At 47.2% G+C, this 56,326-nt stretch carries 62 protein-coding genes and 2 riboswitches (2 of these 64 only partly in view); of the genes, 17 read left to right on the forward strand and 45 right to left on the reverse strand.

The annotated features are described in order from the left end of the window. Together AC58UW_RS10205 and AC58UW_RS10210 are read left to right on the forward strand one after the other, a co-directional pair. On the forward strand, positions 1–65 hold the 3' portion of the coding sequence (locus AC58UW_RS10205; RefSeq protein ID WP_497420551.1) for an ABC transporter permease. The gene continues 1,594 nt to the left of window position 1, outside the view; only the last 65 of its 1,659 coding nucleotides appear in the window; its start codon lies beyond the left edge, outside the window; the stop codon is at positions 63–65. Further along, positions 62–1,363 carry an MBL fold metallo-hydrolase gene (locus tag AC58UW_RS10210; protein ID WP_497420552.1) on the forward strand — a complete coding sequence of 434 codons (1,302 nt, stop codon included), beginning with the start codon at positions 62–64 and terminating at the stop codon, positions 1,361–1,363. Before AC58UW_RS10205 ends, AC58UW_RS10210 begins: the two co-directional genes overlap by 4 nt. An 11-nt stretch (positions 1,364–1,374) precedes the next feature. Here AC58UW_RS10210 and AC58UW_RS10215 read toward each other — a convergent pair whose 3' ends face one another. From AC58UW_RS10215 to AC58UW_RS10250, 8 genes are all read right to left on the reverse strand, one after another. Next, complete coding sequence (locus AC58UW_RS10215) at positions 1,375–1,938, reverse strand: 5' nucleotidase, NT5C type (protein ID WP_497420553.1); 564 nt, start codon at positions 1,936–1,938, stop codon at positions 1,375–1,377. A gap of 25 nt (positions 1,939–1,963) precedes the next feature. Next, positions 1,964–2,608, reverse strand: a complete 645-nt coding sequence (locus AC58UW_RS10220; protein ID WP_497420554.1) for a pentapeptide repeat-containing protein — start codon at positions 2,606–2,608, stop codon at positions 1,964–1,966. Between the two features lie 33 nt (positions 2,609–2,641). Continuing rightward, entirely contained in the window at positions 2,642–3,250 is a 609-nt protein-coding gene (locus AC58UW_RS10225; protein ID WP_497420555.1) for a sigma-70 family RNA polymerase sigma factor, read from the reverse strand. Positions 3,251–3,529: 279 nt separating this feature from the next. Continuing rightward, entirely contained in the window at positions 3,530–4,273 is a 744-nt protein-coding gene (locus tag AC58UW_RS10230; protein ID WP_497420556.1) for a TerC family protein, read from the reverse strand. Between the two features lie 51 nt (positions 4,274–4,324). Continuing rightward, entirely contained in the window at positions 4,325–4,483 is a 159-nt protein-coding gene (locus tag AC58UW_RS10235) for a TerD family protein (RefSeq protein ID WP_497420557.1), read from the reverse strand. A gap of 52 nt (positions 4,484–4,535) precedes the next feature. Beyond that, positions 4,536–5,123: a TerD family protein gene (locus AC58UW_RS10240; protein ID WP_497420558.1), complete on the reverse strand. Its 588-nt coding sequence runs from the start codon at positions 5,121–5,123 to the stop codon at positions 4,536–4,538. 32 nt (positions 5,124–5,155) lie between these two features. Then, a complete protein-coding gene (locus tag AC58UW_RS10245) occupies positions 5,156–5,737 on the reverse strand; it encodes a TerD family protein (protein WP_497420559.1) in 582 nt (193 codons plus the stop codon). Positions 5,738–5,764: 27 nt separating this feature from the next. Further along, positions 5,765–6,364: a TerD family protein gene (locus tag AC58UW_RS10250; protein WP_497420560.1), complete on the reverse strand. Its 600-nt coding sequence runs from the start codon at positions 6,362–6,364 to the stop codon at positions 5,765–5,767. A gap of 237 nt (positions 6,365–6,601) precedes the next feature. Between AC58UW_RS10250 and AC58UW_RS10255 the strand changes: the two genes are divergently transcribed. The 5 genes from AC58UW_RS10255 to AC58UW_RS10275 are packed head-to-tail and all read left to right on the forward strand — an operon-like array spanning position 6,602 to position 11,725. Continuing rightward, entirely contained in the window at positions 6,602–8,122 is a 1,521-nt protein-coding gene (locus AC58UW_RS10255) for a spore germination protein (RefSeq protein ID WP_497420561.1), read from the forward strand. Next, the gene (locus AC58UW_RS10260) at positions 8,115–9,203 is read left to right on the forward strand and encodes a GerAB/ArcD/ProY family transporter (protein WP_497420562.1); all 1,089 of its coding nucleotides are present in this window, start codon (positions 8,115–8,117) and stop codon (positions 9,201–9,203) included. The genes AC58UW_RS10255 and AC58UW_RS10260 overlap by 8 nt, the downstream gene beginning before the upstream one ends. Continuing rightward, positions 9,200–10,411: a Ger(x)C family spore germination protein gene (locus AC58UW_RS10265; RefSeq protein ID WP_497420563.1), complete on the forward strand. Its 1,212-nt coding sequence runs from the start codon at positions 9,200–9,202 to the stop codon at positions 10,409–10,411. The genes AC58UW_RS10260 and AC58UW_RS10265 overlap by 4 nt, the downstream gene beginning before the upstream one ends. Beyond that, positions 10,408–10,635, forward strand: a complete 228-nt coding sequence (locus AC58UW_RS10270; protein ID WP_497420564.1) for a hypothetical protein — start codon at positions 10,408–10,410, stop codon at positions 10,633–10,635. The genes AC58UW_RS10265 and AC58UW_RS10270 overlap by 4 nt, the downstream gene beginning before the upstream one ends. 16 nt (positions 10,636–10,651) lie before the next feature. Continuing rightward, a complete protein-coding gene (locus AC58UW_RS10275; protein WP_497420565.1) occupies positions 10,652–11,725 on the forward strand; it encodes a GerAB/ArcD/ProY family transporter in 1,074 nt (357 codons plus the stop codon). A 50-nt stretch (positions 11,726–11,775) separates the two neighbouring features. Here AC58UW_RS10275 and AC58UW_RS10280 read toward each other — a convergent pair whose 3' ends face one another. Next, positions 11,776–12,441 (reverse strand): CAP domain-containing protein, encoded by a 666-nt coding sequence (locus tag AC58UW_RS10280; protein WP_497420637.1) that lies wholly within the window; start codon positions 12,439–12,441, stop codon positions 11,776–11,778. A 7-nt stretch (positions 12,442–12,448) separates the two neighbouring features. Then, a riboswitch (cyclic di-AMP (ydaO/yuaA leader) is annotated at positions 12,449–12,584 on the reverse strand. A 179-nt stretch (positions 12,585–12,763) separates the two neighbouring features. Here AC58UW_RS10280 and AC58UW_RS10285 point away from each other — a divergent pair. Beyond that, positions 12,764–12,997 (forward strand): alpha/beta-type small acid-soluble spore protein, encoded by a 234-nt coding sequence (locus AC58UW_RS10285; RefSeq protein WP_497420566.1) that lies wholly within the window; start codon positions 12,764–12,766, stop codon positions 12,995–12,997. Between the two features lie 72 nt (positions 12,998–13,069). Here AC58UW_RS10285 and AC58UW_RS10290 read toward each other — a convergent pair whose 3' ends face one another. Beyond that, complete coding sequence (locus tag AC58UW_RS10290; RefSeq protein WP_497420567.1) at positions 13,070–13,915, reverse strand: ATP-dependent DNA ligase; 846 nt, start codon at positions 13,913–13,915, stop codon at positions 13,070–13,072. Between the two features lie 182 nt (positions 13,916–14,097). Between AC58UW_RS10290 and AC58UW_RS10295 the strand changes: the two genes are divergently transcribed. Continuing rightward, on the forward strand, positions 14,098–14,274 hold the full coding sequence (locus tag AC58UW_RS10295; protein ID WP_161408601.1) for a hypothetical protein: 177 nt from the start codon (positions 14,098–14,100) through the stop codon (positions 14,272–14,274). Between the two features lie 75 nt (positions 14,275–14,349). Here the strand turns inward: AC58UW_RS10295 and AC58UW_RS10300 are convergent, their stop codons facing one another. The 7 genes from AC58UW_RS10300 to AC58UW_RS10330 form a co-directional block, all read right to left on the reverse strand. Then, the gene (locus tag AC58UW_RS10300; RefSeq protein ID WP_497420568.1) at positions 14,350–15,879 is read right to left on the reverse strand and encodes an extracellular solute-binding protein; all 1,530 of its coding nucleotides are present in this window, start codon (positions 15,877–15,879) and stop codon (positions 14,350–14,352) included. 71 nt (positions 15,880–15,950) lie between these two features. Beyond that, positions 15,951–16,826, reverse strand: a complete 876-nt coding sequence (locus AC58UW_RS10305) for a carbohydrate ABC transporter permease (protein ID WP_497420569.1) — start codon at positions 16,824–16,826, stop codon at positions 15,951–15,953. A 20-nt stretch (positions 16,827–16,846) separates the two neighbouring features. Beyond that, on the reverse strand, positions 16,847–17,704 hold the full coding sequence (locus tag AC58UW_RS10310) for an ABC transporter permease (RefSeq protein WP_497420638.1): 858 nt from the start codon (positions 17,702–17,704) through the stop codon (positions 16,847–16,849). Between the two features lie 563 nt (positions 17,705–18,267). After that, positions 18,268–20,532: a helix-turn-helix domain-containing protein gene (locus AC58UW_RS10315; protein ID WP_497420570.1), complete on the reverse strand. Its 2,265-nt coding sequence runs from the start codon at positions 20,530–20,532 to the stop codon at positions 18,268–18,270. A gap of 109 nt (positions 20,533–20,641) precedes the next feature. After that, positions 20,642–20,818, reverse strand: coding sequence for a 50S ribosomal protein L32 (gene rpmF / locus AC58UW_RS10320; RefSeq protein WP_028553571.1), 177 nt, complete (start codon positions 20,816–20,818; stop codon positions 20,642–20,644). 200 nt (positions 20,819–21,018) lie between these two features. Beyond that, positions 21,019–21,813 carry a TrmH family RNA methyltransferase gene (locus tag AC58UW_RS10325; protein WP_497420571.1) on the reverse strand — a complete coding sequence of 265 codons (795 nt, stop codon included), beginning with the start codon at positions 21,811–21,813 and terminating at the stop codon, positions 21,019–21,021. A 9-nt stretch (positions 21,814–21,822) separates the two neighbouring features. Continuing rightward, positions 21,823–22,482 carry a potassium channel family protein gene (locus tag AC58UW_RS10330; protein ID WP_497420572.1) on the reverse strand — a complete coding sequence of 220 codons (660 nt, stop codon included), beginning with the start codon at positions 22,480–22,482 and terminating at the stop codon, positions 21,823–21,825. Between the two features lie 161 nt (positions 22,483–22,643). Here AC58UW_RS10330 and sspI point away from each other — a divergent pair, with 161 nt between their 5' ends. Further along, entirely contained in the window at positions 22,644–22,847 is a 204-nt protein-coding gene (sspI, locus tag AC58UW_RS10335; RefSeq protein ID WP_127453137.1) for a small acid-soluble spore protein SspI, read from the forward strand. A gap of 365 nt (positions 22,848–23,212) precedes the next feature. Here the strand turns inward: sspI and AC58UW_RS10340 are convergent, their stop codons facing one another. The 4 genes from AC58UW_RS10340 to AC58UW_RS10355 all read right to left on the reverse strand — a co-directional run bounded on the left by AC58UW_RS10340 (position 23,213) and on the right by AC58UW_RS10355 (position 27,253). Beyond that, a complete protein-coding gene (locus tag AC58UW_RS10340) occupies positions 23,213–24,307 on the reverse strand; it encodes a Gfo/Idh/MocA family protein (RefSeq protein WP_497420573.1) in 1,095 nt (364 codons plus the stop codon). A 20-nt stretch (positions 24,308–24,327) separates the two neighbouring features. After that, the gene (locus AC58UW_RS10345; protein WP_497420574.1) at positions 24,328–24,957 is read right to left on the reverse strand and encodes a ThuA domain-containing protein; all 630 of its coding nucleotides are present in this window, start codon (positions 24,955–24,957) and stop codon (positions 24,328–24,330) included. Positions 24,958–24,990: 33 nt separating this feature from the next. Next, the gene (locus AC58UW_RS10350; RefSeq protein WP_497420575.1) at positions 24,991–26,151 is read right to left on the reverse strand and encodes a Gfo/Idh/MocA family protein; all 1,161 of its coding nucleotides are present in this window, start codon (positions 26,149–26,151) and stop codon (positions 24,991–24,993) included. A 70-nt stretch (positions 26,152–26,221) separates the two neighbouring features. Continuing rightward, on the reverse strand, positions 26,222–27,253 hold the full coding sequence (locus tag AC58UW_RS10355; protein ID WP_497420576.1) for a LacI family DNA-binding transcriptional regulator: 1,032 nt from the start codon (positions 27,251–27,253) through the stop codon (positions 26,222–26,224). 356 nt (positions 27,254–27,609) lie between these two features. Between AC58UW_RS10355 and AC58UW_RS10360 the strand changes: the two genes are divergently transcribed. After that, complete coding sequence (locus tag AC58UW_RS10360; protein WP_497420577.1) at positions 27,610–28,866, forward strand: putative bifunctional diguanylate cyclase/phosphodiesterase; 1,257 nt, start codon at positions 27,610–27,612, stop codon at positions 28,864–28,866. Here the strand turns inward: AC58UW_RS10360 and AC58UW_RS10365 are convergent. From AC58UW_RS10365 to zwf, 5 genes are all read right to left on the reverse strand, one after another. Further along, positions 28,861–29,652: a YheC/YheD family protein gene (locus AC58UW_RS10365; RefSeq protein ID WP_497420578.1), complete on the reverse strand. Its 792-nt coding sequence runs from the start codon at positions 29,650–29,652 to the stop codon at positions 28,861–28,863. The two genes, AC58UW_RS10360 and AC58UW_RS10365, sit on opposite strands and share 6 nt — an antisense overlap. Further along, positions 29,624–30,778, reverse strand: a complete 1,155-nt coding sequence (locus AC58UW_RS10370) for a glycosyltransferase family 4 protein (RefSeq protein ID WP_497420579.1) — start codon at positions 30,776–30,778, stop codon at positions 29,624–29,626. Before AC58UW_RS10370 ends, AC58UW_RS10365 begins: the two co-directional genes overlap by 29 nt. A 150-nt stretch (positions 30,779–30,928) precedes the next feature. Continuing rightward, positions 30,929–32,512, reverse strand: a complete 1,584-nt coding sequence (locus AC58UW_RS10375) for a peptide chain release factor 3 (protein ID WP_497420580.1) — start codon at positions 32,510–32,512, stop codon at positions 30,929–30,931. A gap of 57 nt (positions 32,513–32,569) precedes the next feature. Further along, complete coding sequence (locus AC58UW_RS10380; protein WP_497420581.1) at positions 32,570–33,562, reverse strand: metallophosphoesterase family protein; 993 nt, start codon at positions 33,560–33,562, stop codon at positions 32,570–32,572. 182 nt (positions 33,563–33,744) lie between these two features. After that, positions 33,745–35,280: a glucose-6-phosphate dehydrogenase gene (zwf, locus tag AC58UW_RS10385; protein ID WP_497420582.1), complete on the reverse strand. Its 1,536-nt coding sequence runs from the start codon at positions 35,278–35,280 to the stop codon at positions 33,745–33,747. Between the two features lie 190 nt (positions 35,281–35,470). Here zwf and AC58UW_RS10390 point away from each other — a divergent pair, with 190 nt between their 5' ends. Beyond that, the gene (locus AC58UW_RS10390; RefSeq protein WP_497420583.1) at positions 35,471–35,836 is read left to right on the forward strand and encodes a hypothetical protein; all 366 of its coding nucleotides are present in this window, start codon (positions 35,471–35,473) and stop codon (positions 35,834–35,836) included. A gap of 41 nt (positions 35,837–35,877) precedes the next feature. Here AC58UW_RS10390 and AC58UW_RS10395 read toward each other — a convergent pair whose 3' ends face one another. Then, on the reverse strand, positions 35,878–36,324 hold the full coding sequence (locus AC58UW_RS10395) for a GNAT family N-acetyltransferase (RefSeq protein ID WP_497420584.1): 447 nt from the start codon (positions 36,322–36,324) through the stop codon (positions 35,878–35,880). Between the two features lie 152 nt (positions 36,325–36,476). Here AC58UW_RS10395 and AC58UW_RS10400 point away from each other — a divergent pair, with 152 nt between their 5' ends. Beyond that, the gene (locus AC58UW_RS10400; RefSeq protein WP_497420585.1) at positions 36,477–37,163 is read left to right on the forward strand and encodes a hypothetical protein; all 687 of its coding nucleotides are present in this window, start codon (positions 36,477–36,479) and stop codon (positions 37,161–37,163) included. A 67-nt stretch (positions 37,164–37,230) separates the two neighbouring features. On the opposite strand, the gene lepB is transcribed toward AC58UW_RS10400, so the two are convergent. From lepB to AC58UW_RS10430, 6 genes are all read right to left on the reverse strand, one after another. Beyond that, entirely contained in the window at positions 37,231–37,779 is a 549-nt protein-coding gene (gene lepB, locus AC58UW_RS10405; RefSeq protein ID WP_497420586.1) for a signal peptidase I, read from the reverse strand. 26 nt (positions 37,780–37,805) lie between these two features. Beyond that, positions 37,806–38,453 carry a response regulator transcription factor gene (locus AC58UW_RS10410; protein ID WP_497420587.1) on the reverse strand — a complete coding sequence of 216 codons (648 nt, stop codon included), beginning with the start codon at positions 38,451–38,453 and terminating at the stop codon, positions 37,806–37,808. Positions 38,454–38,513: 60 nt separating this feature from the next. Next, entirely contained in the window at positions 38,514–39,575 is a 1,062-nt protein-coding gene (locus AC58UW_RS10415) for a sensor histidine kinase (RefSeq protein ID WP_497420588.1), read from the reverse strand. A 25-nt stretch (positions 39,576–39,600) separates the two neighbouring features. Continuing rightward, positions 39,601–40,263 (reverse strand): cell wall-active antibiotics response protein LiaF, encoded by a 663-nt coding sequence (gene liaF, locus AC58UW_RS10420; protein WP_497420589.1) that lies wholly within the window; start codon positions 40,261–40,263, stop codon positions 39,601–39,603. A 176-nt stretch (positions 40,264–40,439) separates the two neighbouring features. Continuing rightward, the gene (locus tag AC58UW_RS10425; protein ID WP_497420590.1) at positions 40,440–41,051 is read right to left on the reverse strand and encodes a PspA/IM30 family protein; all 612 of its coding nucleotides are present in this window, start codon (positions 41,049–41,051) and stop codon (positions 40,440–40,442) included. Positions 41,052–41,079: 28 nt separating this feature from the next. Further along, positions 41,080–41,379 carry a LiaF transmembrane domain-containing protein gene (locus tag AC58UW_RS10430; protein WP_497420591.1) on the reverse strand — a complete coding sequence of 100 codons (300 nt, stop codon included), beginning with the start codon at positions 41,377–41,379 and terminating at the stop codon, positions 41,080–41,082. 169 nt (positions 41,380–41,548) lie between these two features. Further along, positions 41,549–41,701, forward strand: a riboswitch (cyclic di-AMP (ydaO/yuaA leader). A gap of 6 nt (positions 41,702–41,707) precedes the next feature. On the opposite strand from AC58UW_RS10430, the gene AC58UW_RS10435 reads away from it, so the two are divergent. Beyond that, the gene (locus AC58UW_RS10435; protein WP_497420592.1) at positions 41,708–42,508 is read left to right on the forward strand and encodes a stalk domain-containing protein; all 801 of its coding nucleotides are present in this window, start codon (positions 41,708–41,710) and stop codon (positions 42,506–42,508) included. 325 nt (positions 42,509–42,833) lie between these two features. On the opposite strand, the gene AC58UW_RS10440 is transcribed toward AC58UW_RS10435, so the two are convergent. After that, positions 42,834–44,024, reverse strand: a complete 1,191-nt coding sequence (locus tag AC58UW_RS10440) for a GNAT family N-acetyltransferase (RefSeq protein ID WP_497420593.1) — start codon at positions 44,022–44,024, stop codon at positions 42,834–42,836. Between the two features lie 178 nt (positions 44,025–44,202). Here AC58UW_RS10440 and AC58UW_RS10445 point away from each other — a divergent pair, with 178 nt between their 5' ends. Next, positions 44,203–44,304: a sporulation protein YjcZ gene (locus tag AC58UW_RS10445; RefSeq protein ID WP_145666491.1), complete on the forward strand. Its 102-nt coding sequence runs from the start codon at positions 44,203–44,205 to the stop codon at positions 44,302–44,304. Positions 44,305–44,397: 93 nt separating this feature from the next. Here the strand turns inward: AC58UW_RS10445 and AC58UW_RS10450 are convergent, their stop codons facing one another. From AC58UW_RS10450 to AC58UW_RS10470, 5 genes are all read right to left on the reverse strand, one after another. Then, the gene (locus AC58UW_RS10450) at positions 44,398–45,666 is read right to left on the reverse strand and encodes a molybdopterin molybdotransferase MoeA (RefSeq protein ID WP_497420594.1); all 1,269 of its coding nucleotides are present in this window, start codon (positions 45,664–45,666) and stop codon (positions 44,398–44,400) included. 22 nt (positions 45,667–45,688) lie between these two features. Further along, positions 45,689–46,693, reverse strand: coding sequence for a GTP 3',8-cyclase MoaA (gene moaA, locus AC58UW_RS10455; RefSeq protein WP_497420595.1), 1,005 nt, complete (start codon positions 46,691–46,693; stop codon positions 45,689–45,691). Positions 46,694–46,781: 88 nt separating this feature from the next. Beyond that, entirely contained in the window at positions 46,782–47,396 is a 615-nt protein-coding gene (gene mobA, locus AC58UW_RS10460) for a molybdenum cofactor guanylyltransferase (RefSeq protein ID WP_497420596.1), read from the reverse strand. After that, on the reverse strand, positions 47,393–48,043 hold the full coding sequence (locus tag AC58UW_RS10465) for an MOSC domain-containing protein (protein ID WP_497420639.1): 651 nt from the start codon (positions 48,041–48,043) through the stop codon (positions 47,393–47,395). Before AC58UW_RS10465 ends, mobA begins: the two co-directional genes overlap by 4 nt. Before the next feature lie 87 nt (positions 48,044–48,130). Continuing rightward, positions 48,131–49,456, reverse strand: coding sequence for a molybdopterin-dependent oxidoreductase (locus tag AC58UW_RS10470; RefSeq protein ID WP_497420597.1), 1,326 nt, complete (start codon positions 49,454–49,456; stop codon positions 48,131–48,133). A 137-nt stretch (positions 49,457–49,593) separates the two neighbouring features. Here AC58UW_RS10470 and AC58UW_RS10475 point away from each other — a divergent pair, with 137 nt between their 5' ends. Continuing rightward, positions 49,594–49,806: a hypothetical protein gene (locus tag AC58UW_RS10475; protein ID WP_497420598.1), complete on the forward strand. Its 213-nt coding sequence runs from the start codon at positions 49,594–49,596 to the stop codon at positions 49,804–49,806. Positions 49,807–50,034: 228 nt separating this feature from the next. On the opposite strand, the gene AC58UW_RS10480 is transcribed toward AC58UW_RS10475, so the two are convergent. The 5 genes from AC58UW_RS10480 to AC58UW_RS10500 all read right to left on the reverse strand — a co-directional run bounded on the left by AC58UW_RS10480 (position 50,035) and on the right by AC58UW_RS10500 (position 54,295). Then, positions 50,035–51,000 (reverse strand): HAMP domain-containing sensor histidine kinase, encoded by a 966-nt coding sequence (locus AC58UW_RS10480; protein WP_497420599.1) that lies wholly within the window; start codon positions 50,998–51,000, stop codon positions 50,035–50,037. A gap of 80 nt (positions 51,001–51,080) precedes the next feature. Further along, positions 51,081–51,803, reverse strand: coding sequence for a response regulator transcription factor (locus AC58UW_RS10485; RefSeq protein WP_497420600.1), 723 nt, complete (start codon positions 51,801–51,803; stop codon positions 51,081–51,083). Between the two features lie 92 nt (positions 51,804–51,895). Next, entirely contained in the window at positions 51,896–52,357 is a 462-nt protein-coding gene (locus tag AC58UW_RS10490; RefSeq protein ID WP_497420601.1) for a DUF2269 family protein, read from the reverse strand. 204 nt (positions 52,358–52,561) lie between these two features. Then, on the reverse strand, positions 52,562–53,803 hold the full coding sequence (locus AC58UW_RS10495) for an MDR family MFS transporter (protein ID WP_497420602.1): 1,242 nt from the start codon (positions 53,801–53,803) through the stop codon (positions 52,562–52,564). Between the two features lie 108 nt (positions 53,804–53,911). After that, on the reverse strand, positions 53,912–54,295 hold the full coding sequence (locus AC58UW_RS10500; RefSeq protein WP_497420603.1) for a hypothetical protein: 384 nt from the start codon (positions 54,293–54,295) through the stop codon (positions 53,912–53,914). A 230-nt stretch (positions 54,296–54,525) separates the two neighbouring features. Here AC58UW_RS10500 and AC58UW_RS10505 point away from each other — a divergent pair, with 230 nt between their 5' ends. Then, on the forward strand, positions 54,526–55,320 hold the full coding sequence (locus tag AC58UW_RS10505; RefSeq protein ID WP_497420604.1) for an alpha/beta fold hydrolase: 795 nt from the start codon (positions 54,526–54,528) through the stop codon (positions 55,318–55,320). Here the strand turns inward: AC58UW_RS10505 and AC58UW_RS10510 are convergent. Continuing rightward, a protein-coding gene (locus tag AC58UW_RS10510) for an ROK family protein (RefSeq protein WP_497420640.1) crosses the window boundary here: on the reverse strand, positions 55,310–56,326 show its 3' portion. It continues 198 nt past the right edge of the window; 1,017 of the gene's 1,215 nt are visible here — the last part of the coding sequence; its start codon lies beyond the right edge, outside the window — the gene reads right to left on this strand; its stop codon occupies positions 55,310–55,312. The genes AC58UW_RS10505 and AC58UW_RS10510 overlap by 11 nt on opposite strands.

Below are 56,326 nucleotides of genomic sequence, written 5' to 3' on the forward strand. Positions count from 1 at the left end.
TGACAACTGTGCTGCTGCTTATTGTTAACAACATGAATACGAACAGAAAGTGGAATGTGGAATGATGCAATTGAACGTTTGGGGCGGCGCTGGTGAACACGGTCGCTCCTGTTATTGGATAGGCAATGAACAGACATCAATATTGCTCGATTGTGGTGTAAAACGCGAAGGAAGCGGAGAATACCCCTTGATCGATCCGACCAAAGTCGCGGGATTGGACGCTGTTTTTCTTTCTCATGCGCATGAGGATCACTCGATCGCCATCCCATGGTTATACAAGCTAGGTTATTCCGGCAAAGTATGGACGACCCGACTAACCGCGCAACAGCTTCCTGGTTATTATGCCTCTTGGGAGAAACACGTTAAACATCAAGGCGGAGAGCTGCCCTATGATGAAACGGATATCGCTCTTGTCCAATACGCATTCATCGAAGACATGGCTCCGCCCCAGCAATGGATTGAGCTCTCTCCCACGCTTCGCATGTGTTGGGGGCGCAGCGGACATATGCTGGGTTCGATATGGATGCTTCTAGAAGTGGAAGGGAAACGATTGTTCTTTTCTGGAGATTACAGTGAAGATGCCTTGCTGCTTGGTACAGATATACCGGAGGACATCATGAATGGAGATATTCCTCTAGATGCGGCGATTATTGATGCCGCGTATAGTACCGATACCGAATATCAAACAGAGAAGCTGGATAAGCTTTTCACTGCTGCCGAGGAGATTATAAATGAAGGTGGTCAGCTGTTGCTGCCTGTTCCTGTTTGCGGAAGAGGACAGGATCTGCTCCTGCTTATGCGTCAGCGTTTCCCAGAAACGTCAATACGTGCCGAAGCGGAGCTTATTCAGGCCATGGAGCTAATGCTCCAGCATGCCAGTTGGCTGAAACCAGGCATGGAACACAGCCTCACGGAAGCATTGAATAACGAATGCTTTGAAGTAATCATACATGAGGATCAGCGAAAGCGATTATTATATGAGGATATGGCCAATTCACGGGCAGCCATCTGGTTCACAAGTGATGGGATGATGCAATCTCCCAAATCTCAATGGTATTACGAGCAGTTGCGCACGAAACTTACGAATGGCATTCTCTTAACCGGACACGTCGCTATGGGAACAACAGCGCAGCGGCTTCTTGTGATGAGCGATGAAGAACGCGGCTGTCAATTGAGAATGGTTCGATACAAGATTCATCAAGGATTGCCCGATGTACGCAAGATGACTCAATCGTTGAACAGCCAGCATAAGCTTTTGGTTCATGCCCCCAAAAAAGAAACAGATGCCCTGCTTAAGCAGTTAGCATCTGAAGGTATTGAACATTTACGATCCTTACAACCAGGTGATACAGTCAATTTGTAACTTCACGCCTACTATGATTTCAGCTCTTCCCACAACTGATCCCAAGAAGTTATCCGAGGCAACTTAAGATGCTGATTGTAGGATCGGTCTTTTACATAGGCCTTCACTGGCAATTGAGATAAGGTCTCGAGAACATTCGGCTTATCGTCGAAATAATAATCCAATTTCAATGCCTCAATAATATGTACTTTCTCGGAATCACTCATCCCGCAATAGAAATGGCCTTCCGCAACAGGAAACCCATTTTGAATAAGCCAATCTCGCGTCCGTTCCGTATGCTCTTTTGCTCTTGCAGTAATATAGTAAACCTCATGACCCTGCTTAACTAACTCATGTAAGATCTCACGTGCATGCGGAAATGGAGCGCAGTCTGAGTAATAAATATCATCGCGGAGGCTCGTCCAGAGCTTCCCTCCCTCTTCTTTCGTCAATCCGAAAGCTTCATGAATTTCCATGGTAGTTAATGCCTGAAACACATCAAGGCCGATATTTTGATTTAACTTGCGATTATAGATATGAAAAGCATGCTCTCTTAAATTAATGAGTGTGTCATCAATATCAAAACCAAATTTCACAGTTGCCCCTCATTTCACTGATACCTTATTCCTTTAGTATAAGCCCAAAAAGACTTGCAAATACAGAAGCTTGCCCTCTCGAAATGATGCAGCCGCGCAATTCTTCTACACCTACGCCTAAACTTGTGAAATCACAGGAACTGAGATCGATTCCTGCCAATCTGGCTCCAGTGAATTGAGCACGATCCAGCTTACAATCTTCAAAGTACATCTTTTGCAGTGTTGTCTCATAAAAATCAGAGCTTAAGAGCGAACACTCTTGGAAAGCAACTTGTCTGAAATTAGCCATCCGGAAATTAACATAATCCCCTAAACAAGCATCGAATAAGACATTTCGAATCGTTGCTCTGGTCATATCCATCCCGATAATTTTGCAATTTCTAAATTCAGTTCTGTGAATCGTAGCTTCTCCGAAATTTACGTTTGATAAATCACATTTTTCGAAGATTACATCGGTCAGTTCAATATCTTTCATGGCAATTCGAGTAAATGTCACATTTCGAAAAATTATTTTATCAAAAGCTACCTTCGACGCTTTCTGATTATCAATTGTACAATCGCTTATAATTCCAGTATGAAAACTATCTTCAGAGTTCAACTCATCATCAGGTAGTGATATCGAAGGCAACACTTTCGGCATCTTTGGTGCTTCAATTTTGGAATTGCTCATTAGGATGCTCCTCTGTCTGCTAGAATGATATATTTAAAAGATAATAACCGACGTCAGGCTTTGCAGCATGAAGAATAGGGAACCCCATTTGCGTTTAATGTAATTCCTGCCGCGAAAGAGCCTTGTTTTGATCGTCGTAACAGGTAAGTTCACTTCTTTGCTAATGTCTTCTAGAGACATATCCAAAAAGTATTTATACACGATCAGCGTTTTATATTTATCGGGCAGCTCGCGAATCATTAGCTCTACTTGCTCGACTGTTTCTTGCTCAATTAATTGAAGTTCAGGCGTTTTCTCAAGGCTGGTCAGCTTATCATAGAAAGGCAGCGCATCTTGAAACGGATTGGGGTTCGTATCCATAGACAACTCCGACTTCTTTTTACGCAAAAAATCAATGGCCACATTTTTGCCAATGCTAAAAATCCAAGTAGAGAAATTTTTACTTGCGTCAAAGCGATGGGAGTGCTGATACGCCCTTAGAAACGTCTCTTGTACGACATCTTCCGAATCCGATTTGTTGCGCAACATTCGATAGGCTAATCGGTAAATTTTGTCCTTATACAGCTCAAGAAGTCGACTAAATGCTTTGGAGTCCCCTTGAGTCCACATTGTTGCAAGCTGACTATCGCTTAATTGCAGCATGTTACAGCTCCTTTTTTCTTAACTGCCATCTTTTCAACTCTATCTTTATATTCTACCAAATCGAATCAAAAAAAAGAAACCTTTGCAGGTTTCATAGGTGTCTATTTATCGATAAATTTGGACACAGATTCTGCTTTTTCAGAGGCTGCGACGACAATGAGCACGAGAATGATTCCAAAGAGTATAAACCCGCCTATTATCATGCTGTGCACCTTCTTTGAATAGTTTGATATCCTCTTATTCAAAGATATGATGCACAGCTTCATTTATGCGCTCTTTTTAGTTATTAGATTGCGATCTGTTTTTATTGCGCAGTAGGCTGAGAATAATGGTACCGCCAAACAAGGCAATAATCACGGAGAAGAAGAGAACATGGGAGATATGGAAACCAAACGCGCCGCCGATCATCTTAAGACCGATAACGATAATAAGAATGAAAGCTGTTTTTTCTAATTCCGGAATTTTGTCAATTAATTTTAAGAAGACTTGCGCCACGCCTCTCATCATGAGTACGCCCAAGATACCTCCGAGGAACAATACCCAGACCTTTTCACTGACACCAAAAGCAGCAAGCACGCTGTCCACACTAAATGCAATATCCATCACTTCTACCGCTAATACCGTGCGCCAGAAGGAAAGACCTTTGTTCCTCACTTCACCATTCTCACCCTCTTCATGTTTCTTGAAGAAGAGATTGCTAATCGCGATCCAGAGGAGATAAGCACCACCAAGTACTTTAATCCAAGTAATTTGAACTAAGAATGTACCCACACCAATAGCTACAAATCTAAAGATGTAAGCACCGATAAGTCCGTAAAATAAAGCCTTTTTCTGTTGTTCCTTCGGTAAATGCCTAACCATAACTGCGAGTACTAACGCATTATCGGCGGAAAGCAAGCCCTCTAAAATAACAAGTGTACCGATAATCCCCCAGTTTACGGGATCTGTCACTGTTTCTGACAACACTTCCCAGCTAAAAAAGCTAAGGAAGTTATTGATAAAGCTTTGAAAAAAATCTGCCATGCCTTGACCCTCCTGTAATTTTCCCTAGTTATTTACTGCCTGCAATCCATCTCATACCCCATCCGAGAAGCCAGATCCAATCGCGCTAAATTTCCACTCTGCGCCGTATCTATATAATTCTCCTGCAACTATAGCTGTCTCGATGGAGAAGTGATTTCCCAGTTCATATTCCAGCATGTCTTGCCTAGTGCCTGGATGAAGTATGCCCATTGGCTAGCAAAGGGGTGATGCCTAAGCTGCACCACCCCACCTAGTTTAAGCTTTACTCCGCATCAAGTCCATAATTTTTGCATAATGCTTGAAGACCACCTTGGAAGCCGCTTCCAACCGCTTGGAATTTCCATTCCTGACCTTGGCTGTCTCGATATAACTCACAAATGACAACCGCAGTTTCAACCGAAAAATCTTCGCCTAAATCATATCGTAAAATCTCATGACCTGTCACTTCATCGAAAAGACGAGCGAAAGCATTGGACACTTGTCCGAAATTCTGATTGCGGCTTGCTGCATCATGGATGGTTACGGCAATACCGACACGGTGGATATGCGCAGGGATTTTCGAGAAATCGACTTTGATTTGCTCATCGTCACCGTCGCCGTCACCAGTCCGGTTATCTCCCGTATGCTGAACCGAACCATTTGCACCAACCAAATTGTTATAAAAAATGAAATCCTCAACGCCTTTGGCCTTATTATCTGCATGAAGCAGAAATGCCGAAGCATCTAAATCGAAAGAATGACCGCCAGAATACTTGTTGGTATCCCAGCCCAAACCGATAATCGCCTTCGTTAATCCGGGATTTGTTTTGGTTAAGTCAATTCTTTGACCTTTGGACAAGCTGATTGCCATACCCAACAACTCCTTAGAATGATTTTGACTTCTTAGGAAGTTTGTAAGCCGTAATCACGAGCTAGTCCACCAAGACCATCTTTGTAGCCGCTTCCGATTGCGCTGAATTTCCACTCGCCACTGTGACGGTACAATTCACCGATGACTACACCTGTTTCGATGGAGAAGTCTTCGCCAAGATCGTAACGGATCAATTCCGCGCCAGATCCCTCGTTAAGGATACGAACATAGGCATTGGACACTTGTCCGAAATTTTGGCTTCTTGTATCCGCTTCATGGATCGTGATGCAGAATGCGATTTTTTCTGTTTCAGCTGGAACAGTAGCCAAGTCCACGCTAACTTGCTCATCGTCCCCGTCTCCAGCGCCTGTACGGTTGTCACCGTTATGAACAACGGAGCCATTCGAATTTTTGCGGTTGTTGTAGAAAATGAAATCGGCTTCAGAATTCACTTTGCCAGCTCCATTCAGACAGAAGATGGAAGCGTCTAGATCGAAGTCTTTACCGCCATCATACTTGTTCGTATCCCAGCCTAAGCCGACAACCACTTTCGTTAAACCTGGGTTTGTTTTTGTCAAATCTACTTTTTGACCTTTAGACAATGAAATTGCCATGGATAATGACCTCGCTTTTATAGTGGATTATGTGTAACGTTTAACTAATTGACCAATTGTCGTATCCGTACTGCCTTCACCAATCGCATTGAATTTCCATTCGCCACTATGGCGGTAAATTTCACCTACGATTAAAGAGGTTTTACCGGCGTAGCTATCAGTTAAACTAAATTTAACCAACTCTTGTTTATTGGAATCATTCAGAATTCTAATATAAGCTGATTGAATCAGACCGAAATCCTGCTTTCTATTTACACAATCGTAGATATTTACGACGAAAATGATTTTACTAACATCGGCAGGCACTTGACTTAAGTTAACAGAAATTTGCTCATCATCGCCATCGCCTTCACCTGTACGGTTATCTCCGGAGTGAACTACTGAGCCATCGGGACTTTGCAAATTCGCGAAGTACACGACATTTTTCTCTTTTGTCAGTCTACCTTTCTCATCCAATAAAATGACTGAAGCGTCGCAATCGATCTCAACCGCTGTTTTTTTCGATCCGAAAAAGCCTTTTTTCTCAACCATGGCAGGATCCCAACCGAGACCTACAACCACCTTAGTAAGACCAGCATTTCCTTTTGTTAAATCGATCTTTTGACCTTTGACCAAACTGATAGTCAATCAGGCCACCTCCTTCACAACTTGTTTTGTAGTACGCTCATTACTTTGATACGGATGAGTGCCCATCGCGTTTCACAAGTTTCGATTAATTTTTCGGACTCCTTACATATTTTTACTTCACAGCGCTATTTTATCCAAAATTCGCTAATTTTTTTGTTAAATCGTTCCTTGCATCATTGGTTTAGCAACCAGCTTAATTGGACAAACAGATAATTATCACATCTAAGGAGTGTTCTCATGGATGCAAGTTTGTCGAATGCATTGGAAGCTGTATCCTCCTCACTCGATGATAACCTTCGAACTCTTCGGGTTATATATACAAAATGCAAAGATGTCATTTTCCATGAATTCCTCATCGGAGGAACAACCAGAGCCTTCGTCGTTTATATCGAAGGGATGATTAATCTTGAAACATTGGATCGAAACGTCCTAAGCCCTTTACTTGGTGAGACAACAGAAGAATGGAATTACACGGAAAAAGAATTATCATCCATCATTTCCATATCGGACGTTAAGGAGACTTTGACATTCGCAGACATGATTGCTCATCTTTCTGTAGGCAATGTCGGACTTTTCATCGATGGACTGCCTCTGGCATACTCGCTCGGCCTCGCGCATTGGGAAAAGCGAAGCATCGAGGAGCCCTCGGCAGAATCCGTTATTCGCGGTCCACGCGAGGGATTTACAGAAACAATGTTTGTGAACACAGCCATGCTCCGGAGGAAAATTAAGAGTCCGTTGCTCAAAATGGTTTCGTACAAAATAGGAAGACACACACGCACGGAAGTCGTCGTTATTTACATGGAGGGCATCGCCAATGAGGGGCTCATTGAAGAAGTTGAACAGCGGATTGCCGAAATTGAAATCGACGGCATTCTGGAAAGCGGATATATCGAGGGCTTGATTGAAGATCATCCGCTGTCTCCTTTTCCACAAATACAAGTAACGGAACGCCCGGATGTTGTTTGTGCCGCGCTTCTGGAAGGACGTACAGCAATCTTGGTAGACGGAACGCCAGTTTCTTTGATAGCGCCTGCCACGTTGTTCTCTCTTTTACAATCACCAGAGGACTATTATCAAAGATTTATTATTGGTACCTTCATCCGGTGGCTGCGCTACTTATTTTTTTTCATAACACTATTACTCCCATCTTTGTATGTGGCTATTTTGACATTTCATCAAGAGATGGTTCCCACATCCCTCTTGCTCAGCATCGCGAAGTCCAGAGAAGATATCCCGTTTCCCGCACTCGTTGAGGCTCTTCTCATGGAAGTCTCTTTCGAAGCGCTCCGCGAAGCCGGTGTTCGCCTCCCGAAGCAGGTAGGTGCTGCTGTTAGTATCGTGGGAGCGCTCGTCATCGGACAAGCTGCAACCTCGGCGGGTTTGGTGTCTGCCCCCATGGTCATGGTGGTAGCTATCACGGGTATCGCTTCCTTCATGATGCCGCAGTATGCCACAGGCATCGCTTTGCGGATGCTCAGATTTCCCATCATGATTTTATCGGGAATATTGGGACTGCTGGGACTCATGCTTGGATTTATTGTCATCGTGATCCACCTTTGCTCCTTACGGTCACTAGGTGTTCCTTACCTCCAGCCACTTGCGCCCATTAAAGCAAACGAATTGAAAGATGTAATCATTCGTGCTCCAATTTGGTCCATGCGGACTCGGCCTAAATTAACTGGAAGGATGAATTCGATTCGGCAGCCCTCTGGACAAAAACCAGATCCGCCAAAAGGGGATGACATTCATGATTGAAAAGGGACGAATCTCCCCGCTTCAATTAGCTATTATTATGCATCCAACTGTCCTTGCTACCGCCACCTTATCAGTTCCGTCCATAACCATGAAAACCGCTGGCATTGATATGTGGATGACACCTCTGCTATCGGCAATGGTAGGGCTTTTGACAGTAATTGTCATGTATCGCCTGTATATCAAGTATCCGGGTTTAACCTTTATCCAATATACGGAAGCGATTCTAGGCACATATGCAGGGAAAGCGCTCTCCGGATTTTTCCTCGTGTCCTTTGTCTTTTCGAATGGGCTTGTTCTTCGCGAATACGGGGAGTTAATCATCGGTAATTTCTTACATGAAACACCGATGGCACTCGTCATTTTTTGTATGGTGGCTGTATGTGCGTATGTCTTATTTGAGGGAATCGAGGTGCTCGCCAGAGTCTCTCAAATTCTTGTCCCTTCGGCTGTGCTCATCATTTTCATCATGCTTGTACTGATGATACCCACTCTTCATCCCAAAGAGATGTTTCCGATTCTGGGCGATGGCCCGCTTCCATTACTAGTAGGTTCACTTGTGCCCTCTTCTTGGTTTAGCCAGTTTTTTATGTTGTCGTTTCTGTTTCCTTTACTGAACAAAAAAAAGCATGTTTTGGGGTGGGGCTTCCTCAGTGTCGGTATCGTAATGATTACCTTGCTAACGATTAACCTGACCATTTTATTAATGTTCGGATCGCTTACCGTCCAATTCAACTACGCTTTTCTCATTGCGGTACGTTATATTTCCATCGCTGACTTTCTGGAACATTTGGAATCCTTGCTGATGACCGTCTGGATCATTGGGATGTTTATCAAAGTATCGCTGGTCTACTATGCCACTGTGCTTGGTACCGCGCAGTGCTTGGGGCTCTCTAATTACCGGCCTCTCATCATCCCGATTGGCTTTCTGATGCTGCTGCTCAGCTACTGGGTTTCCCCTAACTTTCAGGAGTTAATGCATGCATTAGGAACTAATATCCCTTTTCTGGCGTTGATCACGCAGCTGGGTGTCCCATGCATGCTTCTTATTGCAGCTGCATTGAGAAAGGGACAGCACGGATGAAAGCGATGCTAAAGCTACTGTTAACAACCATTCTCTTCATCCTGCTGCTGACGGGCTGCTGGGATCGGACGGAAGTGAACGATTTGGCGCTCGTTACCGGAGCTGCAATTGATCGAATTGACGATAAATCGATCGAATTAACCATACAGATTTTTATTCCTCGAGGTCCCGGAGGCGGCGGCGGATTGGAAAGCAGTAACAAAGGGGGCAGCATCCAGACTTCCCTCGTCAAATCCGCCGTAGGCGTAGATATCGCTGATGCGATTTCTAAGATTCAAGAGAAGATGCCCCGCAAAATTTTCTGGGGACATACCGAAATTATTATTTTCGGTGAGTCAGCCGCGCGTAATGGAGTTCGAGACGATGTCGATTACTTAATGAGAGCGCCGCAGCCAAGAGAGCGTGCCTTTATGTATGTTTGCAAAGGGAAAGCGCGCCAAATCCTTGAGATGAATACAAAGCTGGAGCGAAACTCCGCAGAGATCATGAGGGAGATTGGCAAAAGCAGGATCATCCTTAGTGTAACGTTGGCTGATTTGGCACAAATGCTGGCGAATCAATCCGGTGCAGCCGCCCTGCCTTTTATTGAGCTCTTAGCCGCAAACACCCCGAGAAATCACGACACAACAGGGGGCTTCACCAATCATACAGCCGTATTCAAAAACGATAAAATGGTCGGCACCATTGATGATCCCACAACCCGCGGCCTGCTTTGGCTCAGAGACGAGATTAAAACTGCCGTTGTTACCGTAACACCGGAGGGTGCCTCCGGCCATGTCTCCCTTCGACTATTGAAAAGCGAGACGAAGCTGGAGCCTCTCATCGAAAACGGCAAGTGGCGCATGAACGTCTGGATTCATACGGAAGACGATGCTCTTCAGAATACGACTTCGCTGAATCTCGCCACCGATCACCAAGCTGTTAAACGCGTGGAAGCCGCTATGAATGATGACATTGAGGATCGTGTCGCGGTTGCTTTGCGTGAGGTGCAGCAGGGTTTCAAAGCAGACATTTTTGACTTCGCTGGGGAATTCCACCGTGCGTACCCTAAGGAATGGCGGCAAAATCAAAAGCGCTGGAACGAGATCTTCCCGAACGTCGAGGTCACTGTACAATCTGACGCCAGAATGCTGCGTCCTGGGCTATCCAGCATCAAATCTTCTCGACCCGAAGAGGAGAAAGAAAAGGAAGAGGAGTCTACAAAATGACATCCAAAGACATTCCCATGTGCATGGCCGCATGCTTACTCATCACTCTCTTTCAGTGGTTTCGCCTGAAAAACGCGCCAAACAAAGAGAAAGCGGCTTATCTCTCCATCTTGGCCCTATGCTGGATTCTAGCGATCATATTGGTCATGAATCCAAGCATGCCAGGTCCGACGCAGCTGGTGAATGCAATTTTCCACCCTCTCGGTAAACTCTTAGATCGTTAAAGGAGCTTTTGTGGACATGCAGATCGGCGGGAAACAATTATTCTGGATGATATTGATCATGCAGCTGGGGATGACCATTTTACTGACCATTAATCCAGCTATCCAAACTGCGAAGCAAGACGCTTGGCTTTCAACGGTTTGTGCAACCGGGATAGGTGTAGGCGTCGCATTTATTTGTACTCGGTTGAGCCTGTCTCATCCAGGGCAAACCATGATTGAATTTTCCAAGAGGTTATTGGGTCGATACGTCGGCAATATGGTCATCGTGGTGTATTTCATCTACTGGTACAGTGTGCTTGCGATTATACTTAGGCAATACTCAGAGTTCATCGTCGCGACTATTCTGCCGAGAACCCCCATCCTTGTCCCGATTCTGGGTATGCTCCTCGTTGCGATCTATGTAACTTTCTCAGGGATAGAGGTTATTGCCAGATGCTGCGAGATCCTAGGTCCCTTCACCCTGTTTGGGATTGCAATTCCTCTTCTGCTCAGCCTAAAAAATATCCACATCAACAATATCCTTCCCTTCTATGTGGATACCGGTGCGATGACAATCTTGAAGGGAGCACTGCCGACCTCAACGTTTCTTGGGGATTGTATCCTGCTGCTCGTCATCATGGGTTTTCTTTCTAAGCCCCAAACAGGGGTGAAACCGGCCATTCTTGGGGTGGCTGCTGCAGGTTTGTTAACAAGCATTTCGACTTTCTTAATCGTTTCCGTGTTTGGACACCTCTCCGCTTCGGGCCAAACCTATCCTTACTTTAATTTGGTTCGTTATATTACCTACTACGACTTTTTCCAAAACCTCGACTCCTTTGTTGTCGCCATTTGGATTATTAGTGTGTTCACCAAAGTATCTCTCTACTTTTTCGTCTGCACGTATGGAACAGCTCAAAGCTTTGGTCTTAAAAAATGGCGACGCATAATTTGGTTCGTAGCGCCTGTTATCTTACTGCTAGCTTTGATCCCGCGGGACTTTATCGATAGTTCCGTGCTTTTTCCGCAAAAAATCGCGATCCCTTATTTCTTGCCTGTCCATGCGATCGGTCTGCCGCTTGTGATGTGGGGAGTTGCTAAGTGGAAAAAATAAATAAAACCCTTGGGAATTCCCATCCGGGAAATCTCAAGGGCTGCTTTGGATTAATTGCTGATGAATTCTTGCACCCATTCTCCGTTATAATAGGCAACGCCAATCTTAGTGAAGTTAGGGCTCAAAATATTTTGACGGTGGCCTGTGCTGTTCATCCACGCTTTCATGACGGCTTCAGGCGTAGGCTGTCCTTTGGCAATGTTCTCACCTGCATAGGAATAACGAATGCCATAAGTGCTCATCATATCAAAAGGTGACCCATAGGTCGGCGACGTATGATCAAAATAGCCGTTGTTGTACATATCCTTGGCTTTGTCCAATGCCATAGCTGTGAGTGCGCTATCGCTAGTTAGCGCTTTTAGCCCAGCTTTTACCCGTTCCTGGTTAACTAAAGTAACGACTTGGCTGGCATAAGCCGACTGCGCTGGCGCAGGTGTAGCTGGAGTAGCAGGGGCTGGTGTTTGCGTACCGCCGGTTGTACCCGTGCTGCCCGGAATGTTCAACTTCATCCCTGACCAGATCACATTCGGGTTGGCAACCTGAGGGTTGGCCTGAATGAGGGAAGTGAGGCTCACGCCATACTTCTTGGAGATTAACCACATGGTGTCGTTGCCTGACACCGTGTGCGTGGCGGACGCGGCCATGGCTGCGCTTGAGCTCATAAGGACACTAAGTCCAATAGCACCGGTAACGACTAGCTTTTTGTAACGTTTCAACATAGAAATCTCTCCTTTTTGCGGCCTGCGAGGTTAGCTGTCGGATTCGGGTCAAAGAGTAATCACCCGGCCGCTTAGATAGCGGCTTCACCCCAAAGGATGGGTCCCCCGTGCTTCCTGAGAAGCTTCGGCCTTCTAAGTTTTTGATCCATAATCGATCTTTCCGATTGTAACACGGGGTTTTACTGAAAACATGACTCAAAATTTTCCAACACTTTTTGAAAGCGCATTCAAAGCACTTCGAAAATATTTTCCAAATACATGAATAAAAAACCATAACTTCCACAAAATACTCATACACCAAATAAAGGAGTGAATCCAGATGGCTAGCAGTAGAAGCAATTCCATACTTGTGCAACAAGCAAAATCAGCTCTTGAGCAAATGAAATACGAGGTCGCTCAGGAACTAGGTATTCAGATTCCTCAGGACGGATATTATGGGTACATGGCTACTCGCGATACTGGGGCAATCGGCGGACATATTACGAGAAGATTGATTCAAATCGCTGAGCAACAGCTAAGCGGCAGCAGCAACGGCAACTTTAGACGCATGTAAGTAACCGCATGTACAGATCAAAAAGACTGCACCACCACTTCCTCCTTGGTGATCCAGTCTTTTTTGTTTTTCTCAAATCACAAATTCCATAAAAACCGGCGATCGAAGCCTTCCGTTTCTCGTCCAGTTTTTCGTCTTAACCTTGGCCATCAGCCGCGGTTCCATATAGGCGAAATGGTTGTCTTCTTTGAAAACTAAGCGATGCTTCACGCCGTCTAGCGCCTTCTGATGCAGAGGTGTTACCCCTGTCTCAATCACCCCGACAGGAATTTTCAATCCATTCGCAGAGTCAATAGAGGCAAGTAGAGCAAAGTTATTTTTCCTATAACCAGAAATGTAGACATCAATATAAGTCCAGTTAATCACTTTTTGCCATTGCCTGGAGCGTTTGTTGCTTTCGTACTTAAAATTTTCTTTTTTAGACTTCAAAATGATGCCCTCAAGCCCATCCTGCCGGATTTTCTCAAAATAATCCACCGCTTTACCTTCGTAAACCTTCACTTTTTTGTACCTATCATTCTCAATAAAAGCCTGATCTAACAGCTCCTTACGTTTAAGCAAGGGCAATTCGGTGACATCAATCCCCTTGTATTTTAAAATGTCAAATGCGCAAAATACAACAGGCGATAAATCCGTCGGAGTTAAAAATCTAGCTGACATCGCTTCAAAATCCGGTTTACCTTGATCATCCAGAATGACCAATTCACCGTCAAGTATCGTTCCCTCAGGAATCGGACATTGGAATAGCTCAGGAAATTTGTGAGTAACCAATTGATTGTCTTTCGTATATACATATAGTTTGTCCATATTTGAAAGAATACACCTAAGACCATCTAGTTTAACTTCTGCAACATGATGTTTACTGTTATACGGTCTATTATCTTTGGCGTCTTGCAAAAGCATAGGAGAAATGAACATATGAAATCACCCTACGTTAGATGATACTGCACAGTTATTCATCTGCCTATAGGGACTTGGAGGAAATCGAGACCAACCCGCTCCATTTTCGACAAAACAAGTGCAAACTATCTCTACAATGCGACAACTAAATTCGCAAATCCCTTTTATAATGAAGATAGATGAATGGGAGGGATGTTCGCATGGACAAGCTATTTATCAAAAGATTGCATACTTTGAATCGCCGCGACGAGCTTAGATCAATGCTGCTGATTGAAGGTATTAAACTCACTCTCAAACGGAAAAAGGAACTCGGCTTATTTTATAGATTGTTCAAGAAAACCAAGAAGAAACCCATTGTTGCTAAAGGATGGAACTAACATGCCACACGCAAAGAGGCGACCAAGAAAAGTAGAATCCTCTACCTTCATGGCCGCCTCTACTATTTTCCTGCCTTACTTGCCGCTCTTCGCATATTGCGCGCTGAACTCCTCAATCACTTTATCGCCGCCGGCTTTTCTCCACTGCTCAATCGCTTGCTTCCAGCCTGCCTCATCAATTTTACCCAGGATATATTTCGTCCGGGCATCGTCAATGATCGGCTTCAGCTCGCTGCCTTTGGTCGTTTGCGTCTCGGAAACGAGCGGATTCGTCGGGTTGTTGACCGCGATGGCTTCGTTCTCTTTGATCATTTTGCCGTACTTCTCCATGAGCGGCGTTTCTTTCCCCGTCGTTTTCGCCGTATACTTCGCCACTTGAAGCTGTAGATAGCTGGAGCCTACTTCGGTGTCCTGCAGCTTTTGATCAATGAATACCGGCTTGCCGTCTTCCATCTTGTAGTGTTTGCCTTCGATGCCCCAGCCTAGCAAATCCAGCATCTTCTGATCGGAAACTTTATCATAGAAGCCTAGAATTTGCTTTAATTCCGCCTCGGTTTTCACACTTGATTTCGGGAACATAAACACACTATTATAGCCTACCCCGCCCGGCAATCTCTCACCCTTAGGCCCTTTGATCCGGGAGACGACATCCACATCCGCACCAGGGAACGTTTTGGAAAGCGATGCCTGGTAACCTGCTCCGTCAATCATATTCGAGATAACGGCTCCAGCTTTGCCTTGATTGATATCGTCCTTCTTCTGTTGGTTGTTTAGGACAGGAAAATCCTGCTTAATGAGCTTCTCATCATACAGTTTTTTATAAAATTTCATCGCTTCGAAATACTCCGGCGTTAGAAAATCAGGACTTAACTTACCATCTTTCACTTCCCAGGAGTTCGGAGCGCCTAGAATGGATGCCACGACGCCAAAGCCGTCCATCGTTTTCTCCTCAGTCAGCCCTACGGTATCCGCTTTCCCGTTCTTATCCGGATCGCCCAGTGTAAACGCTTTAAAAACATTATATAAATCATCGAGCGTTTTCGGTTCGCTTAAGCCTACGTTTTTCAACCAGTCGCTGCGGAAAATAACCCCGTAGGTCGACAAGTCGCGGGCACGATATAAGCCATAAATTTTGCCATCCACTTTAATATTGTCAAAAACAGATGGGTTCATTTTAGACAGATTCGGATAGTCCTTGAGGTAAGGACCCACTTCCCAAAACACGCCAGCACGCACAGCGCTCAAAATATTCGAATCCTTGTTGTTCTGCACAAGCAGCGCCTTCGGAAGCTCACCGGAAGCAATCGTGACATTGACCTTTTCTTTGTAAGAAGAGTTGGGGACCCAGGAGATGTCCAATTTCGTGTTCGTATAAGCTTCAATCTGCTTCTGCACTTCACTGTCCGCTTTGGGCGGCTCCGCATACATGAGTGTCATGACGCTTAGTTTCAAGGGCTCCTTGCTTACAGGCGCACTGCTCGTACCCGCATTCCCTCCTGCAGCCGGACTCGCTTCGTTTCCACAACCGGCCAGCAGCGCAGCAGCGCCAACCATCATTCCCATTGCAGCCAAACCGCTTCTTCTCATTCCCGCGTGTTTTCTCATAGTGGCAATGCCTCCCCATAATCTTATTTTATATGAATGCTTCCCAATCACAATAGTTTTCGGGAGCCTGTTCAACCTTTTACAGAACCAATCATGACCCCTTTGGCGAAATGCTTCTGAAGGAACGGATAAACTAGCAAAATCGGCACCGTAGAGATGACAATGACAGCCATCTTAATAATTTGCGAAGGAGGCGCAATATAGTTCTGATCAAACTGGGTAGAATCGCCGATCCCGCCTTGGGATAAAATGACGATCTGCCTCAGCCAGACTTGAATCGGCCACATTTTTGAATCGTTAATATACATGATCGCGTTGAAAAAAGTGTTCCAGTGGCCAACTGCATAAAATAAGGCGAACGTAGCCAGCACTGGCGCCGATAATGGCAGCACAATTCGGAAAAGCAAGCCCACATCGCTGCAGCCGTCGATTTTGGCCGCTTCCTCAAGGCCCTCGGGCAGCTGCCGGAAAAAACTCACGACAACGATGAGATTAAATGCACTGATTGCGTTAGGAATCAGCAGAGACCAGTAGCTGTTCAGCATGCCAAGCGCCTTAACGACAAGGAACGTTGGCAGAATGCCGCCGTGGAACAGCATTGTGAATACGATCAGCATCATAAACAGCTTTCTTCCTTCAAAATCTTGCCTCGAAAGCGGATAAGCGAGCAGTGAGGTGAACAAAAGATTGATAAATGTACCGACCACCGTAATGCCAATCGTCACGAATAAGCTGTTCACGATCGTTTGGGTCGAAAAAATGTAGCGGTACCCTTCTAGCGAGAAGGAAGTAGGGAATAAAATAAATCCCCGTCTGAGCACCTCTTCCGGCTCTGCAAATGAGACCGAAATAATGTAAATAAAAGGAAGCAGCGTGACGAGAGCAAACAACGCCAGAAATGTATAATTGAAGCCGTCAAAGATGCGGCTGCCTATGCTTTTGTTCATCATTGAACACCACTCCCTTCTTAGTACAGGCCGTTTTCGCCGAATTTTTTGGCCAACCGATTGGCCCCAACCACCAGTACCAGCCCAATGATCGACTTAAACAATCCGACTGCTGTACTGTAGCTGAACTGGCCTTGCTGAATCCCGACGTTGTAAACGTATGTATCAAAAACTTCGCCTACCTCGCGGTTCATCGCGTTCAGCATTAAGAAAATTTGTTCAAAGCCGGTATCGAGGAACGACCCCAGCCGAAGGATGAACAAAATGACAATGACGCTGCGGATGGCAGGAAGTGTAATATGCCACAATTGGCGAAAACGATTCGCGCCATCGATTCTTGCAGCTTCATATAGCTGCGGGTCCACCCCAGCCAGCGCTGCCAGGAAAATAATCGTCCCCCAGCCTGTTTCCTTCCATACCACTTGCGAAACGATCATCGTTCGAAACCACTCGCTTGAAATGAGAAACTCCACTTTCGGCAGGCCCAAAGCGACGAGCAGATCGTTGACGATGCCTCCTTCTGTCGTGAAAAAGATGTAGGAGATCCCAACCACAACCACCCAAGATACGAAGTGGGGAATGTAGACGATCGTCTGAATGCTGCGTTTGAAAACTTCCCTGCGCACTTCATTTAGTAGCAGTGCCAGAATGATGGGCAGCGGGAAGAAAAAGACCAGATTATACACAGCAAGAATGATCGTATTCTTGAACAGCATCGCGAATGATGCATCAAAAAAGAACCTCTCAAAATGCTTGAGCCCCACCCATTTGCTGTGCAGCATCCCTAGAGCTGGCTGGTAGTCTTGAAATGAAATCAACAGCCCCCACATGGGGAAATAACGAAAGATAATAAAGTAGAGCATGCCAGGAAGCGCCATCGCGTACAGCCATTTGTTTTTCAGCAAACGGTTGATCCTCGTGCGGGCTTTGCTCCTTGCAGCCGTATCCGCTTTTATCGGTCTGGAAGTCAGTTCCACGTTGACTCGTCCTCCTCGTTTGTTTTGACAGCGTTAGCATATCGAAGCCGTAAATTGCATGCAATAATCAACAGCGCTCCATCTGCGGATGACCAGCCCAGTAGCGGCTAATGCAAGCATTTATAATCATTAGCGGCCCTCTAGGTAATCATTTGAACGCAAAAAAGAGACTGTCCCTAGTCATTTGATGACTTTGGGAACAGCCTCTTCAGATTAACGGGAAGTTCTATGAGAAGGTGCATTAAGGCGCTGTACCTGAAAATAGTTGGAAAAACTACCGTTAATCCGCGCTGCTGAGTAGCAGGGAGCGAAATAACGCCAGAAACTCCAGCTAAATCGTCGGTTGGAAATGAAACTTAGCGGGTATGGGGATAATAGCGGTAGAAATTCCAGTTGGTTAGTTAAAAAGTGCATAAATCGCTGGAAATAGCAGGAGAAATCGGCGCTACTGGCAAATAAAATCGTCAACCAATAGCATCTCTGCGCTGTTCCCGATACTGGCCTGGCGTCATCCCCTCTAGTTTGCGGAATTGACGGATGAAATTTTGCGCGTTCGTGTACTGCAGGCGCTCTGCTATGTCCGTGATCTTCATCTCCGTGCTGCTCAGCCAGCTTTTGGCCATATCATGGCGATATCCCGCCAAGTATTCACTAAAGCTCATCCCCGCCTCCTTCCGGAACATCCGGCGGATATAGTGAGTGCTGTAGTTCAACCGCAGCGCGCACTGCTCCAGTGTTAAATCACTATCATAATGGGCATGGATGAGGTCCATCACCGAGCGGGAGATGCTTTTGCCGGACGACTCATGCCGCTTGAGCGTCAACTCCATCATCGGTTGAATCATCTGATCTTTAAACCAAACTTCGATTTCCTGCGGTGTCTTCCATCGAAACATATGCTCATACGCATTCCGTTGGTCCGGGAATAGGAGCTCCCCCGTATCCCCCATGTCATACAACACACGGATGAGATCCGTCAGCAGCATGGCAAACGACATGCGGTAAACATTCGAATCCGTCTCTACGCGCAGGACGTCCTGAATAAACTGATGCAGCAGTTCCTCCGCTTTGTGCTTATCGAGCAATGCAATGGCCTGGATTAGCTCCGATACCAAATGGTGGGGATAATAGTGCCGTGAAGCTTGTTTCGGCTTCAAGTCATCGAGATGCAGGATCGCTTTTTCGCCAAGACGAATCCGGTATTGCAGAGCTTCTTTGGCTTCTAGAAATGCCCCTGAGGTCGCAAACAATTGGTCATAGGGCCTGCTGATGCCGATACTTACCTTAAGTCCCAAATATTCGTCTACAGCGCTTTGCACCGACATGGCCAGAGCACTCCATTCGCTGAGCAGCTCCATGTGGTTATCCGTATCGCTGCCGACCAGAATCACCTGATAATTGCCAATAGGCATCGCATGGATACGCTGCGGCATACCAATCAGCTCTGCGGCCATATTATTAATCGCAAAGAGCAGCAGATCCTGCTCACTGGAGCGATATCGCGTTTGATCCAGTGTATCGATCTGCAGGACCAGGACGGCATAGTGCCTCCAGAGAGGCAGCTGGAACCCCTCCGCCTTCTCCTCCATTTCGCCGCGGTACAGCTCGCCTTGAAACAGCTTCAGCATGAAGTAGTCCACAAGTTGCCCGGCTTGAATCTTCATTTGACCTTCCAGCTGCTCCTTGGATTGATGAAGCGAGGCTACCTGCGTGCCAATCCATTGCAGCTCGTCTTTAACGGCAGAGCTGCCGCTCTGCGGCTTACTGTGGCGCATCGTGAATTCCATGAGACTGCGTACCGGAAAATACATCCGCTTAGAAGCCCAATAAGACAGCAGCGCTGCAAAAAGCAGCAGCACAATGCATGCGGTTAGCGTCGCCCATCCGATAGCAGCGGATTCCTTCCTCGCTTCCTCTAGCGGGATCACCGACACATATGTCCAATTATTGTAGCGGGATTGATTATAAATCACGCTATATGGCTTTCCTGACAAGGTACTATTGATATATCCTTGGGTATTGCCTGATTGCTGCAGCTCCTTGGCCCAAGGCTCAGCAAGAACACTTTGACCAATCCTCGCAGGATCACTATGAATAATAATCTTCATCTTGTCATCCAAGACCATCGTTTCCCTTGTTGAAAAGCCTCCCGTCAACAGCTTGGAGAGCTCTGTGTTCGACATCCGAACGAATAAATAGCCTTTGGGCTCGGCGGCCAGCGGTGGAATCGTTTTCACAAGTTTGATTCCTGCAAAAGAGGCATCCTGATCAGGCAGCCACCTGGATGTATAAACATAGGAAAGTGCATTTGACGCTTTCGTGACATCCGTACCAAAGTAAAAGCCACCGTCTTTGATGTACCAATTGTTCTGTGGACTGTGCAGCTCTGCTGATTTCACACCTAATTCGTAGGTTTGAACGCCAAGAAGCCCTTTTACCAGCAGCTCGATATCTTGAAAATCTTCAATTTCCATGCGTTTCCCCACGGACTTGATGACAAAAGGCGTCTCCGCGAACCGTCCGGAAACCTGATCAATTACCTTCAGGATCTGCTCAACCCGGCTTTGCGATTGCTGCAAAATAAACACATTTGCTTCGTTAACCTTTGCCTGAACGGTAGAAGTCGATTGAAAGAAAGCGTATACACCAAGACATAGCAAAGGTACTGCGCTAATCAGTGAGGTCGTAATCAGCAGCTTAATTAGAAATGATGAGTATCGCGAAGGCATAAGTTCCTCCATCCGGCAAGATTCGTTGTTTCCATGGACGACAATAGAAAAAATACAAAAATGACACCCTAATTGTTTAGAAGTGTCATTTCTGATGCAATTCATATTATTATTGAGCTTTAACGATCTCTCTACCTTTATATGAACCGCAGTTTTTGCAAACATGATGTGCTTTTTTCAATTCTGCACATTGTTCACACTTCACCATTCCTGGTACTTCCAGTTTAAAGTGAGTACGGCGCTTATCGCGACGTGTTTTGGACGTTCTCCGTTGAGGAACTGCCATTTTCAAAACACCTCTTTTCAGTTACATAAATCAACAAAGAATATAATAGCTTTCTTGATCTATATTGTCAATGCTGAGTTTGTATAAATGCATACTCTTGCATGGATTAAGCAAGAACGCTATCCGTTCTTCATGCGGTAATGTGAGTGCGGAACGCCTCAAGAACGGGTAGCGTTCTTGAGGCGTTCTTAGCTATTAAGCTATACCAACCGCTGCCGCGAAGCCTCAAACAGCAGCACCGTAGCCGCCATCGCCACATTCAGCGACTCAGCCTTCCCCTGCATCGGGATGATGACCTGCACATCCGACAGCGCAGCAACCTCCGGCGACACGCCCCGGCCCTCGTTGCCGAGAATCAGCCACGTCGGCTGCCGCAGGTCCGTGTCGTAACACGAGCTCTGCGCCTGCAGGCTCGTGGTCACCAGCCGCACGCCGCGCTCACGCGCCCGCGGCAGCAAAAGCCCCAGATCTGCCTCCACAATCGGCAGATGATACATCGATCCCATCGTCGAGCGGATCGTCTTGGGATTATACAGATCGACCGTGCCGCGGCCGAGCACAACCGCTTTGGCACCAACGGCATCCGCGCTGCGGATGATGGTGCCGAGGTTGCCCGGGTCTTGGACGCCGTCCAAGACCACAACAAGATCATGCTCGCCAGCGAGCAGCTCGTCCATGCCGAGCTGAGGCCGAGCAACAATGGCCAGCACGCCCTGCGGAGTTTGCGTATCCGCGCATTTCTCCAGAACGGCTTGGCTGACGCCGACCCATTCTACTGCGCCTGGCAAAACCAGACCAGCAAGGCCGTCAGGCAAACCTTTGTCCAGGCTAAAGATTACGGTTTCGACAGAGGCTCCCGCTCGCAACGCTTCCTCAACAAGATGATGGCCCTCGATGATATATTTTCCTTGCTTATCTCTACCCTTGCGTTCCAAAAGCTGTGCCCACTCTTTCACGCGGGCGTTTTGAACAGACATAATTTCCGTATGTGTCATTTCCTCTACCTACTCTGCAAAAGTCACTTCAAAAGTTTGAAGATTCGAATTTTTACCAACGATAACTAAAATATCATCAGAACGAAGTGTTTCCTCCGCGCTCGGCGGAATGATCAGCTTGTCATTATGCTTAATCGCGATGACATTACAGCCGTATTTGGCCCTTATATCAAGCTCTCTGAGATTTTTGCCAATCATCTGACGAGAGGCTTGAATCTCCACAATGCTGTAATCCGCGGACAACTCTATGTAATCAACAATGTTAGACGATATCAGATGATGCGCCACGCGCTGCCCCATATCCCTCTCTGGATAAACGACCTTGTCAGCGCCAATTTTCTTAAGCACCTTGCCATGCAAGTCATTCACAGCTTTCACAACAACCGTAGGTATACCCATTTCTTTGAGAATTAATGTGGTCAAAATACTCGCTTGAATATCCTCCCCAATGGCGACTACGACAACGTCAAAATTGCGAATGCCGAGCGCTCGAAGCGCTTCTTCATCCGTTGAATCCGCTTGTACGGCATGCGTCACGATCTGTGAGATTTCTTGCACAGTCTCTTCCCGAAAATCAATGGCCATGACTTCAAAACCTAATTGTGACAACGTTCTGGCAATGCTGGACCCGAATCTTCCCATTCCTATAATGGCAAATTGTTTTCTCATAGGCTGGCGTTTCCTCCAAATTCCCAATGTTATTCTAAATTATATCATACTTGTGATCTATAAACTCACTGTGCGCGGAAAGAGGCGAATATGAGGATGAACCGACATCAACTTGCGCATATTAGTATCGATAACGAAATGGAAGCGAGGTCCACGAACGAATGAATATTACTTTAAGACAGGCCATCGTCCAGAGAGTCCAAAATAAATCCAATGACGAGCTTCAAGAAATTATTGAAGATTCCATTGGCGGGGAAGAACGGGTATTGCCCGGGCTAGGTGTGCTTTTCGAAATTATATGGCAGCATAGTGAAGCAAATATCCAAAATGAACTCGTTGAAACCTTAAAAGGGCATCTCCCTTAACCTTAATTCCCCACAATCGGCTAGGGGGCTGCTCCAAGCAATCCCTTAGCTGAATATTCGCACAAACTCATCCCTTCCCCGTCGAACCATACCTACTATTTGATGTAAAAACTACATGTTTCCCTGGCTATTTCCACATTTAAGCCCATAATCATGTAAAATGTACATCAATTTCACTTAAAATCAAACACATCCACCCAAAACTCACAAAATAGATGTACGAAATACATCACTTTCATTTTTATCAGATAAAACTCTCAAATTACCTGTACTTTTTACACTTTCCGCCGCCGCCCCTTCCACGATTGCACATCCCTACACCAAACAAAAAAAATCCCCCTCTAACCCAAGAGGAGGATGATTACCTATAGTACCTTGTTAGGCGACAAAGGTGCTGGCCTTTCACAGCTGCTCTGCATCACATAATGCTTGCCTTCGCTCGCTGCGTCGTGGAAGCCATGCATGGCCTCCAGCACATGGTAAGCCAGCTCACCATTCGCACGATGCGCTTCACTCTCACCGCTAATTAAAGCTTGCGCCATCGCCGCAACACCCAAACCGCGGTGGTTTTCCTTGTAACCATGGGACAGTGGAATCGGCTCCCAATCGGAACCATTTTTCCGGATCATCACCTGACCGCCAAATGTGTTCGGATCCGGTACGCGCAAAGAACCATGGCTGCCATAGATTTCAATGTTCGGCAGCTGCGTGCCGCCCATAATATCAAAGCTAGTTACCAGCGTAGCAATTGCACCGCTATGGAAATCAAGCACACCCGCAATATGCGTTGGTGTCTCTACCGTGATCTTCTGACCGCGTTTTTTCTCACTCTTAATCGTCCGCTCAGGGAAGCTAATTCCCGTTGATCCTGTTACGCGGCGAATAGGTCCCAGCAAAGCTACCAATGCTGTAAGATAATATGGTCCCATATCGAACATAGGGCCGCCGCCTTTGGCATAGTAAAACTCAGGGTCCGGATGCCAATGCTCGTGGCCTTTGCTCATCATGAAAGCCGTTGCGGCAATCGGTGTGCCGATCCAGCCGTCATTGATCAGTTTCACGCAGGTTTGAATACCTCCACCGAGGAATGTATCCGGCGCGCTGCCTACCGACAATTCCTTACGGCGAGCCACCTCCAGAATGCGTAAGCCCTCTTCGCGCGTAACCGCAAGCGGTTTCTCCACATAGACGTGCTTGCCCGCTTCCAACACCTGAATACAGACTTCAGCGTGTGCAGCCGGAATCGTCAGATTGATGACAATGTCAATATTCGCATCATCCAAAAGCTCCTGAACCGTATAGGCATGAGGAATATTAAATTCCTCCGCCCGCGCCTTCGCTCTCCCCAAATCGATATCCGCGCAAGCAAGCAGCTCCAGGTGCTCGAAGTTAGGAATGTTTTTCATATAAGCAGCACTAATATTCCCGCAACCGATAATACCAACTTTCATTTTACTCATCTTTTCGCTCCTCCTCTTCGTTATCGTGTCGCCCACAGCAAGCCGCGGCGCATTAGCTCAAGTGTTTCCGGCATCCGTACGATGTTGGCTTGATGACCAAGGGAGTTATAATACACCTTGCCTTCGCCATAGGTTTTGGTCCAAACCACCGGCATCTCCGCATCGCCAAAATCCGTCACCGCATGAACCTGAATAGCAGGATCGACATGCATGTAATACTTTTCAGAGACGACAACGAAATCGTCTATCCCCTCCGTCAGAGAATGCTGGCGATCTTTGATCCGCACCGTGTACGTAACCCCGTCATTGCCCGGATGAGCTACCCATTGGCCGCCGACCATATACTGAAATTCGACTTCATTCCGGAAGGAGTCCCCCATCCCGCCGTGGCAGCCGGCAATCCCAGTTCCGCCTTCTTTGACCGCGGCAAGTAAAGGCGTCAACTGCTCTTTCTCAATTCTCCCCATCGTCCATACGGGTACAATAAGATCAATACCTTTCAAGCGCTCCGCATCCTTAAAGCTGTCCAGTGTATCAGATACCTCCACACCAAAACCTTCCTCGCGCAACAACCCTGCAAAAATGCCCGCCACTTCCTCCGGTTGATGACCATCCCAACCACCCCAAACAATCAATGCTTGTTTACTCATCTTGTACAAGCTCCTCTCCGCTTATGATTAAGCTTAAACTTCGCTAATTTTCACCCAACGGCGCTGCTCAATGGATTGATCCACGGCTTCTAGCACCACTTGACACTTCACGCCATCCACAAAATTCGGAACCGGCTGACGATCCTCTGTAAGCGCGTTCATAAGCTCAACAACCTCGTGTACGAACGTATGCTCATACCCGATGGTATGTCCGGCCGGCCACCAAGCATCCATATAGGCGTGAGGCGCATCCGTTGCTAGAACACGGCGGAAGCCCTGAACATCCTCTTCATCACTTGTAAAATAGACCTGCAGCTCGTTCAAACGCTCAAAATCAAACTTCACACTGCCCTTACTGCCGTTAATTTCAAAAGAATTCGTGCACCGGTGACCGGGTGCAAACCGTGTTGCTTCGAAGCTGCCCAGTGCCCCATTCGCGAAACGAGCCATAAATAGCGTTGCGTCATCCACGGTTACCGGTCCGTGCGGCGCATCCTTGCTGCCTTTGGCGCTTAGCCCTGTCATCGAGCTCGGCAGTGGGCGCTCCTTCACGAACGTCTCGCTCATCCCAATGACTTCTGTCATATCGCCGACCAGGTAGTGCGCCAGATCAATCAGATGTGCGCCTAAGTCGCCGTGCGACCCAGAGCCGGCAATCTCCTTCTGCAATCGCCACACCAGCGGGAACGTCGGATCTACGATCCAGTCCTGCAGGAACCAAGCGCGGAAGTGATAGATCTGGCCGAGTCGACCGCTCTCGACCAACTTCTTCGCGAGCTGCACCGCAGGAGCAAACCGATAGTTGAAGCCCACCATGTGCTTCACCCCAGCTGTTTCAGCCGCCTCCAGCATCTCCCTTGCGTCCGCAAGGCTCAGCGCCAGCGGCTTCTCACAGAACAGGTGCTTGCCGGCCTTAGCCGCAGCAAGCGCGATTTCCTTGTGCGCGTCGCTGGGCGCATTGATATCGACGATGTCGATCTCAGGATGCGTGACCAGCTCGCGCCAGTCGGTGACGTAACCGTCCCAGCCGAATTGCTCGGCTGCGGTTTTGACACCGTTCTCATCGCGACCGCAGATGAGCTTCATTTTCGGCACCGCCGTCTGCGGGAAAAACATATGTAAATCTTTATAAGCATGACTGTGCGCTTTACCCATAAATTTATAACCGACCATACCAATATTGAATGATTTCATATAGATAGAAAGCCTCCTTAAGTGCATAATCGTTTCTTAATCCCAGTCTCCCTATCTCATAGCTTTCCGCCTATATAAGTGAACGGCTTTTAGATGATTGACGAATGATTAGTTGAGTTGGCAACTTAACATTTGGAGGCTCTGTGCTTTCCCCCTGCAAGACGCGAGCCAGTACGCCTCGTGCTGCTACTTTTCCCATTTCATAAAATGGCACATGAATACTGCTGAGCGGTGGGTCGCTGAGTTTGGCAGCATCGGAATCATCGCAGCCGACAACGGCAAAGTCGCGCCCTGCTACCCAACCTTTTTCCCGGAGTCCTTGCATCAGGCCGATGGCCATGCGGTCATTGGCGGCAAAAACCGCTTCCACCTGCTCCCGTTGGGCCCAAAGCTTCTCGGCTGCTTCGTAGCCGCTTTTCCGGCTGTAATTGCCTTCGAGCAGCAGTTCGTGTGGAGCCTGAAGCCCAGCATCATGCATCGCACTCAGATACCCTTGAAGCCTGTCCCCGGAATTGGAGTACTCCGGCGATCCGTTCAAGAAGGCGATTCTCCGATAGCCCTCCTCCTGCAAATGGCGGACAGCCTGATAGCTGCCATCCACATGATCAGCATCCACTTCGTGAAAAGCTAAACCTTCAAAGTGCTGATTAACCAAGCAGAAAGGGTGACCCTGCTCCTGCAGCTGTTGGAGCGATTCTCGCTGCTGTTGCGTATCTCGTGCGCCCAAGATGACACAAGCATCCACTTTCTGCGATCGGTAGAGTCTTGCGTAGTCCAAGCTTTCATCCGGCTTCAAAAGGGATAGAAGCAAGTCATACCCTTGCTCCCTTACTTGCTCGCCGATCCCGCTTAAAATTTCCGCAAAATAATACGCTGAAAACAGATGCACCTTCGGCATATATGGAAGCACCACGCCGAGATTTCCGCTGCGTCTTCGTGCAAAACTTTGCGCAATCGCATTCGGATGATAATTCAGCTGGTTAGCCGCTTCCAGAACACGCGCTTTGGTAGCAGGCTTCATGGGCCCGAGCCCATTAAATACACGGGAAACGGTCGCTTCGGAAACGCCAGCTAATTCAGCAACCTCTTTTCTAGTCACCATGTAGAAAGCCTCCATTTTCATTCCTGAAATCCATTATGTACACGCGTACATTTTCTCATTCAAGGGCTATTTTTGTCAATACATTACGTCCAAAAAATATGCGCCTCACTTTCGACACCACTCCCGATTTCCAACAAATAAAACTAACACAAAACGACCAATTTCTGTAAAATGATCTAATTAATTATATTGCCTATTCCTTGCCTTTCGTTTTATGATTAAGGTTACATGGACAACTATGATGGGAATGAGTGATCACAATGAACGTAGCCCAGCGCTTTCTTCACTTAGCCTCATCAAGAACAATCGGTACTCGCCGAAGCATGAAAAAAGTGACTCGAAGTCAACTTTTAATTTTGATCAAAAAAGCTGTTAGACGTCATAGCGGAGCTAAGCGCGACGCACAAAATCAAATCATTCTTATCTTGGATATTGACCGGTTTCGACATATCAATTTCTCACTCGGCTACGCTTCCGGTGATCGTCTGCTAACTGAAGTCGCTCATCGACTGCGCTCTGTTCCTAATTGCAGTCTCATGGTTCGATCCGGTGATGATGAATTTGCACTGGTTCTACACGCACGCCATCAGGAACAGTTGTCCCAAAGTATTCAGCAAGTACAGCAGCTTTTTGATCAGTCGTTTATGATTCAAGAGCATGAATGTTACATTAACGTCAGTATGGGCATGAGTGCAGTCGAGCTAACGGCAACTACCATGGAACAAGCGTTGACGCAAGCTGATCAAGCACTTCAAGCCGCTAAACATACGGGCAAAAATAAGCTTGTCACCTTCCATCCCATGCTTTCACCGCAACATGCAAGCTCCATGGAAATGGAAACCGAGCTGCGCAAGGCTATTATAGAAAATCAGCTCATCTTATATTACCAGCCGCGCCTTGAGCTCTCTACCGGCAAAATTATTTGTCTGGAAGCATTAGTGCGATGGAATCATCCCAAGCTTGGCATGATTCCGCCTAACGAGTTCATTCCGCTTGCAGAAGAGAGCGGTTTGATTCTGCCCCTTGGCGAATGGGTGCTCCGCGAGGCTTGCCTCCAGAAGGTGAGATGGCTCGAAGCCGGCATTTTGGACTATCAGGTTGCCGTCAACATCTCACCGTGCCAATTCCAAGACGAAAGCTTCTCGGATAAAGCCATTCATATCATTGAACAGACCGGCATCAATCCCGCCTATCTGGAATTCGAAATCACCGAAAGCTCCATTATGCAAAACATGGAAAATACCATAGCTGTATTAGAGAAGCTCTGCAAGAAAGGAATCTCCATCTCCATCGATGATTTCGGAATCGGCTACTCCTCACTGAATTATCTGAAACATTTTCCTATTCACTGCTTGAAAATTGACCGTTCCTTCGTAAAAAATATACATAGCAATAAAGACGATTTAGCAATAACCAACGCCATTATTCACCTTGGTCACGCCCTTAACGTACAAGTGGTAGCTGAAGGTGTAGAAGAATTGAGCCAGCTTGAAATCTTGCGAGAAACCACCTGCACCACCATCCAAGGCTATCTCTTAAGTCCGCCGGTTTCCGTATACGAAATCGAGCAAAGCTTTCATCGATATGACAACAGACCGGTTATGATTTCATAACCGGCCGTATGCTTTGGCGTATCTCTGTATTTTTGCGAATACACGCTTATCCCTTAGTCTGCGGAAAATATAAGGATCTGGACTCGTATTGACCTCTAGGATCCATGGATGCATATCTTTATCCAGAGCAACATCCACGCCGATTTCCTTAACTCCCCGGTACTTCGTATTAATCGCTTTAGCCACACGTTTCCCAAGCACATGCAGTTTCCTGACGTAGTCATCCCGCTCACCGGCAGGCAAATAGCTATGCAGCAGTGTATCCACCGGCTTCAAAGTTCCTCCGCTGTGAAAGTTCGTCACGATTTTACTCGGATGTGCTACTCTGCCGATCACGCCAGTTGTTTCCCAATCGCGCAAAGGTGTTTGCTGCACCATAATTCGCAGGTCGAAACGGTTCCCTTTATATTTCAGCAGGTGAATCCCTTTCTGTACCAGATACCGTGCTTTTCCCGTCTTCTTAGTGATGGAAGCATACATGTCTTCAAACGTTTTAAATCGTTTCAAATTGACCCCAAGCTGATACGAATACGGCATGATTTCTCCCTCGCCGTCCGACATCTCCACGCGGATTACACCATTTCCGAACATACCTACATTAGGCTTAATATAGACCATTTTATGTTGATTCAGCATTTGCTTCAGCGTCTCTGCTGTCATCCATTTCGTCGTCGGCACATATTCCCTTAGAGCTGCAGTGGCTTCTACTGCCTTGGTTTTGCCAATCTTGCTCATGACGTATCTCGGATATCTAACTTTAGTCCGTTTCTTTAGAATTTTTCTCATGTCTTTCCTCCAGCTTCAGTCTATAGAAGTCGGCCAGTGATTGCGCTGTGGCCTGCCAGCTGAATTGCTTGACGGCATCGCCCCGTGCTTGCTTCGCTAAGTCGTCTGCCCACTTTCTCCGTGCAGCTATGGCCGTAATCCCTCGTGCGAAGGCTCTGGGACTTCTGAAGTTCCGGATCAATAACCCATTATGTCCGTGCTGTATGATTTCTTTAATCCCCCCGTTAGCCGAGGCAATTACCGGGAGCCCGGAAGCCATCGCTTCCACGTTCACTAATCCAAAAGCCTCATGCTCTTGCGAAGGACATACGAAGCAATTGGCAAGGCCATACACCTCGTGTATGTTACGATGAGGAATATTTCCCAGAAACTTTGTTGGCACTGCAAGCCTGCGGGCCTTTCTCTGCAAGGACGCTTTGTACCCCTTCCTTTGCTCCCCGCCAGCAATCAACAGCTTCAAGCCAGCTACCTTTTTCCTAGCCAAATGTACGGCTTTAATTAATTTCGTAATCCCTTTGCGTTTAATCAGTCTGCCGGCATAAAGGATATGGAAACCACGGCCGATCCGGTATTTTTTTCTTAACCGCAGTCTCTTTGCTGCCGATCCGGGCTTGAATCGCTTAATATCTGTCCCCAGATAAATGTGATGCAGCTTGGCGCGGCGCTTGGGAAACAACCGTACCAATTCCTGTTCCAGCGAGGAACTGTTTCCTACAACCCAATCCACTTTACTTAGCAGTGCAGAGCACTTCGATATCGAAATATAAGGCGGTTTCACAAACGTTAAGGAATGTAGGAACAGAGAGACAGGACTTTGGGGAAACTGGCGTTTAATGGTTGCCGCGTATACAGGTCTGTTATCTACCTGGACCCAATCGAATTTCTCACCCTTCATCGCCTTCATAACTTCCTTCAAGTATTGTTGCGAGCTCTCCGCCCGAACCCTTATAACTTTGAGCGAACCCCTCCGGGTTGTGCTTTTATAAGCACGGTGTTGTCTCGAAATGATGGTCACCTGATGCTGTTTGGCAAGCTGCCGGGCAATCGCATAAATGCATATTTCAACGGATCCACCTTTTAGCGGCGGCACTGGAATTTGCTCAGGAGCAATGATCAGTAGATGCACGGTCTCTCTTTCACATCCTTAAGGCCTGCGTGCCTGTATTCGTAACCCGTACTTATTGTATGAAGCAAATCGTCCATCGGCAACCAAAAAAGAAGAGACCGCACGCCAGATTTTAGTCTGGTGCACAGCCTCTTCGAGTTATTTACAGTCTTATGGAGCACTCGTTAAAAACTTCGCATTGGGGTTCTTCTCTATGGAAGATCTTAAGGCATATTCACTTTCGAATAACCCGACGTAGTTCCCTTTTTTATCCTTCACAAGCTGGGAATTAATACGGAATTTACTCGGATCGATCTTATCATCAATAATCCAGCGAGCGAACTGATAATTCTGACGCTGAAGTAGGATATCTACACCATATTCCGATCTCATCCGGTGTTCAAGCACCTCGAACTGCAATTGCCCAACGACCCCTAGAATCATATCTTCAAAACCGATCGTCGTGAAGACTTGAATCATGCCTTCTTCCGTCAATTGATCGATGCCCTTGAGAAACTGCTTTTGCTTCAGCGCGTTTTTAATCGAAACCTTGCTGAAAAGCTCCGGCGAGAACGTTGGAAGCTCGTCGAAAACGATTGCTTCCCCTTCGCTCAGCGAATCTCCAATACGGAAAATACCCGGATCGAACAAACCGATGATATCGCCAGGGAATGCCTGTTCCACGATATCGCGGTCTTGCGCCAGAAACTGCTGAGGTTGAGCCAGCTTAATATCTTTGCCCATACGAACATGCTTAACCGACATGCCGCGCTCAAATTTGCCGGACACAATGCGCAGGAAAGCAACGCGGTCGCGGTGAGCCGGATTCATATTCGCTTGAATTTTGAAAACGTAGCCCGAGAACTTTTCTTTGGTAGGCTCGATCACACCTGCCGTGCTGTTGCGCGGCTCTGGTTTTGGCGCCAGCTGCAAGAAGTTCTCCAGGAACGTCTGCACACCGAAATTGTTCACGGCACTTCCGAAAAAAACAGGCGTAAGCTCGCCCTTCAGCACCTTCTCCATATCGAAGGGATCACCCGCTACGTCCAGCAGTTCAATGTCATTGCGTAGCTGCTGATGTAGGAATTCGCCGGCAATTTGACGAACCAGCGGATCTTCCACCCCTTCTACCTTGCGCACTTCAATTTCTTTGTGATCTTCACCATTGTACAGCTCTAGCTGCGACTTACCGCGATCATACACGCCACAGAACTGTTTGCCTGACCCAATCGGCCAGTTCATCGGATAAGATCGAATGCCGAGCACTTCCTCCAGCTCTTCCAGGAGTTCGAACGGATCGCGTCCTTCGCGGTCCAATTTATTAATAAACGTAAAGATCGGAATGCCTCGCATCCGGCAAACCTGGAATAACTTCTTGGTCTGCGTCTCGACCCCTTTGGCCACGTCAATCAACATCACCGCGCTATCCGCAGCCGTAAGTGTCCGGTACGTGTCCTCACTGAAGTCTTGGTGACCAGGTGTATCCAGAATGTTAACCCGGTGCCCTTCATAGTCGAATTGCATCACACTGGACGTAACGGAAATTCCACGTTGCTTTTCAATTTCCATCCAGTCAGATGTTGCATGCTTGCTGGCTTTGCGCCCTTTAACCGTTCCGGCTAAGCGAATCGCGCCTCCGAATAACAACAGTTTTTCGGTCAGTGTTGTTTTCCCCGCATCCGGGTGAGAAATAATCGCGAACGTGCGTCGCTTAGCGACTTCCGTTTCGAGTAGCTTTGTGAGTTGCGTAGTCATTTGTTAGTTTAATTCCCTTCTTCTTTTACATGGATACTGCTAAGTACTGCTTATTGATTAAGCTTGGGCCTTCTGCAAATCGATACTCCAATTCGCTTCGTCAAGGAACGTACGGTTGCTGAATTCTCTGCCTCGTACGACGACCTTATCGGCAAATACTTGGACATAGATACCCTGAGCTTTATTCTTGGCTTCCTGTTGATAAGCTCGGTTCAGCGTTCTGCCAACCGATGCATTGTGGAAATAATGGAATGTTTCCTTCACATAATGCGGAGTCCCATTCTGGAAATCTTGATGACGGTGTCCACAGAAGACGAATACATTCTTATAGGGCTTCAGCGTTTCGCGGAATTGGATTGCGCGGATTAATTGGTGAGATCCCCCATCTGTGCCATTCGGCGGCAGCGGTTGATGTGTCATAACGAACAGCGGTCTACCCGGTTGATACAGCGCTTTAACCCGCTCCTTGAACCACGCCAACTGCTCATCGGAATACCATGCGCCTTCACCGACTTCGGGCTTCTCCTGCACATAGGCTTCTTGTGAAAGCAGCAGAATGGAGTGACCTTTCGTCGTAAAATCATTATAAAGCGACTTGTAGCCAAAAAACTTTTTGAATTGCTCCCGGCTGACTTCATCGCTTTTGCCGTTCGGAACGGCCGCTTGATCCCAGTTATTCGCTTTATTGATCCAAATCGTGTAATAGTCGTGGTTTCCCATGTTCGCATGAACAGGAGGAAGTTTATACTCACTTACAATGGTACGCAGCTCCTTATAATCTCGTTCCGTTCCTGTATCGGTTAAATCACCTGTTAACATGATAGCGTCAACTGGACCTTCGAAATGGGTAATATCATCTAGCGCTTGCCTCAATTTCTTCACGGTTAATGGGTCACCTGCGGTGATATGAAGATCGCTTAATATAAAATAGGACATTAGCGGACCTGTCGGCAACGGTTCTGCCGAAGGCTGCGCCACAGCTTGAGCGGGCTCGGGTGAAGCAGATGAAACAGCTGGAAGTTCTTCCGCCATGAATTTTTTCTTAAACATTTGACTAAAAAAAGCACTTAATCCAACCAATGCAGCCCCGATTGCAAGCAGCCACCTTATAAAAGCTCTTCGTGACATAAACGCACCCCAAGTATAATAGTAAGGATTTACTCCGTAAGATCTATTATACCACAAAAAATCCAATAGGCGTCAGTCGCCTATTGGATGTTATGCACGTGTACTTAAGTTAAAACCGTCGTTTTTTGAACGGTTTCCCAATCGACTTCGCCTTCATTTTGACCATTGATCGGCCACCACTTAAACCCGTCGTCCATCAGCATCTTCGTCGCCTCTTCAGGTCCCCAAGATCCAGCCGGATATTCTTTCAGATCATCCGTTCTCTCATTCCATGCCGCAGCGATGCGGTCTACATATGACCAAGCAAGCGCCACTTCATCCCAACGGGTGAAGTACGTAGAATCTCCACGTGCTGCATCATACAGCAAACGCTCATACGCTTCCGGTGTGTTAATGCCGATTTGGCAGCTTTGGCAGAAATCCATGGCAACCGGAACGATTACGCCTTCAGATCCAGGCTGCTTCGCATTCATCTTTAAGTAAATGCCTTCCATCGGATTTACGCGGAATACAAGCAGATTCGGATCCATCTCATGCTTTTTAGCCAAATAAACATTGTTCGGAATGTTCTTGAATTCAACAACAACCTCTGTTGTTTTGACCGGCAGCCTTTTCCCTGTCCGAATGTAGAACGGCACACCGGCCCAGCGGAAATTATCAACATGCACACGCGCAGCGAAATACGTTTCCGTCGTCGATTGCGGATTCACGGAATCTTCCTCACGGTAAGCTGGTAAGCTCTTGCCTTTGCTTGAGCCATTCGAATATTGACCTCGAACGACATTCGCACGAACATCATCGCCATTTTCGAACAAGCGCAAAGAACGCAGAACCTTAACTTTCTCATCGCGAATATCTTCCGGATGCAAGCGGCTAGGCGGCTCCATCGCCATCATCATTAGCATTTGCAGCATATGGTTCTGGCCCATATCGCGCAAAGCGCCGGAGTGGTCGTAATATCCGCCACGCTCTTCAACACCAACAGTTTCGCTTAATGTAATTTGAATATTTGCTATGTATTTATTGTTCCATAGCGGCTCAAAGAAGGCGTTCGCGAAACGCACAAACTCAATGTTTTGCACCATTTCTTTACCGAGGTAGTGGTCGATACGGTAAATATCCTTCTCCTCAAACACTTGACGGAGTTGACCGTTCAAACGCTCCGCCGAAGGTAGATCGTAGCCGAATGGTTTCTCAATGACAAGACGGTGCCAACCTTTGGTGTTGAGCAAGCCACCTTCGCTTAAATTGTACGAAACATTGCCGAAAAGCTCTGGCGCCAAAGCCAGGTAGAACAAGCGGTTGCCACCAGTCTGATATTGTTCATCCAGTCTTGTGGATAACACGTTTAACTCATGGAAGCCGGCCACATTGTTAATATCAAGCGACATGTATTCAAAACGTCCTGCGAAACGAGTCCATTCCTCATCATCCGTAATTTTGTAACGGGCAAATTCTTGGATCGAATGCTTCACGTCATCACGGAATTGCTCATTCGTCCGAGGTCTGCGAGCCAGTCCGACAACCGCAAAATTTTCTCCTAATTTCCCTTCACGATACAAGCTATAAAAAGCAGGAAACAGCTTTCTTTTCGCTAAATCGCCAGTTGCCCCGAAAATATAAAATACAGCTCCACTCATATATGCATCATTCTTTCTCTATTAGGATTAGTTAATATGCTTAGCATACCTAAAATTGTCAAGCTATTCAACTTTTCTGAGAACTTTCGCTATAACAATTTCTTATACGGATCTAGACATTCGTCTATACCGAAATGACTCCTTCCGAATAGGCTAAAGTACATACAAATACGGAGGTGCCAAGACTCTTATGCAGCCCATTCATCCGATTACCGAAAAAACCTGTAAAAGCCTGTTCGGAAAGCCAGTTCTGCTTTATCTTAATGATGGTTCCCAAATCTTCGGAGTTTTAAGCCGTTTCGAGAAAAATACGCTCATTCTGAATGAAGAGGATCGCCCGACGCTTAGTTCAACGACATCTAAGAAGAAGAAAAACAAAACCGCTGCCAAAGCGAAACATGTCCAAACCAAGAAAGAAAACTCAGAACCATCCAGCCCAGAGCCGCAACTGGAGCGATTAAGCTTCTTCGGGACGCCGCTTTTCGGCGGTCCTGCTCCTAGCTCAGGTGCCATCGATATTCCACTCGATCGGGTAGCTGTTATGTTCAGCGAATGAAGAAAAGGCTGCCGATGACTCGCTCATCAGCAGCCCTTGTTTTACCGAACAAGCTTCTTTTTCATCCTGTAGCAGCTTAGCTCAGGGAGATACTCTTGAATTTCATATCCTTTGCTTGTGTAAAAGCCAATAGCATTGGGATTGCTATCATCGACGAAAAGTTCCGCTGTGCGACAGCGCTCACTTTTCCCGTACTCCTCGGCCATCTTCATAAGCTCTTTCCCCAATCCTTTCCCCTGCTCACGGGGATCGACGGCTAGCATATCGACGAACAGCACGTTCGATTTGCGGATAACCGAAATAAAGCCATATGGCTGTTTATATCCTTTAGCTGCCACAAACGTTTTGTTATGGTTCAGCCGCTTACGAATTTCCGAAAAGCTGATCGTCATACCTGACTGGTATTGTCTCGAAAAAGGTGCTAACTGTTCAATTACCAAACGATGAATTGCCCGATCGTCATTAGCAGCTAACCGTTTGCGAATCATGCTGCATCGCCTCCACAAGAAGCAATAATGCTATCTTATGTTGTTCCTGGCGGAAATGACTCAGCTCCTTGCTCAATTTCATCTGGCAAGTACCAATTTACCCCAATACCTGCGAATGCTATACTAGACTTAAGTGAAAAGGGGTGATTGAATTGATCTATGCCTATCCTCCGATAACAGCAGTAAATAGCTACCAAACCCATAAGGATTACTATAGGGTTAGCGGTATCCGCGGCATCGCAGGCGGTAAATCTACGACGATTCGCGTGCCTCTTGATTTGCCTTATGAGGGCTCACCGTATCAACAAATCGCGAAATCAGCGGCCAAAAAAGTAGCTGGATTCGTTCAAACTGCCCAGAACGCCAAACGATCCGCACAATCCTTGGTCGAAGCAAGACCGGGCAACAGCAATAGTGAAACCAACCTAGAGCCTATCCGTGAATTTGTAGATACATATAATGAGCTTCAGACCTCCTTGCGGGAGTCACCTGCGTACCTGAATCGTTCCCTTCTTGCCGGGCTAGAGCAAGCTGCTAAGCCGTATTCCCTCAAGGAAATCGGTATTAACAAGCTCGATGATGGCAGCCTCGAGCTCCAAGAAAACGAGCTGCAAGGTCAGGTTAACAGCCTTTCTGGCTCCTTTCGAAAAAGCTTCAGCAACCTCACCAGCTTCGCTGCTACCTTGGCGAACAGCCTCGGAGAGCTGCAGCAATTGCCATCTGAAGCGCTGTTCCAACTGTCTCGTTCTGATCTAAAGCCTTACGGGCAATACCGTTCAAAGCTCCAAGCTTACTTACCGGTTCCGATGAGAGGACTGCTGCTCGATACACAGATGTAATGTGAAAAAAGCGGCCCTCTGGAATGAGCTCATGCATCTGCATGCTCACCCAGAGGGCCGCTTTATTTTAGAAGAGTTTCTTACCTAAGACATGATCGAGCGGAACGTATCCGATGACTCGGCTGTCCATACTGTTATTTCGGTTATCTCCCATCACGAATACGTGATCTTCGGGAACCGTCCACTGCTTGTTTCCATTTGCTCTCATCGCCTCGTTCAAGTACGGCTCTTCGAGCAACTGGCCGTTTCGATACAATTTATCGTCTTTCATCTCTAAACGATCGCCAGGTTTCCCAATTACACGTTTGATCCAGACGTGTTTATCATCGCCTTTTGTAAATAAGCTAAGCAATGGGCTGTCAAGCAGATCGTTCTTGAACGTCCGCTTCAAATCAACTCTAGAATCAATGATGACGATGTCCTCATAATTGGGTTCATAATTGAACGTATGAGAAAGCTTTGATACATACACGCGCTGACTGTCATGCAGCGTCGGATCCATAGAATGTCCCATTACTTTCGTCGATTGGAATACAAAAACGCCAAGAAATACGACTAAAACAAAAGAAATGGCAATGGAACCAAACCAGCTCCACAATTGCTTGAGAAAATTCATCCTTATCGCTCCCTTGTCCCTTGTTGCTACTCAGCCAAGCCGTGCTTAAAGGCATAGATTGCAGCTTGTGTTCGATCTTCCACACCAAGCTTGGCGAGTACGTTGGTGACGTGAAACTTCACTGTTTTCACACCGATAAACAAATCATCCGCCAGCTCCTGATTCGACTTCCCTTTGGCTATGAGCCGCAGGACTTCCATTTCCCGATCAGTCAGCTCTTCATGCGGTTCCGCTGCCGCCTTAGGCTGTCTGAAACGGTTCATAATCTTAGAGGCAACCTGAGACTCTAGAATGGATTGCCCTTTGGCCGCGGCTCGAATCGCTTGCGCAATTTCAGAAGCGCGAGACGTTTTGAGCAAATAACTGAAAGCCCCAGCTTCAATCACTGGATACATTTTCTCATCATCCAAGAAGCTAGTCAACACAATGACTTTACAATCCGGGTACAGCTGCAGCAGCTTCCGGGTCGTTTCGATCCCATCCATGCCTTCCATGACCAAATCCATCAGCACGACATCTGGCCGATATTCCTGAGCCAACCGAATGCCATCTTGCCCATTGCTGGCTTCTCCGACCACTTCAATGCCATCCTCCGTTCCTAGAACAGCGGCAAGTCCGATCCTCACCATTTCATGATCATCGACAAGCAAGACCTTAATCATCATATCGTCCATTTGCTTCTCCTCTCGTCAGCAAAACTGTCTTTCCACAACCAACAATCAAAAACCAACCCACTATACACTTTCCACTATTTCTGTAGCTAGAATTGGAACTCGAATCTCGATACGCGTACCACGATCTGGTGCTGTAATAATATCAACGGAGCCGCCAATTTCGTTAACCCGCTCCTTCATAGATACGATACCGTACGAGGTAAGCTTCTTCGCATCCAGTTCAAACCCGACACCATCATCCCGGATCGCCAGACGAACGCCGTCAGCGCGGTGCAGCAGCTTGACCTCGAGCTTATTCGCTTTGGAATGACGTAATGCGTTCGAGAGAGCTTCCTGTACAATACGGAACAGGTGATCCTCAATGCCTTTATTTAAACGAATCTCTTCGTCCATATCCCATGTAATTGCCATCGGCACCTTGGCCGCCAGCTCTTTGAGAAGCTCAACAAGCCCTTCGGACAATCGTTTCCCTTCCAAATGGATAGGCCTTAGATGCAGCAGCAGTGCCCTCATCTCCGATTGCGCTACAGATGCCATCTCCTCGATCAAATGAATCTGTCGTTTGGCTCTCTCGAAATCCTTGTCCAATGTCCGGCCAACAGCTGTTGCGGTCATGGAGATCGCGAACAATTGCTGGCTTACCGCATCGTGCAGCTCCCGCGCCAGTCGCTGCCGTTCTTCAATAACAGCCGACAGTTTCGCTTTCTCCGCAAGCTCGGCATTATTGTTAGATAAACGCTGCAGCGATGTAACCTGCTCTTCCCAACGCTTCATAATCCGACCCAGCTGCTCGCCAAGGCGTCCAATCTCGTCTTCGCCGTTCTGAAAGCCTTCGCGGGTGAAAGTCCCTTTTTCAAGCAAAATCATCGTTTCCATAAGCGGCTCAAGCCGGCGTGTAATTCGTGAGCTGTTCCAATAACCGTACCCAGCCCCAATGCCGCCGATAATAATGATGGCCATGAAAACGAATTGCACGCCTTCCTGCCAGCTCGTAAATGGCGTGATTAAATTACGTGAGTTCATAAAATAAATGATAGCGCCAAATACAAAGAAACTAAAAATAATCGATTCAGCCATACTGCGCCATATCATATTCGTCAATCTTCGTTTATAGCCGTCCAATATGCGCTGAACCTCCTCTAGATTGTTACATCACTTTGATTTTAATATCTCCTACGATATAAGAAAGCACAAGTTTCACACGGTGGTCGCAGCTCTCATAATTGGACGATTGCCAATGCAATTTGTTCATTACGCCAGACTCGCGCTCACTGCCGACTTGGATTTGACCAAAGGTGACAGAAGCTCCTACTGAAACGCCAATATCATCTGGTACCTTTATATCAACATCGCCTATCACACCTTGCAGGATAAGCGTCGTTTCCTTTTGCTCCAAAATGGCCAGCGAGAGATCGATATAGGTCTCGCCAATAATATACCACGTTGAACTATTGCGCATGATCCAAGGCTCACGTCCCAGACGGACGCTATCCATCAGCTTCTGCTTCTGAATATAGGTGTCATCTTTATGCACCTGCTTAGAACGGATGAAAAAGAACCCTAGTGAAATCAAAACAATAGCGAAAACAATCGTAACATGATCGCCAAACAGAATGACTGCTCCCACTCCGATGAGCACAAAACCTTTGCGGTCTTTGCGGGAACGGACTCGATGAATGCCCAGCAAGACGAGGATAATCGCAAGAATGGGGAAAAAGCCTATCGTATGATCCAGAAGCAAAAAAAGACCGGCGCCAATCAGCACTAGGGCTGTATTCCGGTTGCGGTTGTTTTTGGTTTCTTCGCCCATCTCTGCACCTCCTCTGGCTGCCGATTAATTCGTTCATTATAGATTCCTAGCATACCATAAGAATGGACAGCCTCCAAGATGCAAATCCTTGCCCAGCAAGGATCTGATAAGAGGAATGGAGGCCGGAACTCGGCTGCGCCGCATGCTTTGCGCGGCGCAGTACAATCACGCGAGGCTTATTTCTTGTCGCGCCAATCCTGCTGAAGCTTGCGCAGCTCCTGCTGGAGGTTGCTGCCAGCCTCCTTCAGCGTCTCTCGCGACACGCGCCCCGCCACGCGCAGGCCCTGCAGCGCTTCCCGGCCGAGCTCGCGGCCGGTCGCTTCCAGCTCGCGCAATGCCTCGCGAGCTTCTTCCTTGGACAGCCCGCTGCGCGGCTGTCCAGCGCCTGCTGCGCGGCCGGCACGCTGCGCCGCCAGCTCATCTGCGAGCGCCAGGCAGACGTCCTGGCTGCTCGCGTACTGCGCGCGGTACTGCTCGCAGGCAGCTTCCAAGCGCAGCTTCTCTTGCAGCGCTAGACGCGCCAGCTCTTCGTCGCCAGCGCGCATGGCCAGCTCGGCCTGCTCGGCACGCAGCTGTGCCATCTCCTCCGCGTCGACGCTTAGCTTGCGCAGCTCTATCGTTCGCTGCAGCGCCTCCTCGTAGCGCTCCTCCAGCTCGGCGATGCCCGGCGATCCTCCGGAGCGTCCGGAGTCGGAGTGGCAACCTCCCCGTTCATGCAGGTCCAGCTTGCTTGCTGCTTCCTGCCAGGCCATATCCGCCATTTTACCAATACGATGAAATACGCTCATTATCCCACACCCCCTAAGTTCCTATTGATTAAAGTTTGAACTCCGCCGAATCGTTTTGCTTCTTCAGCATGCGATAGCCGTAATAGATTAACCACACAGCAAACACAATCGCGAGGAATCCAGATAATTTTGTAATTAAAATCAAAGCGCCAACTCCAAAAATAACCCATCCAATCTTCTTTCCATTAGTAATCCCGACATAACCAAGCCCCACCATCACCACAGGAATCAACAATCCCATTACATGAAAATGCATACCAACTTGATGCATACAAATGAGGAAGCCTACTGCTATTAGAATGAATGCCCAGCTTTTCGATCGATTCATACTCATAATTGCAACCGCCCTTCGCGTAATCTTCATGCTACTATCGTAGCCGAAATGCAAACATGTCAAAACGGACTCCCGACTGTTTTTGTACCTAGACCTAAGTCCAGTACGCACTAAGACCTGTAACCATATTTTGGGTGTTGTTTCTCTTATTCTATCAATGATAAAATATTTAAAGCCGAGTCCGGTGCACAGACAAAGTGCCGGTACGGGGGACGATTTACATGGGGTGAATATTTGCTCTGTACGCAGAGCAGACTAGGGAGAACCTTCTTCCCGAACCCGTCAACTAACCTCGGAGGCTCATTTGAAGGAGGATTTCCAATTGAATTTGTTTACAAAAGGGTTAACATGCCTTGCTGTGTCCGCCACAGTTTTGGCAGGGGGCTTTTTTTCCCTATTTTCGGGACATGCTTACGCAGCCGCGAGTATGGACGTGAAAGTTCAAGTCAATGATGACCTGGTTCAATTTCCGGATGCACAACCTTATTTGGATGACAACCATGCAACACAAGTACCGATCCGTTTCGTAACAGAGAAGCTGGGTTATGACGTACAATGGCAAAAGGAAGGCGACGAAATCAAAGTCACCCTTAACAACGACAAGCATTCTATTTCCTTAGTGTCAGGTCAAAAAGAGGCCGAAATCGATAGCACGCGTGTCGAGATGGACACACATGCCGAGTTCCAAAACGGGCGTGTATACGTGCCACTTCGCTTTCTAAGCAATGCTTCCGACATCCCCGTTCAATGGGACGCAAGCAGCAAACTAGCGATTCTAAGTAAAGATGGCCATCAACACGCACCTGATTATGAATTATTTGAGTCAACAGCCTACTCGGCAGATCCATCTGAAAATGGCGGATTTGGTGCTTTGGATTATATGGGTAATCCATTAGGAATCGGAACCGTTGCTGTAGATCCATCTGTTATTCCACTTGGATCTAAGCTCTATATAGAAGGTTATGATTTCAACGGCCTGCCGAAAGGCGGCATGTATGCTTATGCAACGGATACTGGCGGATCAATCAAAGGTAAACGCGTTGATATTTTTGTTCCAGGCTCCAAGCAATCTTTACGCAAATTCGGCTTCCAAACTGTTAAGGTGTACAAACTAAACCCGTGATGATCACGGGTTTTTTAATTTTGGCGAACATACGGCTACTGAGAGCCTCACATAAACTGCCCTGCAACTCCGGGCTCTCCAAATCTACTTGATCGAATCGCCTCAAAGGAACTGGAGTCCGCTATTGGAGGAAAATTGAGCATTTCTCTTTCGGAACGGAGCTACCGGCTCTTATTTGCCATCAATGATGTAATTTTCAGGTGAAATCGGCAAAATAGCGAACTGTAGTTTCCCTTACATGTCAAAACCATCCTTTTCCGAGAGATAGCGGACTGTAGTTCCCTCCAAATAAAAAATCAGCCCCGGAACACCGGGACTGATTCATCTAAAAGAAATCCGCCAAATACGTCGTCCGCTGCGGAATAGCTGCTTCCAACCTCGTAACTAGCTCCTTCGAGCCTTGAAGCCGCTCAATTCTAGCCATAAAGCCCGCTTTTTGATAACTCATAAATAAGGCTGTCAGCGTTTGTATACTACAGGTCAGTAGCTGGTCATCAGCTAGTTGCTCACCCTCAGCTAACTTGGTTACCTGCGCTTTTTCCCCGTTGTCTGTAAATTGTAATTTGAAAATGCCGTCGTTCCAATCAGCATGCGGGTCAGAAATCCTCAAATAGATCGGTTCAACTTCCTTGCGCAGTTCAAACCTATATTGCTTAAGGAAAGCTTCAACATCTACAATACGCGCTGAAAAGTATGTTATTTTCTCTTGCTTAAACTTAGGGTCATGAACTAAGAAAGTCAGTTGATCATCGATTGGCGCTTTAACCTCCACCTTGGAGATCATTGAATCATGATCCGCTATGAACTTCCATAACCCACGTCTTGTTTCTTCATCTAAAAACACCATCTCATGAATGATTGCCGTAAACTCTTTCACTTGATAAAAAACATACCCCGTCCGTTCGCCCTGCGCATTTTCATAGAGGGCTACCATACCTTTTTTGTTTCTAAAATATTTGTTGTTCCACCAATTAGCGTCCCGCTTCAACATGCCATTGAATTGCTGGGCATATTGCTCATAAATAGGATTCAATAACTCCCATTCCTTCGTCACACGAACGATAGAACTGCCTTCCGAGGCATGAAATTTAGGAAGCTTATCCCCAGGAATTTCATATTTCAGGTAATCAATATACGTCTCCCAGCCATATTTCCGATAAAATTCAAACTTAAATGGGGATAGAAAGGAAAGCGTCTGCCCTTGCTCCTTCATGACCTTGAGTGCTTGAAGGATCAGCTTCGCGACCATCCCATTACGCCTGTACTCCGGCCACGTCGCTACTCCCGCAATTCCGCCCATGGCAAAACGCTCGCCATTGAGCCACGTATGAAATGGATTAATTTGAAGCTTCGCTGCTAGCTTACCCTGAACAAAATAGCCCCAAATTTGCTTTGGATCTGTCCAATTACCCCGCTCTTCCTGCTCCTCTGCGCTCAGCTCATATTGAAAAGCAAACTGGGATAAAGCAAGACTCTCCGGCACTTCCTGTTGTTCTAATGCTCGAATTTCATTCATTTATGTATCACCTCAAGCTTAAGTATACTGGAAAATCATTAACAATACCTACGCCTAATTAGGCGCTTTCCATTGCGAAATCAGGGCATACGTCCAATCAACGAATGTCTCTACGTCATATGATGTTGATGTATAGTGATTCAACCCACTTAAATACTTAAGAACCGGAGGGGATACTATGTCATATGCAGCTGGTTGTGGAACTGGATACGGATCCGTAGGTGTTGTTCTTGTCCTTTATGTTCTGCTTGTTATCATCTTAGCTACTTTCGCAATCTAATCTCGCCTTTAATCCAACCTGATTATTCCTTGTAAAAAAGGCCTGCCTGCACCAACTTCTTTTACAGAAGCTAAGTGCAAGCAGGCCCTTTTTCTATTTGATTGGATAGATAAGAACACGTTCGTCCCTCGCAAAACCCGAGCCTCCAGCAGACAGTTGAATCAAACAATCCGCATCTTTAATGGAAACCATGATGCTGGATTTATCGATGCCAGAAGGCTTAACTCGCAAACAGCCATTCTCCACATGCGTCGTTCCTCTGACATAGCGCGGGAATGCCGAACCTTTCTCATAATCCACATCCAGATAAGCTGTAACGGCTTCGGGGTAAGGTGATGGACAGCCCGTCATCATGTTAATCAGCGGCTTGGCAAACAGCTCAAACCCTACAAACGATGCGCCTGGATTACCGGACAGCGCTAGCAGCAGCTTATTCTCCCACAGAGCTGCACTCGTCGGAGTGCCTGGCCGCATCGCCACTTTGTTAAACAGAAGCTTACCCGTAAACCGGCCAAACAAATCCACCAGAACATCATAGTCACCAACAGAGACACCGCCAGATGTGATAACGAGATCAACGTTGGCTATTGTCTCCAGCAGCGCGACTTCCACCTCTTCCACATTGTCCGAGAGTGCCTGCATGATAACCGCTTCTCCGCCTGCTGCTTCCACTTGGGCAGCAAGCATGTAGCTGTTGCTGTTGCGAATTCGCCCAGGCTGAAGCGCTTCCTCAACATTTAATAACTCTGAGCCTGTTGAGAAGATTGCTACCCTCGGTTTGCGGAAAACAGGCACGTAAGAATAGCCAAAAGTAGCTAATATCGCTGCTTCTCCAGGTCCAATCTGTGATCCTTGCGGCAGCAATAACTCCTTTACGGCTATTTCCCCGGCAATAGGGGTTATATTGCTGCCTACAGGTACATTTTTCTTGATGCAGACCTGAGTCGAACTTACCCCCACGTCCAGCAAGGGAAGCGCATCCGTCATTTCCAGCATCACTACGCAATCCGCTCCATCCGGAACAGGCGCACCCGTCATAATGCGGGCTGCAGCACCGGAATGCACCGTGAGTTTAGGAACCGTTCCGCTCGGAATATGCTCAATGACATGCAAGACAGCAGGATTTTCGGGCGTAGCCTGCTCAATGTCCGTCGCACATACTGCGTACCCATCCACACCAGATCTGCGAAAATGAGGCACTGGATGATCTGCATGAATATCCCCGGCTAGCCGCCTGTTGAACGCGGCGGATAACGGTACGGTTTCCGTTTCGGTATGGTTGACATATTCGGAAAGCAGGCTTCGGGCTTCTTCTACCGAGATGACTTTACGCCCGAATTTTAGCTTCACATCGCTATTCACTAACGTCTGTTCCTCCTATGGGCTAACCGCCAATTTGCGACATCCGGCGAAGTGTTGGTGTATGAGACTGGGTTTCATTCAGGAGTGCCTGCGCCATCTCATGATTTTGCGGCTTGATATCCAAAGCGCGGAAGAACAGGTCTTCCATTGCCGTATCGTCCCCAATATAGGTTCGCACATTGAACTCATCTGACCAATATAAGCATGGCTTCACGTTGCCATCAGCCGTAATCCGCAGCCGATTGCAGGTCTCACAGAAATGGTCGCTGATCGGGTGAATGAGTCCGAATGAACCTAGTGCTCCTTCTATCCGATAGTTTTGAGCTGGCCCGTTCCCATACACAGCATCCGATGCTACAGCATTCCAGCCCTTTTCCTTACAGCGGTCCAGTACGGTCGTCAAGGGCAAATAACGGCTTTTCCAGGCCTCATCTTGATGCCCGATCGGCATATATTCAATGAAACGAACTTGAATCGGACGGTCCATCGTCATTTGTAAAAAGTCTTCAATCTCGTCGTCATTCATACCCTTCATAAGAACAACATTCAGCTTGATCGGGGTAATTCCCACACGATAAGCTTCTTCAATGCTGGCTAGAACACGGTTGATATCGCCGCCTCGAGTGATGAGCGAGAACCGGTCAGCTTTTAAGGAATCAAGACTTATATTTACACGGGTTAATCCTGCTGCGCGAAGCTTTTCAGCTCTTGAAGCAAAATAGATCCCATTCGTTGTCAACGCGATATCTTCAATCCCGGGAATTTGGGAAAGCATGCTAATCAGTTGTTCCAGGTTTTTACGCACAAGAGGTTCTCCGCCGGTTAATCTCAGCTTACGGACACCTAGCCCAGCCAGCACACGAACAACCTCGGTGATTTCCTCGAACGTTAATAGCTTGTCATCCGGCTCAAATTCCATTCCTTCTTCGGGCATACAATAGACACAGCGAAGATTACAGCGATCCGTAACTGAAATTCGCAAGTAATCGTGCATGCGTCCAAAACGATCCATCAGCAGCTTCGGCATGAGGTTCACCTTCTCTCCAGTTCATTATGGCACATTTTATAACAAAATCCTAGATTTCTTAGGGGCTTACTATTAGGTTAACTAGCATCTATGATAGATTTTCTAACATGAACTTATACTCATCCGGCGTATTCACATTAGTTACAAACTGTGACGACAATTGTATCTTTTCAAAAAAAGCATTCTCCGCAGGCAACCAATCGATATGATCCAACAAACCCATTAATCGATATTGTTCCTGCTTCAATAACACCTCAGCTTCAGCTCCAACTAATCTAGAGTAAATCCCATGGAGCGGATGCACTTTTCCATCTATGACTGGAATAACCGCATCAACATTCGACTCTTGGCACAGCAGTCCCATAGCATCCGCGGCTTCGGAAGAAATGAAAGGCATATCACAACCGACAATCCACATGAATTCATGGGTTGCGGCTTGAGCGGCTGCATGAATACCACTTAACGGACCTTTTTGTACATATATGTCTGACACCCACTGCACATTGATGGACGCAGAATTTGATTTTATTAGAGATTGGAAAGCCTCGGGTTCATTGGATACGACGATCATCTGGTTGCAAATACGGGACATTTCCGTAAGCTGCCGAAGAAGCAATGGCTGATCTTGAACAGGAAGCAGCGCCTTGCTTCTTCCCCCCATACGACGACCCAGGCCGCCGGCCAAAATAACACCAGTCATCATGAGCCGAGTTCCGCCAATCGTTTCATGAAGGATTTCTTCCAGCTGTCAGAAAGCGCTTCGGTCCGTACGAGACGCTCAGCCCCATCCTTACTCATTTTATCGTGATACTTGATTTGATTCGCATAGGCCAGAGTTACGCCTTCACTATCTTTGGCAACAAGCTTCACTTGGGAATCTTTCGAGATGAATCCTTCTTGCAAAACCCTGAAATAGAAACCTGTAAACCCTGTTTCCTGCATTTGCAAAGGGGTTTTCGCCCACTCCAGACGTTTGCCCACTTTAAAACAAGGCTGGCGCGGCTGTGAAACCTGAACAAGGACATCGTCGATGGCATAAATGTCACCAATGCAGACGTCCGTCTCTAGAAATCCCCGGACCGTTAAGTTTTCACCAAACGCACCCGCTTCCAGCTTGTGGCCAAGCACTTCCTCCCAGTAGGCATAATGCTCCTCGGAGTACACACACAATGCTTTATCAACGCCGCCATGCACCGTCAAATCGGCTTGCCCATCCCCGTCCAATTGCGTTTTCGATACATACAAAGATGAGCTGACCGGGGATTTGTATATACCCGTGACCAGCTCTTTGCCTTGATATTCAATGATTTGTGGTTTTCCCACATTAACCGATACGATTTCCAAAGCTATCCCTCATTTCCAAGCAGGTTTCTTTGACATAACTATACCAAAAACCACCCGGAAAGTCAGTTCCAGCTTCTTGCCATTTCATCTCCATTAAGCATTATTAGATCGATCTACCCAAGCATCATTATCGTAGCCTCTAACTTCCCAATACCCCATGTGCTCCTTCTCAATGAGCTCGATCCCTTGGAGCCATTTGACGGATTTATACGCATACATCTGCGGAACAATCAGCCTAACCGGGCCTCCCAATTTTTGAGGAATCGGCTTGCCATCCAGCAGCACAGCTACCATAATGTCGTCTCCGCCGGCTTGCTCCAACGAAAGCGCATCGGTATACACCTTGTCGCCTGAATAAAATTTCACGAATTTCGCCTTGGACTGCACACCTGCTGCTGCTAATAGCTGCTTAAGCGGTATGCCCTCCCACGTACAATTGTAAATAGACCAGCCCGTCACACAATGGAAATTACTAACCTGTACGGTTCGTTTCAGCTTCAGGAACTCATCCCAGTTCCATACACTAGGTTTATCGACCAGACCGGAAATGGCGAATTGCCATGTCTCCGAGGAAAAAGCCGGAATTTCCGTCACCGTATAGATACGGAAATTCCCTTGCGCTCCTCCGCCGACTACAGCAGCGGAGTCCGGCAGCGGCGCAGGCGGCGGCAGCATGCTGTTGCCGTCTCCTGCGACATACTCGGCGGTCGAAGAACCGCCGGAGTCGAAAGCGCCTTTTATCCAGCGATAAAAGGCTGGACCGACCGCGATCACAAGCAGCAGTCCTGCGACAATCCGCAGGAACGAGGCGCGTGTGATCGGCGACTCTTTCAGCGCGGCGATCACCGCCTGCGCTGCTGAGCGCTCTGCCGTGGCGTCAGATGCCGCCACGGGGGTTGTTGCCGCCGGCTGCGCGGCCGGCGGCTTAGCAGCGCTAGCTGCTGCGGCTTGGTCCAGCCGCTGCTGGCGCTTTAGCCATCGGCTGCGCGAGATGGCGTGGTACACGGCATACGGCACTCCGACCCAGGTGAGCAGGTCATGGATGAGGAGTGCCGCATTGTTTAGAGCAGGTGGCAGATGACGGAACTGCCACAGGATCACCCCGGACGCTGCCCAGCCGACCAGCAGGGCCAGCACGAACACCAGATTCGCGCGTTGATTGCGGCGCGCGCGAATCTGCCGCCAATGCTTGCGAATCATTGGCGCATAAAGCACCATCAGCACAATGGATGCGACACCCAAATAAATGTGAAGCTGCTTCAGCGTCACACGAACAATCCCCAAATCTCCGCGAATCGCTCCTATGCTAAGCACAATGCCCGTTATCGTTAGCAGCAGGAGAATCCAGGCATTCCAGCTATGTATAGCATTAAGACGCTTGCCAAAGGATTGCTTCAACCAACCTCTTTTCGACTCCATACGCCCACATCCTATTCAACCAATAGTTTATTTCTCTAATCATAACGTACAAATCTTAAATAAAGCTTACAATCTCGCTAAAATTACAAAGTATCTCGCCGCGTGTCTCTTTTTCAACAGAATCGTGCGGGTAGCAAGTGCAATTAACGCCGATTACCCCTTCTATTTTCCGCAATCAAACCACTTATTACCAATTAACTGGATTTTCTCCCACTAATTACCTCAATGTAATAAGATTCGGTCCAGCTGCTGACGATTTAGAAGGAGTTTCTCCTGCTACTTTGTTCCATGCCACTGAACAGGGCAGATTAACAGAAGTTTTTCCATCTATTACAGCTGAAACGGTTTAAATAGCGGCCTCTGTAAGTTTTAGCGGGATTTTCTCTACTTTTTTGCAATTTATTATTAGCTGCTGAGGTCGCTATTTTTTTTCCAATTTGTTGTCATTGGCAAGTGAGGTGAAAGGTAGAGATGGCTTATGGTGAATTGTGTGATGCGATGGTGCAGGATCGGTAAAGCAGCTGACATCAACCTGGCGGAGTCTCATCTGTCAGGCTTTCTATGACTGTCTCCTACGTCTAAGAATCAACAGGAATGGTAAACCAAAACGTGCTGCCGCTCCCCTCGCCCAAGCCCGCTCTACTTTCGACCCCGATAGTGCCCCCATGAAGCTGAACGATGGACTTGGCAATTGCCAAGCCGAGTCCGGCACCTCCGCTTACGCGCGTTCGTGATGGATCTGAGCGATAAAAGCGATCAAATATTTTGTCCGCATCCTTTTCCTCAATACCTTGGCCCTGATCTTGAATAAGCAGCTTTAAATAAGGGGCAGGCAGCTGTTCCACTTTAATTGCAATGCTACCGCCTACAGGAGAGTGGCGAATGGCATTCCCCAAAATGTTAGCCAGAACCCGCTTCATTTCCTGAGGCATGATAGCCACAGGAGGCAGATAATCGGGCAAGTCTACGGTTACTTGCAACTGCTTATCTTCCAGCTGAAAAGCTAAGCTTTGCAGTCCATCCACCAGTAGCTGGTCAACATGATATGGCTCTGGCACAAAGTCAGTACCTCGCGCATCGAGCTGTGACAGCTTGAACAACTCCTGGATCAATGCGTCTAATCTTCCCGTCTCCAAACGGATCGTTCGAAGATACCGCTCGAAGGTCTCTTTATCCTGAATGACATCATCTTCCAGCGCTTCGACGAACGCCAGAATTGAAGCCATTGGCGTTCGAAGATCATGCGACACATTTGCCACAAGCTCCTTGCGAGAAGTCTCAGCTGTTCGTAATTTGCCGAAGCTTTCTTTCAAATTCCCGCTCATGCGGTTAAATTGCTCAGCTAGTCTTTGAAATTCAGCAGGCCCAGTGTGAGGCACTACACCCTCAAAATGCCCTTCTGAGATGCGTGTCGTTTCCTGAGTAATGGCATGAATGGCTTTTTCCAGAGGACGCGTCATGATGTAATGGATGCCCATCGATACGAGAGCTGCACCTAAGGTAACGGTAGACAGAATCACAACGTCCTTCCAGTGAAGCAGCATAAAATGATAGCAAACAAGAAGCGTAAGTAAGATGATACCAGTACTGACTCCGCTTGCGATTAGCAGATAGTATCGAAGCTTCAGGATGGCTCCCTCCCTTCGAATTTATAGCCGATGCCCCATACGGTTTTGATATAACGCGGCTCAGAAGGATTGGGCTCCAATTTCTCTCTTAATCGGCGGATATGGACGGTTACTGTTGTTGTATCCCCGTAGTAATCAATGTCCCAAATTTTGCTCAATAGTTGGTTGCGCGAAAAAACTTGATCCGGATGGGCTGCGAACAAATGCAACAATTCAAATTCCTTCACGGTCAACTCGATGTCTTTGTCGAAGACGCGGACACTGCGATGCAGCACATTGATTTCGAGGCCAGGGTATCTCAATATATGAGCAGGCAGTGCTGCTTCCGTATTCACGGAAGACTCCGTCTGCATGCGCTTCAACCTGCGCAAAATTCCTTTCACTCGCAACACAAGCTCTCGCGGGGAAAAAGGCTTTGTCAAGTAGTCATCAGCCCCCATCGTGAGCCCCATCAATCGGTCCATTTCATCACCCAGTGCCGTCAGCATGATGATGGGAACATCCTGCTCATTGCGAATTTCTTCGCAAACTTGCCAACCGTTTTTACCTGGCATCATCAGATCCAATACGATCAGCTGCGGATTGTGCTGCCGCCATTGCCTGATCGCCTCCTCACCGTTCATTGCAGAAATAACTTGATATCCTTCCCTTTGCAAATAAACGGTACAAACATCTATAATATTCGGTTCATCATCTACAACAAGAACAATTGTCCCCATACGAACATACCTCCTCAAGCTAATATAATTATACCTCATCCTTTCGTAAGGAAACTTACAGATGTCTTACAAAACAATAAAACCCAGCATCCTTAGATGCCAGGCTTCCATACCATCAATATTAACGAAATCAAAGGCAGAATCGTACCGATCGAGCCGAAGACATCCCACTTTTTCGAAACACGTTTATAGGCTTCCGTTTGCCTGCCTGCTTTCAAGGATTCCTCACTATAGCGAATCATTTTTCTTTGCAGCGGAATGAGAATGAACAGCCACAACAGACCCGATATTGAGAATAACAGCAAGGCAACGCTCACCCAGTTCCATGCTATGAGGGAGTAACCCAAGTTGGCCGCCATAAGATATCCAGGAATAAGCAGCAGCAGAATGCCAGGTATGGTGAATACATAGTCAGCGAGCATAATGTTTTTGACAGTAAGATGTATGGTCATCAGATCCTGCTTTCCGTAATGGGCCCTCACTTTCCAAAAAGCTCCCGTCACAATGTTACCAAGAAACAATACAGACCCTAACACATGCAAAAACAATAGCATTTTCACTCACTCCTTTGGCTAGATCTCATCTTAAATTCATTGTAGACTTTCTTCTTTTCTCTGTAAGGTGAGCTAGGTCATAACGTTTTGGTGACCTAAGTCATTAACTGGAGGAGTCCTCCTAAACGTCAAAAACCGTAAGAAGGAATAACCTTCTTACGGTTTTATTTCGCACACGCTGCTACTGCAGCCCGGCATGCTTCATTATGCTTGGAAAACACCTTCAATAACCGGTTTTTCCTCTTTACGATTTAAGTTTCGGATATATCTCGTTTGAGCAATACCGGCAGCAATAAGAATGATGCCCACGACGACAAACATCACCTTTCCGCCATAATGGCTGAACAGTAATCCTCCTAGCACAGGCCCGATGGCACGGGATAACTGCCAATTCATTCCAAAAACGGAGAAGTACAAACCTCTATGCTCCTCTGGGGCAATCACAGAGATCACTTTTTGAATATGAGGGCCGTTCAACATTTCACCAATGGTAAATAAAAATTCAACAAAAAGCAGAATCGCAAGAACCGGGGCGAATCCGTATCCGATGGATACTACAGCAAACAACGTGTAGGATACAGCAACGACAATATAAGCAGGTACATGCTCTGTTCGTTTTGCAATCCACAGCTGCAATGCGATAACTAAACACCCATTAACAGTCATGATTGTCGCAAATACCGATTTATAATTTTCAAAATTCTGCTGTAAATGCAGTGGGAATGTAGATTCTACCTGCGCATATAAAAGGGATACCGGCATGGCCAGAAAGGTAATCCACAGCAGTGATTTATGCTCCGACCATTTAATCTTGACCTTGACCTTGCTCGTATTTGTCGCAAGTACCTCTTTACTTTTAACAGGCATCGTCTCTGGAACCTTCCATATGACCAAGCCTGCATAAGCAACGAGCGTCACTGAGCAAGCAAGAAAAATAATCGAGGGATTCAACGTGAACAACAGCAAGCCAATTATCGGACCAAATGCTGGTCCCATGTTTAATGCGGTATGCAGCAGAGCAAAAACTTCAGCCCGCTTATTTTCCGGCACAACATCCGATATCTGAGCATTGGCAGCTGGTCCATACATCGCATGTCCGATTCCGTTAATAATGGAAATTAGCGCAAACTCCCATACATGGCTGGCAAATATGTACCCTCCGATAGCAAAGGCTTGAATAATGAGCGCTGCAATCATCATTGGTTTCCGTCCATACTTATCACTCAGGCTGCCTGCGTATAAGTTTACGAAGATCCCGAATAAGGGTTGTAAGCCTACGATCAACATAGATAAAAACACGGAACCATCCAACTTGTCGTATAAATAAAAAACGAGATAAGGTCTCATCATAAAACCGGCTAATGACGTCAGAATCGTGCCTACGACTCGGACCCATATCGCTGTGTCATACTTGCTAAGCATTGAAAAAAGGGGAATTCTGTGCATTTGACCTCCTAGATGTCTTTGGTACTTACAGTTTAGAGGGATTTGGGCAAAAGAAAAAGGTAAAATCTCGTTATAACGGATTTCACCTTTTATGTATCTCCTATTTTCTTAACCGCCGATACGAATCTTCCGGTAAGTATCGATAAACGAAAGGACATCTACGCGTTTCCCCCTCTTCTTCGCTACTCTGGCCATTTTCACTAGGGTTGTCCAGAATTCGTCGAGCACGGGAGATTCAAAATCATTTTCCTTCGGAGCTTGTGTCAATTTATGTTTGTTACTGTATGAAGCTCCTTCATCCGAGATTAGATATTGAATCTGACTTTTTTTCCACTGCTCGCCGGTTACGTAGCTTACACCAATTTCTCGCATTTTTTTGCGTACAGATGTAACAGGGCGGGATAACTCTTTGGCAATTACTACCGGAGGGCATTCTGATGAAAGTCGAATTAATTTGTCCAATTCTTGTGTGGACCAAGGTTTTTTAGTCATAGCCGTACCTCACTTCATGAATGAAAGATTCGTATTCGCTTTTAATGGTTAACAACGGGTATACTGAGAGAATAACAATCAAATGTTAAAGAAGTATGAGTTAACCATAATGAAAGTATGAAGACATAACTTTTTCGATATTTATCTCGCTTTTACGACCTTGGCACTAATTTTTTGATGAAAGTTAGGTCTTTATGAGTGGAAAAACTAGTCATGGAGGGTGATAACGAATGAAACATCATATTAACGGAGCAGAGTTGTACATAGCGGAAAAAGGACAAGGAGCACCTGTCATTTTGCTGCATGGATTTCCATTGGATCATCATATGTGGCAAGCGCAAGTAGAAGCTTTATCGGAAAATTATCGTGTGATTACACCTGATCTACGCGGAATGGGGCATTCAGATGTGCCTGCAGCTAACATTTCAATTGAGCAATACGCGGATGATATTTTGACGATGATGGACAAAATGGACATACAAAAAGCCGCGCTTGGCGGCTTCTCCATGGGCGGATATGTGGCTTTTGCGCTGCTTCGCAAAGCTCCTAAGCGATTCAATGCGCTTCTTCTCGCCAATACCCGTCCGGAAGCAGACGGTCTGGAGGCTCGCAAGAATCGCATGAATATGGCGGCTTCCCTGTATGACAAAGGGGCCAGCGCGGCAAGAGATGCCATGCTGCCTAAGCTGCTCACCGAGCAGACGGCCAATGATCAGCCAGGGCTCGTGGAGAGCATAAGCGCGGTCATGGCCTCCATGCCTGCCGAAGGGCTTGTCCACGCGAGCCTGGCTATGGCGTTCCGCGCCGACTCCGTTGACCTCCTCGGCGCTATCTCTGTGCCGACGCTTGTCATCGCCGGCGAGAAAGATCCGATTGCGCCACCGGATGTCATGAAAAAGATGGCTGACGCGATTCCTGGAGCCAGCTTTCATGCCATCCCGGCGGCTTCGCATTTGACGCCGATGGAGAAACCCGAGGACTTCAACGCATTGCTCCTTGAATTCCTCAAAGGCGTCACAGCCTAACAAGCTGGTCCATGACCATCACGGCTGCTCCCATAGCAAGGGCTTCTTCACCAAGCTGTCCCTTGCTGAAGACAACCTGATACGCGGGGTAGTAGTATGTTTTCCGAATCGCTACCTGCGTAGCGGTTTGGAAGAACAACTCCCCGCCCGCGATGAGCGGGCCCCCGAGGATTACCTTCTCCGGGTGCAAAATATTTAATAAATTGGCTAGTCCTATGCCAAAATAGGTCGCAGCCTCCGTAATGATCTCCACGACAAGGGGATCATTTTTTTTGAGTGCCTCCAGTACCTGCGTGTAGGTCAGCTGCTCAGGGTCCTCTACAAAATGCGACAGCAACGTGGATCGGCCCTGTTTTAAAGATGAGCGTGCCGCCTTTTCAATCGCATACAAGGATGCGTATGACTCCAAGGCGCCGTAATTGCCTGAGGCGTTACGGTGTGCCACGCCATCCGTTTGAATGATCATTTGGCCGACGGAGCCTTCCATGTCGACAGCGCCATAGATCAGCTTCCCTTCCGAAACCATGGAAGAGCGCAAGCCAACCCCGGCATGGATATATAGCAGATGCTTGAAGCTCTGCGTGCGCTGATGCCAGGATTCCGCTAGAATTGCTGTATTCGCTCCGTTATCCAGCATCGAGGGGATGCCTAGCTCCTCTGTCAGCAGCCTGCAGATTTCAACGTTTCTCCAGCCTTGGGCTTGAAAATATGCCGGCTCCAAAATCGTCCCTGACAGCCTGTCCACTGGACCCACGGCGCCGACACCAATTCCCAGCAGCATCGACTTCGTGATTCCGTGCCGCTCCATCATACTATGCGCTTCCTTGACAATGAGGCGGATAAGAACTTCCGGTGTCATCTCTGCCGTCATCGTCCAGCTTCGGGCCTCTAATTTGTTCATGCCCAAATCAACCAAAACCAGCTTGGACAACGTCCTTGAGATCTCCAAGCCAAAAATATAAGCGTAGGCCGAATTCTTCTCATATAGAATCGGCCTACGCCCTCC

The organism is Paenibacillus sp. J22R160 (assembly GCF_059692135.1).

Excerpts from the sequence above, each read along its gene's own strand:
- AC58UW_RS10375 (WP_497420580.1), bottom strand. The coding sequence starts at position 32,512 with ATGACTACGCAACTCACAAAGCTACTCGAAACGGAAGTCGCTAAGCGA.
- moaA (WP_497420595.1), bottom strand. The coding sequence starts at position 46,693 with ATGCCGAAGCTGCTGATGGATCGTTTTGGACGCATGCACGATTACTTG.
- AC58UW_RS10270 (WP_497420564.1), top strand. The coding sequence starts at position 10,408 with ATGACATCCAAAGACATTCCCATGTGCATGGCCGCATGCTTACTCATC.
- AC58UW_RS10235 (WP_497420557.1), bottom strand. The coding sequence starts at position 4,483 with ATGGGCATACTTCATCCAGGCACTAGGCAAGACATGCTGGAATATGAA.
- zwf (WP_497420582.1), bottom strand. The coding sequence starts at position 35,280 with ATGAGTGGAGCTGTATTTTATATTTTCGGGGCAACTGGCGATTTAGCG.
- AC58UW_RS10245 (WP_497420559.1), bottom strand. The coding sequence starts at position 5,737 with ATGGCAATTTCATTGTCTAAAGGTCAAAAAGTAGATTTGACAAAAACA.
- AC58UW_RS10285 (WP_497420566.1), top strand. The coding sequence starts at position 12,764 with ATGGCTAGCAGTAGAAGCAATTCCATACTTGTGCAACAAGCAAAATCA.
- AC58UW_RS10310 (WP_497420638.1), bottom strand. The coding sequence starts at position 17,704 with ATGGCGCTTCCTGGCATGCTCTACTTTATTATCTTTCGTTATTTCCCC.
- AC58UW_RS10220 (WP_497420554.1), bottom strand. The coding sequence starts at position 2,608 with ATGAGCAATTCCAAAATTGAAGCACCAAAGATGCCGAAAGTGTTGCCT.
- AC58UW_RS10480 (WP_497420599.1), bottom strand. The coding sequence starts at position 51,000 with ATGCTGCTTCACTGGAAGGACGTTGTGATTCTGTCTACCGTTACCTTA.
- AC58UW_RS10350 (WP_497420575.1), bottom strand. The coding sequence starts at position 26,151 with ATGAAATCATTCAATATTGGTATGGTCGGTTATAAATTTATGGGTAAA.
- AC58UW_RS10395 (WP_497420584.1), bottom strand. The coding sequence starts at position 36,324 with ATGATTCGCAAACGGTTAGCTGCTAATGACGATCGGGCAATTCATCGT.
- sspI (WP_127453137.1), top strand. The coding sequence starts at position 22,644 with ATGAATATTACTTTAAGACAGGCCATCGTCCAGAGAGTCCAAAATAAA.
- AC58UW_RS10315 (WP_497420570.1), bottom strand. The coding sequence starts at position 20,532 with ATGCCTTCGCGATACTCATCATTTCTAATTAAGCTGCTGATTACGACC.
- AC58UW_RS10505 (WP_497420604.1), top strand. The coding sequence starts at position 54,526 with ATGAAACATCATATTAACGGAGCAGAGTTGTACATAGCGGAAAAAGGA.
- AC58UW_RS10345 (WP_497420574.1), bottom strand. The coding sequence starts at position 24,957 with ATGAGTAAACAAGCATTGATTGTTTGGGGTGGTTGGGATGGTCATCAA.
- AC58UW_RS10355 (WP_497420576.1), bottom strand. The coding sequence starts at position 27,253 with ATGGTGACTAGAAAAGAGGTTGCTGAATTAGCTGGCGTTTCCGAAGCG.
- AC58UW_RS10410 (WP_497420587.1), bottom strand. The coding sequence starts at position 38,453 with ATGGACGATATGATGATTAAGGTCTTGCTTGTCGATGATCATGAAATG.
- AC58UW_RS10240 (WP_497420558.1), bottom strand. The coding sequence starts at position 5,123 with ATGGCAATCAGCTTGTCCAAAGGTCAAAGAATTGACTTAACCAAAACA.
- AC58UW_RS10290 (WP_497420567.1), bottom strand. The coding sequence starts at position 13,915 with ATGTTCATTTCTCCTATGCTTTTGCAAGACGCCAAAGATAATAGACCG.
- AC58UW_RS10340 (WP_497420573.1), bottom strand. The coding sequence starts at position 24,307 with ATGAGTAAAATGAAAGTTGGTATTATCGGTTGCGGGAATATTAGTGCT.
- AC58UW_RS10380 (WP_497420581.1), bottom strand. The coding sequence starts at position 33,562 with ATGTTTAAGAAAAAATTCATGGCGGAAGAACTTCCAGCTGTTTCATCT.
- AC58UW_RS10430 (WP_497420591.1), bottom strand. The coding sequence starts at position 41,379 with ATGAATCGATCGAAAAGCTGGGCATTCATTCTAATAGCAGTAGGCTTC.
- rpmF (WP_028553571.1), bottom strand. The coding sequence starts at position 20,818 with ATGGCAGTTCCTCAACGGAGAACGTCCAAAACACGTCGCGATAAGCGC.
- AC58UW_RS10275 (WP_497420565.1), top strand. The coding sequence starts at position 10,652 with ATGCAGATCGGCGGGAAACAATTATTCTGGATGATATTGATCATGCAG.
- AC58UW_RS10265 (WP_497420563.1), top strand. The coding sequence starts at position 9,200 with ATGAAAGCGATGCTAAAGCTACTGTTAACAACCATTCTCTTCATCCTG.
- AC58UW_RS10365 (WP_497420578.1), bottom strand. The coding sequence starts at position 29,652 with ATGAGAAAAATTCTAAAGAAACGGACTAAAGTTAGATATCCGAGATAC.
- AC58UW_RS10300 (WP_497420568.1), bottom strand. The coding sequence starts at position 15,879 with ATGAGAAAACACGCGGGAATGAGAAGAAGCGGTTTGGCTGCAATGGGA.
- AC58UW_RS10330 (WP_497420572.1), bottom strand. The coding sequence starts at position 22,482 with ATGAGAAAACAATTTGCCATTATAGGAATGGGAAGATTCGGGTCCAGC.
- liaF (WP_497420589.1), bottom strand. The coding sequence starts at position 40,263 with ATGGGCGAAGAAACCAAAAACAACCGCAACCGGAATACAGCCCTAGTG.
- AC58UW_RS10260 (WP_497420562.1), top strand. The coding sequence starts at position 8,115 with ATGATTGAAAAGGGACGAATCTCCCCGCTTCAATTAGCTATTATTATG.
- AC58UW_RS10305 (WP_497420569.1), bottom strand. The coding sequence starts at position 16,826 with ATGAACAAAAGCATAGGCAGCCGCATCTTTGACGGCTTCAATTATACA.
- AC58UW_RS10210 (WP_497420552.1), top strand. The coding sequence starts at position 62 with ATGATGCAATTGAACGTTTGGGGCGGCGCTGGTGAACACGGTCGCTCC.
- AC58UW_RS10485 (WP_497420600.1), bottom strand. The coding sequence starts at position 51,803 with ATGGGGACAATTGTTCTTGTTGTAGATGATGAACCGAATATTATAGAT.
- AC58UW_RS10425 (WP_497420590.1), bottom strand. The coding sequence starts at position 41,051 with ATGAGCGTATTTCATCGTATTGGTAAAATGGCGGATATGGCCTGGCAG.
- AC58UW_RS10295 (WP_161408601.1), top strand. The coding sequence starts at position 14,098 with ATGGACAAGCTATTTATCAAAAGATTGCATACTTTGAATCGCCGCGAC.
- AC58UW_RS10390 (WP_497420583.1), top strand. The coding sequence starts at position 35,471 with ATGCAGCCCATTCATCCGATTACCGAAAAAACCTGTAAAAGCCTGTTC.
- AC58UW_RS10490 (WP_497420601.1), bottom strand. The coding sequence starts at position 52,357 with ATGCTATTGTTTTTGCATGTGTTAGGGTCTGTATTGTTTCTTGGTAAC.
- AC58UW_RS10500 (WP_497420603.1), bottom strand. The coding sequence starts at position 54,295 with ATGACTAAAAAACCTTGGTCCACACAAGAATTGGACAAATTAATTCGA.
- AC58UW_RS10255 (WP_497420561.1), top strand. The coding sequence starts at position 6,602 with ATGGATGCAAGTTTGTCGAATGCATTGGAAGCTGTATCCTCCTCACTC.
- mobA (WP_497420596.1), bottom strand. The coding sequence starts at position 47,396 with ATGATGACTGGTGTTATTTTGGCCGGCGGCCTGGGTCGTCGTATGGGG.
- AC58UW_RS10495 (WP_497420602.1), bottom strand. The coding sequence starts at position 53,803 with ATGCACAGAATTCCCCTTTTTTCAATGCTTAGCAAGTATGACACAGCG.
- AC58UW_RS10445 (WP_145666491.1), top strand. The coding sequence starts at position 44,203 with ATGTCATATGCAGCTGGTTGTGGAACTGGATACGGATCCGTAGGTGTT.
- AC58UW_RS10225 (WP_497420555.1), bottom strand. The coding sequence starts at position 3,250 with ATGCTGCAATTAAGCGATAGTCAGCTTGCAACAATGTGGACTCAAGGG.
- AC58UW_RS10440 (WP_497420593.1), bottom strand. The coding sequence starts at position 44,024 with ATGAATGAAATTCGAGCATTAGAACAACAGGAAGTGCCGGAGAGTCTT.
- AC58UW_RS10325 (WP_497420571.1), bottom strand. The coding sequence starts at position 21,813 with ATGACACATACGGAAATTATGTCTGTTCAAAACGCCCGCGTGAAAGAG.
- AC58UW_RS10230 (WP_497420556.1), bottom strand. The coding sequence starts at position 4,273 with ATGGCAGATTTTTTTCAAAGCTTTATCAATAACTTCCTTAGCTTTTTT.
- lepB (WP_497420586.1), bottom strand. The coding sequence starts at position 37,779 with ATGAATTTTCTCAAGCAATTGTGGAGCTGGTTTGGTTCCATTGCCATT.
- AC58UW_RS10470 (WP_497420597.1), bottom strand. The coding sequence starts at position 49,456 with ATGGAGTCGAAAAGAGGTTGGTTGAAGCAATCCTTTGGCAAGCGTCTT.